The sequence below is a fragment of the Nitrosopumilus sp. S4 genome, assembly GCF_054515835.1.
Genome location: NZ_CM137258.1, coordinates 1,471,070 through 1,526,425, shown reverse-complemented (window position 1 = coordinate 1,526,425; position 55,356 = coordinate 1,471,070). Strand labels below are relative to the sequence as shown.

At 34.5% G+C, this 55,356-nt stretch carries 77 protein-coding genes and 2 tRNA genes (1 of these 79 running past the window's edge); 34 read left to right on the top strand and 45 right to left on the bottom strand.

Annotation, left to right across the window (positions count from 1 at the left end; all coding sequences use genetic code 11):
• Together ACX119_RS09130 and ACX119_RS09125 are read left to right on the top strand one after the other, a co-directional pair.
• Positions 1-1,266: the 3' portion of a 4-hydroxyphenylacetate 3-hydroxylase family protein gene (locus ACX119_RS09130; RefSeq protein WP_459350937.1), read on the top strand. Its footprint begins 261 nt before the window's first position; the window shows 1,266 of its 1,527 coding nt (coding positions 262-1,527); its start codon lies off the left edge, out of view; it ends in the stop codon at positions 1,264-1,266.
• Positions 1,267-1,383: 117 nt separating this feature from the next.
• Complete coding sequence (locus tag ACX119_RS09125) at positions 1,384-2,217, top strand: lysyl oxidase family protein (RefSeq protein ID WP_459350936.1); 834 nt, start codon at positions 1,384-1,386, stop codon at positions 2,215-2,217.
• Here the strand turns inward: ACX119_RS09125 and ACX119_RS09120 are convergent.
• From ACX119_RS09120 to ACX119_RS09110, 3 genes are all read right to left on the bottom strand, one after another.
• Positions 2,204-3,064 (bottom strand): CFI-box-CTERM domain-containing protein, encoded by an 861-nt coding sequence (locus tag ACX119_RS09120; RefSeq protein ID WP_459350935.1) that lies wholly within the window; start codon positions 3,062-3,064, stop codon positions 2,204-2,206. The genes ACX119_RS09125 and ACX119_RS09120 overlap by 14 nt on opposite strands.
• Positions 3,065-3,226: 162 nt before the next feature.
• A complete protein-coding gene (locus tag ACX119_RS09115) occupies positions 3,227-3,922 on the bottom strand; it encodes a signal peptidase I (protein ID WP_459350934.1) in 696 nt (231 codons plus the stop codon).
• A gap of 43 nt (positions 3,923-3,965) precedes the next feature.
• Positions 3,966-4,766: a zinc-ribbon domain-containing protein gene (locus tag ACX119_RS09110; protein ID WP_459350933.1), complete on the bottom strand. Its 801-nt coding sequence runs from the start codon at positions 4,764-4,766 to the stop codon at positions 3,966-3,968.
• A gap of 115 nt (positions 4,767-4,881) precedes the next feature.
• On the opposite strand from ACX119_RS09110, the gene trxA (ACX119_RS09105) reads away from it, so the two are divergent.
• Positions 4,882-5,208: a thioredoxin gene (gene trxA / locus ACX119_RS09105; protein ID WP_297593668.1), complete on the top strand. Its 327-nt coding sequence runs from the start codon at positions 4,882-4,884 to the stop codon at positions 5,206-5,208.
• 67 nt (positions 5,209-5,275) lie between these two features.
• Positions 5,276-5,809 carry a zinc ribbon domain-containing protein gene (locus tag ACX119_RS09100; RefSeq protein ID WP_459350932.1) on the top strand — a complete coding sequence of 178 codons (534 nt, stop codon included), beginning with the start codon at positions 5,276-5,278 and terminating at the stop codon, positions 5,807-5,809.
• Between the two features lie 144 nt (positions 5,810-5,953).
• Here ACX119_RS09100 and ACX119_RS09095 read toward each other — a convergent pair whose 3' ends face one another.
• Both ACX119_RS09095 and ACX119_RS09090 read right to left on the bottom strand, forming a co-directional pair.
• Positions 5,954-6,313: a zinc ribbon domain-containing protein gene (locus tag ACX119_RS09095; protein WP_459350931.1), complete on the bottom strand. Its 360-nt coding sequence runs from the start codon at positions 6,311-6,313 to the stop codon at positions 5,954-5,956.
• Between the two features lie 45 nt (positions 6,314-6,358).
• Positions 6,359-6,430, bottom strand: a tRNA-Ala gene (locus ACX119_RS09090).
• A 74-nt stretch (positions 6,431-6,504) separates the two neighbouring features.
• Here ACX119_RS09090 and ACX119_RS09085 point away from each other — a divergent pair.
• A complete protein-coding gene (locus tag ACX119_RS09085) occupies positions 6,505-7,908 on the top strand; it encodes a dihydroorotase (RefSeq protein WP_459350930.1) in 1,404 nt (467 codons plus the stop codon).
• Positions 7,909-8,060: 152 nt separating this feature from the next.
• On the top strand, positions 8,061-8,897 hold the full coding sequence (locus ACX119_RS09080; RefSeq protein WP_459350929.1) for a hypothetical protein: 837 nt from the start codon (positions 8,061-8,063) through the stop codon (positions 8,895-8,897).
• Positions 8,898-8,906: 9 nt separating this feature from the next.
• Here ACX119_RS09080 and ACX119_RS09075 read toward each other — a convergent pair whose 3' ends face one another.
• Both ACX119_RS09075 and ACX119_RS09070 read right to left on the bottom strand, forming a co-directional pair.
• A complete protein-coding gene (locus ACX119_RS09075) occupies positions 8,907-9,734 on the bottom strand; it encodes an MEMO1 family protein (protein WP_459350928.1) in 828 nt (275 codons plus the stop codon).
• A gap of 66 nt (positions 9,735-9,800) precedes the next feature.
• Positions 9,801-10,370: a TIGR00296 family protein gene (locus tag ACX119_RS09070; RefSeq protein WP_459350927.1), complete on the bottom strand. Its 570-nt coding sequence runs from the start codon at positions 10,368-10,370 to the stop codon at positions 9,801-9,803.
• A 34-nt stretch (positions 10,371-10,404) separates the two neighbouring features.
• Between ACX119_RS09070 and amrS the strand changes: the two genes are divergently transcribed.
• Both amrS and ACX119_RS09060 read left to right on the top strand, forming a co-directional pair.
• Positions 10,405-11,475: an AmmeMemoRadiSam system radical SAM enzyme gene (amrS, locus tag ACX119_RS09065; protein WP_459350926.1), complete on the top strand. Its 1,071-nt coding sequence runs from the start codon at positions 10,405-10,407 to the stop codon at positions 11,473-11,475.
• Between the two features lie 49 nt (positions 11,476-11,524).
• A complete protein-coding gene (locus tag ACX119_RS09060; RefSeq protein ID WP_297593684.1) occupies positions 11,525-11,722 on the top strand; it encodes a hypothetical protein in 198 nt (65 codons plus the stop codon).
• 2 nt (positions 11,723-11,724) lie between these two features.
• Here the strand turns inward: ACX119_RS09060 and rpiA are convergent, their stop codons facing one another.
• The 7 genes from rpiA to ACX119_RS09025 all read right to left on the bottom strand — a co-directional run bounded on the left by rpiA (position 11,725) and on the right by ACX119_RS09025 (position 15,579).
• On the bottom strand, positions 11,725-12,399 hold the full coding sequence (rpiA, locus tag ACX119_RS09055) for a ribose-5-phosphate isomerase RpiA (protein ID WP_459350925.1): 675 nt from the start codon (positions 12,397-12,399) through the stop codon (positions 11,725-11,727).
• Entirely contained in the window at positions 12,400-13,395 is a 996-nt protein-coding gene (locus ACX119_RS09050; RefSeq protein ID WP_459350924.1) for a hypothetical protein, read from the bottom strand.
• On the bottom strand, positions 13,396-13,563 hold the full coding sequence (locus tag ACX119_RS09045; RefSeq protein WP_008297772.1) for a 50S ribosomal protein L37e: 168 nt from the start codon (positions 13,561-13,563) through the stop codon (positions 13,396-13,398). It abuts the gene before it with no gap.
• A 10-nt stretch (positions 13,564-13,573) separates the two neighbouring features.
• Positions 13,574-13,810, bottom strand: coding sequence for an LSm family protein (locus ACX119_RS09040; protein WP_297593690.1), 237 nt, complete (start codon positions 13,808-13,810; stop codon positions 13,574-13,576).
• Positions 13,811-13,867: 57 nt separating this feature from the next.
• Positions 13,868-14,590: a creatininase family protein gene (locus ACX119_RS09035; protein WP_459350923.1), complete on the bottom strand. Its 723-nt coding sequence runs from the start codon at positions 14,588-14,590 to the stop codon at positions 13,868-13,870.
• A 5-nt stretch (positions 14,591-14,595) separates the two neighbouring features.
• Positions 14,596-15,438 (bottom strand): formyltetrahydrofolate deformylase, encoded by an 843-nt coding sequence (locus tag ACX119_RS09030; protein ID WP_459352026.1) that lies wholly within the window; start codon positions 15,436-15,438, stop codon positions 14,596-14,598.
• A gap of 53 nt (positions 15,439-15,491) precedes the next feature.
• Positions 15,492-15,579: transfer RNA gene (locus ACX119_RS09025), tRNA-Leu, on the bottom strand.
• Positions 15,580-15,626: 47 nt separating this feature from the next.
• On the opposite strand from ACX119_RS09025, the gene glmM reads away from it, so the two are divergent.
• The 6 genes from glmM (at position 15,627) to infB (ending at position 20,033) form a co-directional block, all read left to right on the top strand.
• Positions 15,627-16,973, top strand: coding sequence for a phosphoglucosamine mutase (glmM, locus tag ACX119_RS09020; protein WP_459350922.1), 1,347 nt, complete (start codon positions 15,627-15,629; stop codon positions 16,971-16,973).
• 62 nt (positions 16,974-17,035) lie between these two features.
• Positions 17,036-17,422 carry a 50S ribosomal protein L7Ae gene (gene rpl7ae, locus ACX119_RS09015; protein WP_297593695.1) on the top strand — a complete coding sequence of 129 codons (387 nt, stop codon included), beginning with the start codon at positions 17,036-17,038 and terminating at the stop codon, positions 17,420-17,422.
• Positions 17,419-17,631, top strand: a complete 213-nt coding sequence (locus ACX119_RS09010; RefSeq protein ID WP_459350921.1) for a 30S ribosomal protein S28e — start codon at positions 17,419-17,421, stop codon at positions 17,629-17,631. Before rpl7ae ends, ACX119_RS09010 begins: the two co-directional genes overlap by 4 nt.
• A 9-nt stretch (positions 17,632-17,640) precedes the next feature.
• Complete coding sequence (locus ACX119_RS09005; protein ID WP_459350920.1) at positions 17,641-17,841, top strand: 50S ribosomal protein L24e; 201 nt, start codon at positions 17,641-17,643, stop codon at positions 17,839-17,841.
• Between the two features lie 2 nt (positions 17,842-17,843).
• Positions 17,844-18,245, top strand: a complete 402-nt coding sequence (ndk, locus tag ACX119_RS09000; RefSeq protein WP_459350919.1) for a nucleoside-diphosphate kinase — start codon at positions 17,844-17,846, stop codon at positions 18,243-18,245.
• Positions 18,246-18,272: 27 nt separating this feature from the next.
• A complete protein-coding gene (gene infB / locus ACX119_RS08995; RefSeq protein ID WP_459352025.1) occupies positions 18,273-20,033 on the top strand; it encodes a translation initiation factor IF-2 in 1,761 nt (586 codons plus the stop codon).
• A 32-nt stretch (positions 20,034-20,065) separates the two neighbouring features.
• On the opposite strand, the gene ACX119_RS08990 is transcribed toward infB, so the two are convergent.
• From ACX119_RS08990 to ACX119_RS08955, 8 genes are all read right to left on the bottom strand, one after another.
• Positions 20,066-20,422, bottom strand: a complete 357-nt coding sequence (locus ACX119_RS08990; RefSeq protein ID WP_459350918.1) for a hypothetical protein — start codon at positions 20,420-20,422, stop codon at positions 20,066-20,068.
• A 114-nt stretch (positions 20,423-20,536) separates the two neighbouring features.
• The gene (locus ACX119_RS08985; protein WP_459350917.1) at positions 20,537-20,788 is read right to left on the bottom strand and encodes a hypothetical protein; all 252 of its coding nucleotides are present in this window, start codon (positions 20,786-20,788) and stop codon (positions 20,537-20,539) included.
• A gap of 67 nt (positions 20,789-20,855) precedes the next feature.
• On the bottom strand, positions 20,856-21,257 hold the full coding sequence (gene trxA / locus ACX119_RS08980) for a thioredoxin (protein WP_459350916.1): 402 nt from the start codon (positions 21,255-21,257) through the stop codon (positions 20,856-20,858).
• Positions 21,258-21,299: 42 nt separating this feature from the next.
• A complete protein-coding gene (locus tag ACX119_RS08975; RefSeq protein WP_459350915.1) occupies positions 21,300-21,446 on the bottom strand; it encodes a hypothetical protein in 147 nt (48 codons plus the stop codon).
• A 42-nt stretch (positions 21,447-21,488) separates the two neighbouring features.
• Complete coding sequence (locus ACX119_RS08970; RefSeq protein ID WP_459350914.1) at positions 21,489-24,239, bottom strand: fibronectin type III domain-containing protein; 2,751 nt, start codon at positions 24,237-24,239, stop codon at positions 21,489-21,491.
• Between the two features lie 85 nt (positions 24,240-24,324).
• On the bottom strand, positions 24,325-25,935 hold the full coding sequence (locus ACX119_RS08965) for a CFI-box-CTERM domain-containing protein (RefSeq protein WP_459350913.1): 1,611 nt from the start codon (positions 25,933-25,935) through the stop codon (positions 24,325-24,327).
• A gap of 78 nt (positions 25,936-26,013) precedes the next feature.
• Entirely contained in the window at positions 26,014-26,430 is a 417-nt protein-coding gene (locus ACX119_RS08960) for an archease (RefSeq protein ID WP_459350912.1), read from the bottom strand.
• 32 nt (positions 26,431-26,462) lie between these two features.
• The gene (locus tag ACX119_RS08955; RefSeq protein ID WP_459350911.1) at positions 26,463-26,834 is read right to left on the bottom strand and encodes a VOC family protein; all 372 of its coding nucleotides are present in this window, start codon (positions 26,832-26,834) and stop codon (positions 26,463-26,465) included.
• A gap of 130 nt (positions 26,835-26,964) precedes the next feature.
• On the opposite strand from ACX119_RS08955, the gene ACX119_RS08950 reads away from it, so the two are divergent.
• Positions 26,965-27,258 carry a hypothetical protein gene (locus tag ACX119_RS08950; protein ID WP_459350910.1) on the top strand — a complete coding sequence of 98 codons (294 nt, stop codon included), beginning with the start codon at positions 26,965-26,967 and terminating at the stop codon, positions 27,256-27,258.
• Positions 27,259-27,260: 2 nt separating this feature from the next.
• Here ACX119_RS08950 and ACX119_RS08945 read toward each other — a convergent pair whose 3' ends face one another.
• Positions 27,261-28,121, bottom strand: a complete 861-nt coding sequence (locus ACX119_RS08945) for a prohibitin family protein (RefSeq protein WP_459350909.1) — start codon at positions 28,119-28,121, stop codon at positions 27,261-27,263.
• 112 nt (positions 28,122-28,233) lie between these two features.
• Between ACX119_RS08945 and ACX119_RS08940 the strand changes: the two genes are divergently transcribed.
• Together ACX119_RS08940 and ACX119_RS08935 are read left to right on the top strand one after the other, a co-directional pair.
• Positions 28,234-28,650, top strand: coding sequence for a hypothetical protein (locus tag ACX119_RS08940; RefSeq protein WP_459350908.1), 417 nt, complete (start codon positions 28,234-28,236; stop codon positions 28,648-28,650).
• 183 nt (positions 28,651-28,833) lie between these two features.
• Positions 28,834-30,495: an acetolactate synthase large subunit gene (locus ACX119_RS08935; RefSeq protein WP_459350907.1), complete on the top strand. Its 1,662-nt coding sequence runs from the start codon at positions 28,834-28,836 to the stop codon at positions 30,493-30,495.
• 1 nt (position 30,496) lies between these two features.
• Here the strand turns inward: ACX119_RS08935 and ACX119_RS08930 are convergent, their stop codons facing one another.
• The 4 genes from ACX119_RS08930 to ACX119_RS08915 are packed head-to-tail and all read right to left on the bottom strand — an operon-like array spanning position 30,497 to position 32,918.
• Positions 30,497-31,525, bottom strand: coding sequence for a hypothetical protein (locus tag ACX119_RS08930; RefSeq protein ID WP_459350906.1), 1,029 nt, complete (start codon positions 31,523-31,525; stop codon positions 30,497-30,499).
• A gap of 48 nt (positions 31,526-31,573) precedes the next feature.
• Positions 31,574-31,876 carry a hypothetical protein gene (locus ACX119_RS08925; RefSeq protein ID WP_459350905.1) on the bottom strand — a complete coding sequence of 101 codons (303 nt, stop codon included), beginning with the start codon at positions 31,874-31,876 and terminating at the stop codon, positions 31,574-31,576.
• Positions 31,877-31,903: 27 nt separating this feature from the next.
• Positions 31,904-32,296, bottom strand: coding sequence for an ArsR family transcriptional regulator (locus ACX119_RS08920; protein ID WP_459350904.1), 393 nt, complete (start codon positions 32,294-32,296; stop codon positions 31,904-31,906).
• Positions 32,297-32,351: 55 nt separating this feature from the next.
• A complete protein-coding gene (locus ACX119_RS08915) occupies positions 32,352-32,918 on the bottom strand; it encodes a DM13 domain-containing protein (protein WP_459350903.1) in 567 nt (188 codons plus the stop codon).
• 130 nt (positions 32,919-33,048) lie between these two features.
• Between ACX119_RS08915 and ACX119_RS08910 the strand changes: the two genes are divergently transcribed.
• The 5 genes from ACX119_RS08910 (at position 33,049) to ACX119_RS08890 (ending at position 36,019) form a co-directional block, all read left to right on the top strand.
• Positions 33,049-33,597 (top strand): DedA family protein, encoded by a 549-nt coding sequence (locus ACX119_RS08910; RefSeq protein ID WP_459350902.1) that lies wholly within the window; start codon positions 33,049-33,051, stop codon positions 33,595-33,597.
• Between the two features lie 203 nt (positions 33,598-33,800).
• Complete coding sequence (locus ACX119_RS08905; protein WP_459350901.1) at positions 33,801-34,037, top strand: hypothetical protein; 237 nt, start codon at positions 33,801-33,803, stop codon at positions 34,035-34,037.
• 113 nt (positions 34,038-34,150) lie between these two features.
• Positions 34,151-34,585: a YkgJ family cysteine cluster protein gene (locus ACX119_RS08900; protein WP_459350900.1), complete on the top strand. Its 435-nt coding sequence runs from the start codon at positions 34,151-34,153 to the stop codon at positions 34,583-34,585.
• Positions 34,586-34,693: 108 nt separating this feature from the next.
• Complete coding sequence (locus ACX119_RS08895) at positions 34,694-35,185, top strand: YkgJ family cysteine cluster protein (protein WP_459350899.1); 492 nt, start codon at positions 34,694-34,696, stop codon at positions 35,183-35,185.
• 54 nt (positions 35,186-35,239) lie between these two features.
• Positions 35,240-36,019, top strand: coding sequence for a histidine kinase (locus tag ACX119_RS08890; protein WP_459350898.1), 780 nt, complete (start codon positions 35,240-35,242; stop codon positions 36,017-36,019).
• A gap of 45 nt (positions 36,020-36,064) precedes the next feature.
• Here the strand turns inward: ACX119_RS08890 and ACX119_RS08885 are convergent, their stop codons facing one another.
• A complete protein-coding gene (locus ACX119_RS08885) occupies positions 36,065-36,562 on the bottom strand; it encodes a HEAT repeat domain-containing protein (RefSeq protein ID WP_459350897.1) in 498 nt (165 codons plus the stop codon).
• An 83-nt stretch (positions 36,563-36,645) separates the two neighbouring features.
• Here ACX119_RS08885 and ACX119_RS08880 point away from each other — a divergent pair, with 83 nt between their 5' ends.
• From ACX119_RS08880 to ACX119_RS08870, 3 genes are all read left to right on the top strand, one after another.
• A complete protein-coding gene (locus ACX119_RS08880) occupies positions 36,646-37,251 on the top strand; it encodes a hypothetical protein (protein WP_459350896.1) in 606 nt (201 codons plus the stop codon).
• A gap of 50 nt (positions 37,252-37,301) precedes the next feature.
• Entirely contained in the window at positions 37,302-38,297 is a 996-nt protein-coding gene (locus ACX119_RS08875; RefSeq protein ID WP_459350895.1) for a DMT family transporter, read from the top strand.
• 133 nt (positions 38,298-38,430) lie between these two features.
• Complete coding sequence (locus ACX119_RS08870) at positions 38,431-38,817, top strand: response regulator (protein WP_459350894.1); 387 nt, start codon at positions 38,431-38,433, stop codon at positions 38,815-38,817.
• Positions 38,818-38,822: 5 nt separating this feature from the next.
• Here ACX119_RS08870 and ACX119_RS08865 read toward each other — a convergent pair whose 3' ends face one another.
• Entirely contained in the window at positions 38,823-39,614 is a 792-nt protein-coding gene (locus ACX119_RS08865; RefSeq protein WP_459350893.1) for a DUF72 domain-containing protein, read from the bottom strand.
• A 385-nt stretch (positions 39,615-39,999) separates the two neighbouring features.
• Here ACX119_RS08865 and ACX119_RS08860 point away from each other — a divergent pair, with 385 nt between their 5' ends.
• Positions 40,000-41,256 carry a sensor histidine kinase gene (locus ACX119_RS08860; protein ID WP_459350892.1) on the top strand — a complete coding sequence of 419 codons (1,257 nt, stop codon included), beginning with the start codon at positions 40,000-40,002 and terminating at the stop codon, positions 41,254-41,256.
• A 2-nt stretch (positions 41,257-41,258) separates the two neighbouring features.
• Here the strand turns inward: ACX119_RS08860 and ACX119_RS08855 are convergent, their stop codons facing one another.
• Positions 41,259-41,627, bottom strand: coding sequence for a response regulator (locus ACX119_RS08855; RefSeq protein ID WP_459350891.1), 369 nt, complete (start codon positions 41,625-41,627; stop codon positions 41,259-41,261).
• 31 nt (positions 41,628-41,658) lie between these two features.
• The gene (locus tag ACX119_RS08850) at positions 41,659-42,501 is read right to left on the bottom strand and encodes a hypothetical protein (protein WP_459350890.1); all 843 of its coding nucleotides are present in this window, start codon (positions 42,499-42,501) and stop codon (positions 41,659-41,661) included.
• Positions 42,502-42,564: 63 nt separating this feature from the next.
• Between ACX119_RS08850 and ACX119_RS08845 the strand changes: the two genes are divergently transcribed.
• Positions 42,565-42,714: a hypothetical protein gene (locus ACX119_RS08845; RefSeq protein WP_459350889.1), complete on the top strand. Its 150-nt coding sequence runs from the start codon at positions 42,565-42,567 to the stop codon at positions 42,712-42,714.
• Here the strand turns inward: ACX119_RS08845 and ACX119_RS08840 are convergent, their stop codons facing one another.
• Positions 42,715-44,175 (bottom strand): PQQ-dependent sugar dehydrogenase, encoded by a 1,461-nt coding sequence (locus tag ACX119_RS08840; RefSeq protein ID WP_459350888.1) that lies wholly within the window; start codon positions 44,173-44,175, stop codon positions 42,715-42,717.
• A gap of 185 nt (positions 44,176-44,360) precedes the next feature.
• Between ACX119_RS08840 and ACX119_RS08835 the strand changes: the two genes are divergently transcribed.
• Positions 44,361-45,029, top strand: coding sequence for a hypothetical protein (locus tag ACX119_RS08835; protein WP_459350887.1), 669 nt, complete (start codon positions 44,361-44,363; stop codon positions 45,027-45,029).
• Here the strand turns inward: ACX119_RS08835 and ACX119_RS08830 are convergent.
• From ACX119_RS08830 to ACX119_RS08820, 3 genes are all read right to left on the bottom strand, one after another.
• Positions 45,019-46,482 carry an ATP-binding protein gene (locus ACX119_RS08830; protein ID WP_459350886.1) on the bottom strand — a complete coding sequence of 488 codons (1,464 nt, stop codon included), beginning with the start codon at positions 46,480-46,482 and terminating at the stop codon, positions 45,019-45,021. The genes ACX119_RS08835 and ACX119_RS08830 overlap by 11 nt on opposite strands.
• A gap of 66 nt (positions 46,483-46,548) precedes the next feature.
• On the bottom strand, positions 46,549-47,205 hold the full coding sequence (locus ACX119_RS08825; protein ID WP_459350885.1) for a uracil-DNA glycosylase: 657 nt from the start codon (positions 47,203-47,205) through the stop codon (positions 46,549-46,551).
• Positions 47,202-47,339, bottom strand: a complete 138-nt coding sequence (locus ACX119_RS08820) for a hypothetical protein (protein ID WP_459350884.1) — start codon at positions 47,337-47,339, stop codon at positions 47,202-47,204. Before ACX119_RS08820 ends, ACX119_RS08825 begins: the two co-directional genes overlap by 4 nt.
• A gap of 237 nt (positions 47,340-47,576) precedes the next feature.
• Between ACX119_RS08820 and ACX119_RS08815 the strand changes: the two genes are divergently transcribed.
• Positions 47,577-47,936 carry a hypothetical protein gene (locus ACX119_RS08815; protein ID WP_459350883.1) on the top strand — a complete coding sequence of 120 codons (360 nt, stop codon included), beginning with the start codon at positions 47,577-47,579 and terminating at the stop codon, positions 47,934-47,936.
• Positions 47,937-48,042: 106 nt separating this feature from the next.
• A complete protein-coding gene (locus ACX119_RS08810; protein ID WP_459350882.1) occupies positions 48,043-49,578 on the top strand; it encodes an ABC transporter substrate-binding protein in 1,536 nt (511 codons plus the stop codon).
• 124 nt (positions 49,579-49,702) lie between these two features.
• On the opposite strand, the gene ACX119_RS08805 is transcribed toward ACX119_RS08810, so the two are convergent.
• The 8 genes from ACX119_RS08805 to ACX119_RS08770 form a co-directional block, all read right to left on the bottom strand.
• Positions 49,703-49,945, bottom strand: coding sequence for a C2H2-type zinc finger protein (locus ACX119_RS08805; protein WP_459350881.1), 243 nt, complete (start codon positions 49,943-49,945; stop codon positions 49,703-49,705).
• A 34-nt stretch (positions 49,946-49,979) separates the two neighbouring features.
• Positions 49,980-50,198: a hypothetical protein gene (locus tag ACX119_RS08800; protein ID WP_459350880.1), complete on the bottom strand. Its 219-nt coding sequence runs from the start codon at positions 50,196-50,198 to the stop codon at positions 49,980-49,982.
• 48 nt (positions 50,199-50,246) lie between these two features.
• Positions 50,247-50,951, bottom strand: a complete 705-nt coding sequence (locus ACX119_RS08795) for a thermonuclease family protein (protein ID WP_459350879.1) — start codon at positions 50,949-50,951, stop codon at positions 50,247-50,249.
• A 59-nt stretch (positions 50,952-51,010) separates the two neighbouring features.
• On the bottom strand, positions 51,011-51,562 hold the full coding sequence (locus tag ACX119_RS08790) for a YkgJ family cysteine cluster protein (RefSeq protein ID WP_459350878.1): 552 nt from the start codon (positions 51,560-51,562) through the stop codon (positions 51,011-51,013).
• Positions 51,563-51,605: 43 nt separating this feature from the next.
• Positions 51,606-51,737, bottom strand: a complete 132-nt coding sequence (locus ACX119_RS08785; protein ID WP_459352040.1) for a hypothetical protein — start codon at positions 51,735-51,737, stop codon at positions 51,606-51,608.
• A 56-nt stretch (positions 51,738-51,793) separates the two neighbouring features.
• Entirely contained in the window at positions 51,794-52,015 is a 222-nt protein-coding gene (locus tag ACX119_RS08780; protein ID WP_459350877.1) for a hypothetical protein, read from the bottom strand.
• A 302-nt stretch (positions 52,016-52,317) separates the two neighbouring features.
• Positions 52,318-52,563 (bottom strand): hypothetical protein, encoded by a 246-nt coding sequence (locus tag ACX119_RS08775; protein ID WP_459350876.1) that lies wholly within the window; start codon positions 52,561-52,563, stop codon positions 52,318-52,320.
• A 244-nt stretch (positions 52,564-52,807) separates the two neighbouring features.
• Complete coding sequence (locus ACX119_RS08770) at positions 52,808-53,101, bottom strand: hypothetical protein (protein ID WP_459350875.1); 294 nt, start codon at positions 53,099-53,101, stop codon at positions 52,808-52,810.
• Positions 53,102-53,225: 124 nt separating this feature from the next.
• Between ACX119_RS08770 and ACX119_RS08765 the strand changes: the two genes are divergently transcribed.
• Positions 53,226-53,891 carry a PD-(D/E)XK nuclease family protein gene (locus ACX119_RS08765; protein ID WP_459350874.1) on the top strand — a complete coding sequence of 222 codons (666 nt, stop codon included), beginning with the start codon at positions 53,226-53,228 and terminating at the stop codon, positions 53,889-53,891.
• Positions 53,892-53,895: 4 nt separating this feature from the next.
• Here the strand turns inward: ACX119_RS08765 and ACX119_RS08760 are convergent, their stop codons facing one another.
• Entirely contained in the window at positions 53,896-54,147 is a 252-nt protein-coding gene (locus ACX119_RS08760) for a hypothetical protein (protein WP_459350873.1), read from the bottom strand.
• 69 nt (positions 54,148-54,216) lie between these two features.
• Here ACX119_RS08760 and ACX119_RS08755 point away from each other — a divergent pair, with 69 nt between their 5' ends.
• The gene (locus ACX119_RS08755; protein ID WP_459350872.1) at positions 54,217-54,408 is read left to right on the top strand and encodes a hypothetical protein; all 192 of its coding nucleotides are present in this window, start codon (positions 54,217-54,219) and stop codon (positions 54,406-54,408) included.
• 5 nt (positions 54,409-54,413) lie between these two features.
• On the opposite strand, the gene ACX119_RS08750 is transcribed toward ACX119_RS08755, so the two are convergent.
• Positions 54,414-54,611 carry a hypothetical protein gene (locus ACX119_RS08750; RefSeq protein WP_459350871.1) on the bottom strand — a complete coding sequence of 66 codons (198 nt, stop codon included), beginning with the start codon at positions 54,609-54,611 and terminating at the stop codon, positions 54,414-54,416.
• Positions 54,612-54,777: 166 nt separating this feature from the next.
• Between ACX119_RS08750 and ACX119_RS08745 the strand changes: the two genes are divergently transcribed.
• Both ACX119_RS08745 and ACX119_RS08740 read left to right on the top strand, forming a co-directional pair.
• Entirely contained in the window at positions 54,778-54,903 is a 126-nt protein-coding gene (locus tag ACX119_RS08745) for a hypothetical protein (RefSeq protein WP_459350870.1), read from the top strand.
• Positions 54,904-55,099: 196 nt separating this feature from the next.
• The gene (locus ACX119_RS08740) at positions 55,100-55,276 is read left to right on the top strand and encodes a DUF1059 domain-containing protein (RefSeq protein WP_459350869.1); all 177 of its coding nucleotides are present in this window, start codon (positions 55,100-55,102) and stop codon (positions 55,274-55,276) included.
• Positions 55,277-55,356: the final 80 nt, after the last annotated feature.

Here is a 55,356-nt window from a genome sequence, read left to right as displayed (position 1 = left end):
ATGCAAAATAAAATGCAGAGAAAACTAGGACAAAATACTGGTACGTGTTTCCAGAGATGTGTTGGAATGGATGCACTCAACTCATTGCATTCAACTACATTTGAGATTGATGAGAAACATGGAACTGATTATCATAAACGATTCTTGGAATTTGTAAAGATGGTTCAAAAAGAAAATCTTGTAATTGGAGGTGCCATGACTGATCCAAAAGGAGACAGAAGCAAGGGACCTGCAGAACAAGATGATCCTGATTTGTTTACTCGAATAGTTGACAGAGATGAAAAAGGAATCTATGTCTCTGGTGCAAAAGCACATCAAACTGGTTGTATCAACTCACACTGGATAATTCTAATGCCAACAGTTAGACTAACTGAAAATGATAAAGACTGGGCAGTAGTTGGAGCAATTCCAGCTGATGCACCAGGAGTCACTTACATCTATGGAAGACAATCCTGTGACACACGAAGTATGGAAGAAGGAACTATCGATGTTGGAAATGAAAAATATGGTGGTCAAGAAGCATTGATGATTTTAGATAGAGTGTTTATCCCATGGGATAAAGTTTTCATGCATGGAGAATTTGAATTTGCATCAATGTTGATTGAGAGATTTACTTGCTATCACAGACGCAGCTACGTATGCAAAACAGGCCTTGGTGATGTGCTAATTGGTGCAGCAGCCACAATTGCTGATTACAATGGCATTCCAAAAGTTTCTCACATTAAAGACAAAATCATAGAGATGACTCATCTTAATGAAACAATATTTGCTGCAGGAATTGCATCATCGCATCAGGGACAAAAAATGAAGTCAGGTGTTTATCTTAATGATGACATGCTAGCACAAGTATGCAAGCACAATGTGACTCGATTCCCATATGAGATTAGCCGACTTGCACAAGACATTGCAGGTGGTTTAGTTGTTACCTTACCATCTGAGAAGGACTTTAGACATCCAGTTGCTGGTCCATTACTCAAAAAATATCTAGCAGGAAGAAAGGGAGCAGATGTTGAAAATAGAATGAGAATATTGAGATTAATTGAAAATATGACTCTTGGAAGAAATGCTGTAGGGTATCTTACTGAATCTATGCATGGTGCAGGCTCACCACAAGCACAAAGAATTCAGATTCAGAGACAAATGCAGGTTGGTTACAAAAAAAATCTTGCAAAACATTTAGCTGGCATTACAAATGATGTAGAGGAACCAAAAGAACCATCTGAATACTTTAAGCGAGTTTTCAAAACAAAAGATTCTGTTCTATGATCATAGAACAAGTTTTAATTTTACTTTACAATAGAGTTTGATTTGTAATTTTTCAAAATAACTGTAATTTTTCCAACTGACAGGCCTTTAAGTACTAAAAAAAATTTGTTTAAAACAATGACGACATCAAAGAAAATCTTCCGAATGACAACTTTGATTCCTATGCTGATCGCAATTGGATTGATGATTACTGTTCCTATGACAGTATCTGCAGCACCACCAAATAAAATTCCAAGTGAGGCACTGCTTCCTGAATTACAAGCAGTTGTTCCAGATGGAATTCAAGTTGTTCATAAACAACAATCTGATACTCTTCGATTCACCAATGGTATTGCAAATACTGGATTAGGTCACTGGCAGATGGCTCCAACTTTTCCAGCAAATCCTGATGATGATGTAATTGCTACACAACAATTACTTGATGCTGATGGAAATATTGTACACGAACAAGTTGTAAGCACATTTGAATTCCATGATGAACACAATCATTGGCACATTGCTGATGTAACTGAATTTAGTGTTCACCAAGGTTCTCCAGATGGACCTGTTGTTGGTGATTCAAACAAAGTTACATTCTGTGTTGAAGATGTATACAATATGATTGGAAATACCAATACCGCAGATAGAGTATTTTGGGATTGCACAGTCAGTCTTCAAGGAGTACAAGCAGGTTGGGCTGATCAATATCACCAATCAACACCAGGAAATCAAGTTGATATCACAGGAATTACTCCAGGAATATACTATCTAGTACACAATGTAAATCCTGATGGTAACTTCATTGAGGGAGACTATACAAACAACAAAGCATGGACTGAGTTACTTGTTTTTGAGAAAAACAATGGTCAAATTGATGTAGTTGAAACGGGAATTACTTCTTGTTCTCTACTAGATCCAACTGATCCTTACACACCAGCTCTATGTGGAGAACAAACTGCTAATCGCGGTTAACCATATCTTTTCTTTTATTTTTTATTTGATAGATCAGCATAGCTGGTGCTATACCATACATTCCAATATTGAGCAAAATTACTCCAATTCCTAGTGATACAATTTCAGATTCAGAATCAGCAAGTGACATTATTGATAGTGATGTCAGCATTGGTGTGATTACAAGCTTTACCATTTCCTTGAATACTGGATTCTCTCGCTCCATATCTGCAATGTATGGTGAGAATGAATAGTACAATTGGTTAAATCCGCTCATAAATGATGCACCAGATTCTGTACTCATCAATTGATTATCCCTAATTTCTCTGAGGAATTGTACTTGTGGTGCCAACTCAGAGCCATATGTTGCAGTTGCAATTAGGCATCCCCCTCCTTTATCTTGGTTAATATCAACTTGAATATTTCCAGATTCGATGATTTCTGATTCTATCTCTTTTTCAATTTTTTCTTGTTCCGTTTGCTGTGATTCAATTTTTTGCTGCTCTATCTCCTGTGGAATCTCTTTAATATTGACTGATTTTGGATCAATGATTCCTTCTTTGGATTCATCCATACTTTCTTGAATCTCTAAGCTATAGTATACTCTGCTTTGTTCAATTAGTTTTTGATATCTGTCATGACCATCATATAACCAAATCTCGTCATTATACAAATTACCACACAGTCTTGATTCGATTGAATGCTTGTGATGTTCAAAGAAATCATTTCCCATGAAATAGTATAGTTGATAGTTTTCTTCACACCATTCTATCCCGTTTTGTGTTAGTCCTGCCATGTCTCTAAATGGTGTTTGTGCATATGCCGTACCAACCAATAATACTATAGAAAGTATGACTAAATATTTCACGCATGGATTTTATTTTTATCCAATTCTTAAGTGATTCTACTGATAGAACTGATAATTTCTGAGAATGCTTTTTTAGGAAAAAAGACGTATTAATACTACCAAGCAAGTAGGACGATCTATTGCTTTTCTAAAAAGAGCATATGTGAACCTGCTTGCCTGAATTTAACTGAATTTATTTTTGTCCTTATCTGTTGGCTTCTCTGACTCTTCAGGTTTCTTTTCAGTATCATCTACATCTAATTTTTCAAAATTCTCTGAGTATTCCAAGTCTTTTTCTACTTTGGAAATATCTGACAACTCTTCAATGGTCTCTGGATTATCTTTTTCAAGTGGATCAGAGAGTGAAAGTTCTTTCTCATTTTTTCTCTTTGCCATCTGCTTTACTACCATTATTCCAATTACGATTGCAATTATGACATAGTTGATTGGTGGCTTTAGCAGTTGAGTGACATATCCTATTTGTGGAATAGTATAGGCTACTTTTCCGATGTATTCCTCTTGAGTAATTGGAAAGTCAGTTCCAGGAATTGATGCTGGATTTGCATCGCCTTTTGTTCTAATTGTTTTAGGATCCTCATTTAGAATAGAGGCCACCCTGTGAACTATTACCCTATCGTGGTCTGAGGGTCGATTAAAGACAATAATGTCTCCTACATCAATTTCCTCAAAAGTAACATGTCCTGACACAATCAAAACATCATAAACTTCTAAAACTGGAATCATACTTCCACTGGCAACTACATAGAATGGATTTTGAGTTCCAAATGCTACCTGTAAACCAATCCAAATTACTAGTACGCCCACACCAACAATAATGATATCTTTGATAACGCCTTTAGATATTGATTTTTTTGCCAATTACATAATCGCCTATAGTGCCATTGATTAAATTTGCTAGCTATTAGAGCTTGGTTCCACATTCTTCACAGAATTTAGAGCCTTCCTTATTTCCAAATCCACAATTGGAGCATTTTCCTGGTTGATTTTGTTCTACTGCAGCTTCGGGATTTCCTAATAGAATAACTTCGCCAACCTTTTTGATATTACTCCAAGGAATGCTTCCTTCCGTTCCATCATTTTTAGTAATTACTAAAACCATTGATTGTGTTGAATCTATCCCTACTTGTTTTGCAGTTCCAATCTTGTTTGCATTCTCATCAAATACAGATCTTCCTTCAATAGAACTAACTGAAGTTGCAGGACCTGGTTGTGTTGCTTCTTCTTTTGGTGTCTCCGGTGTTGCTTGTGAAGGTGCTACTTGTTGTGGTGGAGCTTGTTGTGGTGGAGCTTGTTGTGGTGGAGCTTGTTGTGGTGGAGCTTGTTGTGGTGGATCTTCTGCAGCTGGCTCTAGTGGTTTTGCACTTCCAACATCACCTGTTTCGTCTTGTTTTTTGAACTCTCTATATTCTGCTATTGTTGAATTACATGAATTGCAGATGTATTGCCCTTTTTCTGCAAGAATAAGATTTTCTGCAACTTCTTCATTTGGATTCTCAAATTCTATTTTTGGAGAACCCTCAAACTCTTTTTCACAAGTATTGCAAAAATGCTTTGAAATTTTATCATCAGTTAATCTGCCAATTGGCGCTAAAAACAGATCAGGACCACCTAGATTTCCCTTCATCTGTTGCTCATCAGTCACACTGGCCATAACATAGCCACCAGAACCTCGTAATTTTTTTAGTCTTAGTTCTGAGCTCATATCTGAGATTTGAGAAAACGTCATTTAAGTATATATCAAAATTATTTTTCCCACAAAAACTATGGTGCTAATTCTGGTGAACGTTTTTAGGTACGGATAATAAAATAATATTACAATGGGAATAACACAAGTTTCAGATGCAAAGTCTTGGGAAGTCGATGTGATAAACTCTGACATTCCTGTATTTGTAGACTTTTGGGCCGAATGGTGTGGTCCATGTAGAATGGTAGGTCCTGTAGTTGAAGAATTGGCAAGTGACTATGAAGGCAAGGTAAAATTTGTCAAGGTTAATGTTGATGAAGCCAATGAATTGGCATCAAAATACAATGTCTTTAGTATTCCAACCTTAATCCTCCTTAACAAAGGTGAGATAGTTAGCCAGCAAGTAGGTGCTGCTTCTAAAGAATCATACAAAAATATGATTGATAGAGCACTTGCATAAACTCAAACACGTTTTCCTTCTTTTTTGATCCTAAAGTAATTAATATTCCAAAAAATTAAGCTATCACATGTCATTTGGTGAAGTAGACACACTCAACATGCTCTTTGATAAACTGCAGAGTTTGTTTGATGAATCCCAAGGGTACTATGAATCATTTCTTGATACCAATAACATGTACAAGAAAGGCCAAATTACTGACAAAGAATTCTTCCAAAAGTTAGGTGACTATGTAGTTGCATATTCTGCATTGGAATTTCTAGCTATCAAAGTAATATTCGAATTAAAAAAATCAGTAGGAAAAGGTTCTGGATCTACACAATCCCCTGGATTGATGCCTGGTATGGGAAATCCTGGAATGATGGCAGGAGGAATGGCAGGAATGCCAAGAGCTGGAAGTGCAGAAAATCCTGTTGGTGGACCACCAGGAATTGTTTCAGCTAAAGAAGCATTTGGAGATGTTGGAACATTACCATCACCTGATCCCTCTCTAATGCCAAGACAACGAATTTCTCCACAATCTGAAAATGGATGTTCTTCATGTGGCGCAGAATTAAGAGCTAATGCAAAGTTTTGCACAAAATGTGGAGCTAAAGCATTATAAAATTTAAGAAATCTCTAATGAGCATTTATCAGAGCAAATTCTTCTGTTAAACACATCTTCAAATTCCCTACCACAATGTGCACAATTTCTAAATGACATACTATCAATACACTTTTTTTGTATTTAACCCTGATAAAATGAAAATTATTCTTGTGTAGTGCCGCATTCAGGACAGAACTTTGCAGTTGCTGAAAGACTAGTTCCACATTCAGAGCAAAACTTTCCATCTGATTTTACTTCATTGTATGCATTTCCATATGGTGCAGATGCTCTAACTGCACCTGATGGTTCGTATTTGTCATCATCAATTAAGACTGGCTCAAAGTCTTGTTCTGTCAAAAAGGTCATCATTCTTGGGATTCCTTTTCCTTCGTTTTTTGGGTCTGGAACAGAGTCTCCTAACCAAAATGCGAATCTCATTAGAGTAAGTTCTGGTGTAGAGAATGCTAGAGTGTGCTTTGACATGTATTCCTGTGCAGCTTTTTTGCCGTCAAAAACTTCCATGAAGATGGTATTTTTTTATTTATGTATAATAGTTTCTGGAAAAAGTGGACCGGGGGGGAATCGAACCCCCGACATCCTCGTTGCGAACGAGGCATTATACCCCTAAACCACCGGCCCTTGACTTAACTGATTGGTTGTGTTTTTATTCATTTTCTCAAAGCATAATAGACTGCAATCTATGATATTTCGTGATGACGTATGATACTGTGATTACTGATTCTCATGTTATACTCCCACAAGGAATGGTTGAGAAAAACATTCTAATTAATGAAGGACAAATTGTAGGATTTTCTAGTGATGTTCCAGCTTGTGATCACAAAATTAACGGTAATGGATTAGTTTCAATTCCAGGACCAATTGACACTCATGTTCATTATGGAGTTTATTCTCCAATTAATGAAGCAGCAAAAACAGAATCACATGCAGCAGCAATTGGTGGAATCACAACAATGATGAGGATGCTTAGATTAAAAGATCCATTTACAAAATCATTACAAGAACAGTTAGAAGCTTCAGCTCAAAACCATTATGTTGATTATACCATTCACGCGTCAATCTTTACACCCGAGCAAATTAGTGAAATGAATTACTGTATAGAAAATTCAATTACATCATTTAAAATTTACATGAATCTTGGAGGTGAAGTTGGACATGTGTATATGGATATGCCTCCAAACTCTCCTTCTTTAGTTGAAGCAAACGTCAACGTTACTGATGATATTGTAGAACAAACAGTAAAGAATGCAGCTTTACTTGGATGTCCAGTTCTTGTTCATGCCGAAGATTATGAGTCATGTGGATGTGGAATTAAAACTGCAAAAGAAAAAAATCAGGATGGTTTGTCTGCATGGTCTGAGAGTCGTTCACCGGAATTTGAAGCTAAAGCAATAAAGACAGTATGCAAGTTTGGACGAGATTATGATTGTGTAATTTACTTTGTACACATTGGATCAGAGCGTGCCTTAAAACAAATTGAGGAAGAAAAAAATCTAGGAACAAAAATTTTTGTAGAAACATGCCCTCACTATCTTACTCTATCTTATGAGAAGCAGGAGGGATACCTTGCCAAAGTCATGCCTCCAATACGAACAGAAAGAGATAGACAGGCAGTATGGAATGCATTATCAAATAATCTAATTGATACTATAGGCACAGATCATGTGGCTAATCAACTCAAACTCAAACTAGGCGGTGAAAATGTTTGGGGTGCACTAGCTGGCTTTCCTGGAATTGGAACAGTTCTGCCAATTTTACTAAATGATGGAGTAAATCAAAATAAAATTACACTAGAGCAATTTGTAAATTTTACCAGTTACAACGCTTCTCAAATATTTGGAATGTATCCACAAAAAGGCACACTAGAGAAAAACTCTGATGCAGATATTACAATGATTGATTTGAAAAAAGAAAAAACTGTAACATCAGAGTTGTTTGGTGGGTTCTCCGATTACATTGTCTATGAAGGAAGAAATCTCAAAGGCTGGCCAGTCAAAACAATTGTTAGGGGAGAAATAGTGGCTGAAGACTTTGAAGTAATAGGCAAGCTTGGTCACGGAAAACTAGTTGAGAGAACAATCAATCTATTTTCAAAATAAATTGATTATTTTTGCATTCATATTTCATATTACACGATTCCTTTTTATGAGAAAAACTTGAATTATTTGCATTGCAGATTTTGTTAATATTACTAATAGGTATAGCAACTTTTTCACTTTTCGCTATTTTTGAAGATATATTTGCACAAGAGATGCCAATACATCAGCAATGGAAAAAATTTTCAGATCCTGATTTGCTAAAATGCTCTCAAGGAAATCTTTTGTTACAAAAAAATGATGGAACTCCTGCATGTGTAAAACCATTTACTTATGAAAAACTAATTGATCGTGGATATGGAAAATTTGATTCATCTCAAATGAGCAAACGCCCCGAAATGATGAATCAATTAATGAATCATATGATATCAAATGAAAACCTGATGCATCATTGGCACCAAATGCTCCAAAAAAACCCATCACTAATGATGCAAACTACGAATTATTTTACAACTCTTATGAAAGAAAACCCTGAACTACTCAAAAACGTGCTGGGATCAATGACTAGTGAGCCTGAATTACGTGAAAAGATGATTCAAACAATGAAACATCATTCACTGATGGAGGCTTCGCTAAAGCAAAATTCCATGTGGATGGATTCTGTTCATCAACCTATGATGGGCTCAATGGGTCATGGAGGCGATTCTGATATTGGGTGTCCAATGTGTGAAAAAATGAGTAATACTAGTTGCTCATGGTGCCCAGAATACCAAATGCACTCTATGCATAAAACAACTACATTTTCACATTCAGAGAGGATGATGGATATGATACATGAGATGTGGATTAATTCAGATACGAGTAATCAAATTCATAGAAAGATGTTGGAGAATCCATCACACATGGCTTTAATGTCTCAAGATATGATGGAGCCATTGCTTAATGCAGTAATGGATGATGAACAATTACGCCAAGAAATGATTGATCTAATGCTTGAACATGAGGTTTTTATGAATACAATACGACATGAAAATCCATCTGATCAGCATTAAAACTATTTGTTATACAAATTTTATTGCTGCATACCCAACAACTGATGAATTATTTCCAGATACATCCCCACTAGTTGAATAACTGAGAAGTACTCCCTTTGTTGCACCAAGTTTCTTACATGCAATCATTGTAGATGCAATTGCACCATATCCACATGCAGTGACTTTTTTTTCTTTGAGTACTTTATAGAATTCATCAACATCCAATTTCAAAATTGGTTCAATCAATGCTTTATCTTGATTATGTGCAAAAGAATTTTCTTCATAATGTGTAAAGTCTGATGAACCAATAATTATTGATTTTCTATCCTTTGCAATACTAGAAACAGCATCTCCAACTATTTCTGCAGTCTTCAAATCTTGTGCTCTTAGTATTATTGGAAGAATTCTAAATTCTGAAGTTAAAAATGATTGTAGCATTGGCATTTGTACTTCTAAGCTATGATCTTGTGAATGCGAATACGAATCAATCTCAATTAATTTTGATTTTTCTGCTAATTGTTTTGCCAATTCAGTATCCACTGGAACTAAACCCAAAGGAGTAAGCCATTTGATATCTGACATTGTAGCAGCATCACTGCCAATTCCATAATGATTTGGTCCAATTACTATTGCAAGTTCCGGGTTCAGCGATGATATTGCCTTAAATGAGTGACAGGCAGTTGGACCAGAGTAAACATAGCCAGCATGGGGTACAATCACTCCGTAAATTCTCTCTTCTTTGACTTCTGCAGTGCCAGGACCAAACTCGCTTTTCATACATGATTGAATCATTTTTTCAAGATCGTCTTTTTCTTCAGGATAAAATTGACCTGCTACGACTGGTGCTCTAATCATAATCACACCAAAACCATCATTTTATAAAAAAATTATTATATGATTTTCATATGAAATTCTAACAAACTATTCTTTAAAGATCATTCCCTGAAATCTTGAAATTTTTGTAGATTTGTCTTTCCATGCATCTTTAGGAAGTCCGGCCTTTTGGCATGTGTACTCTAGGAATTCTTTAGTGGTCCATCCATATTCAGTTGGAACCTGTGGTAATAGCAAACCCGAGGCAAATTCATTCTCTACAATTAATCCATCTTTGCCTATCTCAATTATGGATAGATACTTTTCTGGATCATCTACCTTCATCTCAACTGGTGGAGTCAGGACTGTTACCTCAAAGACAAGATCATCTAATTCATCAATCTCTACTGGTGAAAATCTAGTATCTCTTGTTGCTGCAGAAATTGCTGCATCTACTAATCCTTCTGACAATTTCTTGACAGGAAGTGGATAGCCAATACATCCTCTCAGTGAATCTTTTTTGTTAATAGTCACAAACACTCCACAACTAAAATCAAATTTAGAATTAAACTCGGAATCATCGATCTTTGAATTTGTTTTGAGAAATTCAGTAACTGCTTTTCTTGCCATTCTGACTAGTTCTACTCCATCTGAATTTGAAATCTGGGTTTTTGTCATACGTGTTAAATATGTTAAAACGCAATAAAAAACATTGACAGCTATTCTTGGCAAAGAAGCAGAATTGTATGAGAAACTTCCAAATGATAAGATAAAGTGTACTGCATGTGCAAGATATTGCGAAATAGGAAAAAACCAAATTGGTTTGTGCGGAATTCGAGGAAACGAAGATGGTAAATTACAATTGTATGCCTATGGAAAAGTAATCTCAGGTCATGTTGATCCTATAGAGAAAAAACCACTAATTCATTATTGGCCAGGCAGCAAAATCTATTCTATTGCAACTACTGGATGTAATTGGCTTTGTAGATATTGCCAAAACTCTGACATTAGTCAGAGACGTAAGGTTGAAGGAATAGATATGACTCCCGAAGATGTTGCAAATACTGCTGTAAAATATGGAGCACATGGAATTGCTTACACATACAACGAGCCTTCAATCTTTATTGAATTTGCAAGAGACTGTGGATTGGCTGCAAGAAAAAAAGGATTGTTTAATGTATTTGTCTCAAATGGATATGATACTCCTGAATCAGTATCAATGATGAATCAATTCCTAGATGGAATTACTGTTGACTTTAAAGGAAATGCAGAGAAAGAATTTACAAGAAAATACATTGGAGTACCAGATCCGCAACCAATCTTTGATACGTTATTAGAGATTAGAGACAAGACAAAGATCCACGTAGAGATTACTGATCTTATTGTTCCCAAAGTCGGAGATGACTTGGAGCATGCAAAAAAACTCTCCAAATTCATCTACGATGAGTTTGGACCAGAGATGCCAATTCATTTTTTGAGATTTCATCCTGATTACAAAATGATGGAGTTTCCTAGCACTCCCGTTGAAACACTGGAGAAGCACTATCAAGTTGCAAAAGATATAGGTCTAAAGTATGTGTACTTGGGAAATGTTCCCGGACACAAGTGGGAGCACACATACTGCTCTGAATGCAATGAAATTGTTGTTAATCGCTATGGATTTAACATACGAGAATGGCATTTGGATAAAAATAACTGCTGCAGTTTCTGTGGAAATAAAGTTCCTATAGAAGGTAAATTACAAAAAGGATACAAGCAAGATCGATTTCAAATGGTATCCTAAATCGATCTCTTATGAAATTCTTAAATCTCAAAATCACGTATAATACCCCATGGCAACAAGGGATGATCTGAGAAATGATATTCTCAAGGCCACCGAAGAGCAGCAAAAACTCATGGAGCAAAGAAAGCCGTACTTGGGTTCAAAAAATAATGAGGATCAAATGAACGCATTCAGACTAACCACAATGATAATGAAATACGAGGATTTTATTCGCGATACTGAAAGGCAGCTAAGAACTATGGCCTGAGCCTAAATTATATCGAATTTACCGCCAGTCTTTGCCCTGTAAATGACATCTGGCTTTCTAAGAAATATTCCTGATTCTAGAACGCCAGTTGTCTGCTTTATTTTCTGGGATAGGGCCTTGGGATTTTTGATTTCTCCAAAATCACAATCCAAAATTATATTGCCGTTTTCAGTAAAGAATGGATACCCTCTATCAAGTGATCTAATCTGGGGTTTTCCACCAAGTTTTTGAATTGATTTTATTGTTGAACTTCTAGCTAGTGGATGTATCTCGACTGGAACTGTTCTTGTAAAATTTTTTACAAATTTTGTCTTGTCTGCCATCACAATGACTTTTTTTGCAAGACTAAACAAGATGTTCTCTCTGAGTAATGCACCTCCTCCTCCTTTGATTACGTATTTTTGTGAATCAATCTGATCTGCTCCATCAAATACAACATCAATGTAGTCTACTTGATCAGCTTCGACAAGTGGTATTCCAACTTTTTCTGCGATTAATTTTATTTGCATTGATGTTGGAACTCCTACTATTTTGTAGTCTCTAAGCTTGATTAGATTTCCAAGTGATTTTACAAGTGCCGTAGCTGCTCTACCGCTTCCTAAACCTACAATATGATTATTCTTAACATATTTCAGAGCATCACTTGATAATGCCGAAATGGCATCATCATAAGACAATTACTCTACCTCTGCTTGGTCTAGCTTTGATAGAACTCTCATGATGTCTCCTTTGATCTTATCTAGATCATCAGAGTCTTCGTCAAAGTCATCATCTGCTGATGTTGGCTTTGGTTGTTGTTTTGGTTCTGGAAGTGCTTTGTGTTCTGTAATCTTTGCAACTTCTTTGTTAAGGTCTGGCTTTGTATCAAGAGTTTGTTTTGTCTCTGCTGTTTTAGGACTGACTGATTGAATAATTTCAATTTTATCTTCTACTTTTGGTTTTGGTTGAATTATTTCTTTGACAATCTCTTCTTTAGGTTCAATTAGTTGTGTTTGTACAACTTTTGGTTCAGGCATTGGTTTTGGAATCTCGTGTTTAACTTCTTTTTCAAATAATGGGAACTTGGGTTCTGTTCTTGATGAGCTAGTTAGTGTGGTGAATTCAAATGATCTTCTGTGTCTTGTTGGTGGAATAACAATTGATTCAGCAGATTCTTTTGGTTTATCAAATGTAAATGACTGCTTGATTGATTGTGAGATTGGTTTTGATTCTTTCTTTGGTGTCTCTGTCTGTTGTGTCTTTGGTGTTGGAACTTCTGGAGTTTGAGGTTTAGAGCTTACAATCTTTGATGATAGCTCATAGAGTCTGTCATCTAACTTTGATAGTTTTTGATCCATCAAAGTGATCAAACCATCTCCAACTGGTCCCAAGTCTGGATGCTTGCTTGCTTGCTCGAGTTTTTCTAATCTAGCTAAGATAACTCCAAGCTGATGCTGATATTTTAATAATAATTTGTCTTTTTGAATTTTAGAAAACTCTGTATCTGATTGGTATAGTCTTGTAATGGTTTTAGTAAGAATATCTTTTTCAATTTTTAGTGCACTGATTTGACTTTTGATATGTGAGCTGGCACCAAGACTAAGTAACTGATTTTTGTCTCGTGGCATTTTTCGTACGGCAGCGGCCGTAGCAACACCGGCTAATGAACTAAGAATAAGGGCAATTTCTTGCATCTATGTATACCATTTAATCCAGGAATACTTTCTGCGTTTGGCCTCTGGGAATCCACAACTTGCACATTGGTGGTGTCTCTTGTGAAGTGAGTTCTTACCACATCTTCTACATCTGATGTGAACTTTCTTCTTTGTAAAACCACCCATAGAAGTTGTGCCTTTAGTCATCTCAAATCACCTAATGCTGTGCTGGTGGAGGAGATATCATAACCACATTGTCTCCTCTAACGACAATGGATCCGAGGCTTTTAGAATCGCCTTCAGTAGGAATCTCCTCTGAAGAATCGAGTAGCAGGTTCATGTGTTGGTCAAACCCTAAGAGATTACCTCTAATGGTCTTTCCACCTTTGAGTTTTATCAATACAACTTGATTGATACTCTCATCCAATACTTTTACTGCCATATCAACGGACATCTATTTCACTTATTGGCTTTGATATTGAGGGATTATATTAAAATTTCATTGGTGTAACTATGAGCTATGCCCAGTAAGGCAAGTTTGACACTTTTTTGCAAGATTTTCAATGATTTCAGCTAAAAATCGATTTCCTTGACTCTTTGTTGCATCTCGTGGATCACCCCAAATTCCGTTTTTTGTTGCTTTTGGAAATGATTTACTCGCTAGTTTTCCTAGTTTTACAACTTGTTGTTTTGACATGGAATCTGTGATTAGGCCTTTTTGAGCTAATTTCATTTTGACATTATTTGATATTGCAAGCATTAGAGATGTTTCTACAAATCCTGCATGATCAAAATCTCTTTTCATAAAATGCCAATAAGATAATGGAAAAACTTTGAGTTTGTTTTTTGATAGTTTTTCAAGTTTTACGTCGATATTCTTTATTGCATCTTGATTTCCATGATGTCCATTAATTATGAAAACAGTTTTGATGTTATTTTTTAACAATGATTCACATAAATCAATTAGAATTTTTTGCAGAGTTGATTTTGATACACTTAATTGAAAATATGGTGCATGCTCATATGAGACTCCATATGATATGGTAGGCAAAAGCAGATAGCTATTTTTTTCTGCTAGTCTTTTTGAGATTTCGGTGACAATATCTGTATCAGTTGAGACTGGCAGATGTGCTCCGTGCTGCTCAATAGAGCCGACAGGAATGATTGCAATTTGTTTTTTCTTGGCAATTGATTTTCTTAAAATAGGATCAAATTGGTCTTGGATTTTTGTCATTTGATTCACTTGGATTTTATGTGAACCTTTCTCCAACGAACTTCTAGCTTGTTCTCAAGATGCATCTTCATTGCCTTGACTAGTGTGTCAGCTTCAAGCTTTTGACCCTTTGTTTTTATTTTCTCTAGTGTGTCGTTTGGATCTACCTTAAAGGCGTCCTGGAAAATAATTGGTCCTTGGTCTAAGTTCTCAGTGACATAGTGAGACGTAACACCAACAATTTTTGTTCCTCTCTCATATGCTTGTGCATATGCTAAAGCTCCTGGAAATGCAGGAAGCAATGAAGGATGTATGTTAATTATTCTATTTGGATATCTCCAAACAAAGTTTGGACTAAGTATTCTCATATACCTAGCTAGTGCGATCAAATCAACATCATATTTTTTGCAGATCTGAATTATTTTCTCCTCTGCTTTTTGTTGATCTTTATCATCAACTAAAACAAATGGGATCTTTGCTTTCTTGGCAATTGACTCTAGAGTCTTTTCCGTTCCAACAATTACTGAGATCTTCCCTTTCAGAGATTTTTTGTTTGCAAGAATTGTTTGAAGACAAAGTGGCTCCTTTGTAACAAACACTGCAATGTTTTTCTGCGAATTTGTCTCATGATGTGTACTTACATCCATCTTTTCTTTTTTAGCTAAGCTTTGAATCTCTGAATCAAATTTCTTTACATCAAATGACTTTGTAAATGATACTTCTAGATACATTCCAAAGAGTCCTTTGATGACATTTTGATTTACTTTCTCAATATTTCCTCCCTTTGAGAATGCAAAATTAGTAAATGCAGCTACAATTCCCTCTTTGTCTTTGCCAACTACTGTAATTCCAACTACTGTCTTTTTCATGACTTTGTTTGCTGAAGATTTTCTCATTATTAATCATTCACAGAAAATCAAAGTGGTGCGGGAGGTGGGATTTGAACCCACGAACTCCTAAGAGATAGGGTCCTAAGCCCTACGCCTTTGACCAGGCTGGGCGACTCCCGCAACGACCTTGCCATTAAACACAAATTTATCTATTATTGCATAATGATGTGGCGAAATATTTTGGAACAAATGGAATTCGTGGTGTATTTGATGAAGATTTCACACTAGAATTCATTCATGACATGACATTATCTATTGGAACATATTTTCAAACAGGACCAATATTGATTGGATATGATGGACGTGATTCTAGTCCAATAATTTGTAAAGTTATAACATCTGCACTTAATTCAATTGGAATTGATTGCAATGTTGCAGGATTGGTACCAACACCATGTTTGGAATATGCAGTAAAGACACTTGGATATTCAGGTGGAATTATGATTACTGCATCTCACAATCCTCCGCAATACAATGGAATCAAACCTGCTGCAAAAGACGGTGTAGAGATTTCACGCGAAGATGAACTAGTAATTGAGGATATTTACTTGAAAAAAAGTTGGCTTTCACATCCTACAAAGTGGGGAATTACAGGAAAAGAAGACAGAGCAATTGAGACATATCTTAAAGGGATTTCATCTCAAGTTGATTCTACCTTAATAGAATCAAAACATTTCAAAGTTGTTTTAGATTTAGGTAATGGTGCGCAAGCAGTAACTGCTCCAGAATTTTGTAACATGTTGCAATGTGAAACAATTCTAATTAACGAAGAGATTGATGGAGAATTTCCAGGACGTGGATCAGAGCCAACACCAGAAAACTTATCCAAACTATCAAAGACTGTTAAGAAAAATAATGCAAACTTGGGGATTGCATTTGATGGTGATGGTGATAGAAGTATATTCTGTGATGATAAAGGTGAGATACTTACTGGTGACAAGTCTGCACTTGTATTAGCACAACATATCTTGAGACAAAATCCAAACTCTCTAGTAGTTACTTGTTTGAATTCTGGTTCCAACATTGAAGTATTAGCAGAAAAATTTGGCTCTAAAGTTATACGCACCAAGGTAGGCAGTGTTGAGGTATCAAGGAAGATGGTTCCAACTGATGCACTAATTGGATATGAGGAAAATGGTGGTTTCATGTATGGAAAACATAACCAAGTTCGAGATGGCTGTATGACTTTGGCATTAATGCTTGAAGTTTTAACAACCGGGCGAAGTCTTTCTGCAGAGGTTGCCAGCTTACCCCCTTCTTTTACAACAAAAGATAAGATCGAATGTCCTGCCGAAAAGGTTGCCCAACTTATTTCAGAACTAAAAGATGAGTTCCCAGATTCTGACACAACTGATGGAATCAAAATTTCTATAGATACAAAAAACTGGGTAATGATTAGACCCAGTGGAACCGAACCCATTGTTAGAGTATATGCCGAAGCTGAAAGTCAGGAAAAACTAGATGAATTAATGTCCGAATATCTCAAAAAGGTAAAGACAATCATTTCCCGATAACACTTTTAAAACCAAACTAAACGATTGAGAGAATGGAGAATGAACCCTAAGGGTGACGAAGTATGGGAAAAGCATATTATGTTAAATTTGAGACACCAGAAGACCTCATAAATCCAATCTTAGAGGCTGTTAGAGTTGCATCTACCAGTGGCAAAGTTAAGAAAGGAACTAACGAAGCAACCAAAGCCATTGAACGTGGTACTAGTAAACTAATTGTAATTGCCGAAGATGTAGAACCACCTGAGGTAGTTGCACATCTTCCAATACTCTGTGAAGAGCAAGGAGCAGCATTTGCATTTGTTCCAAGTAAACAAGAGTTAGGAAAATCATTAGGAATTGATATCACTTCTGCCGCTGCAGCAATATTGGATGCTGGTGATGCACAACACATTGTAGATCAAGTTGTATCAGCAATTGCTAAAATTAAAGGTGGAAAGACTGATCAATGAGTTCCACTACTGAAGAAGTAATTCAATCTGAAATTATTCAAATTGTTGGAAGAACTGGTATTGCCGGTGAAGTAATTCAAGTTAGAGTTAAAGTTCTTACTGGGAAAGATAAAGGAAGAATTCTTACAAGAAACGTAAAAGGTTCTGTTAGATTAGGAGAAATTCTAATGCTAAGAGAAACTGAGCGAGAAGCAAAGAAGATCAAATAGGTGAAATAGATGAGTCTTTTAGTTAAACCCTGTAATTTCTGTGACAGACCTGTTGCAAAAGGATCTGGTACAATGGTAGCTAAAAATGACGGAACTGTTTTGTGGTTCTGTTCTGCAAAGTGCAAAAAAAACATGCTCGAACTGAAACGTGATCCAAGAAAATTAAAGTGGACCAAAAAGTACGTCAAGGGCGGAATCAGAAAGAAGTAGAATTGACTGAACAAACATTATTCATTGTAAAGCCTGATGCAGTAGCTAGAAATCTAGTTGGTGAAGTAATTACTAGATTTGAGAAGAAAGGATTCAAACTATTGAAACTAAAGATGTTTATATTTACACAATCACAAGCAGAAAAGTTCTATGATGTACACAAAGACAAACCCTTCTTTGGTGAGCTTACATCATTTATCACATCAGGACCGGTAGTTGCTGCAATCATTGAAGGAAACAATGCAATAGCAACTACAAGAATTATGATTGGTGCAACAAAATCATTTGAAGCAGAACCTGGTTCTATTAGAGGAGACTTTGGATTGGGATTTAGTGAAAATATTATTCATGCATCAGATTCACAAGAAAGTTTTGATCACGAATCGAGGGTAGCATTTGAGTGATCTGATTTGCACATTCGTCAGCCCATAGTGGCAGTTCTAGGTCACGTAGACTCTGGAAAAACTTCACTATTAGATAAAATTCGTGGAACAGGAGTTCAAGGAAGAGAGGCAGGAGGCATTACTCAGCATATTGGTGCAAGTTTTCTTCCCACAGAAACAATTAAAGAAACATGTGGGATTCTTTACAAGAAACTAGAGCAATCAGAAAATAAGGTTCCTGGAATTTTAGTAATTGATACTCCAGGACACGAAGTTTTTACAAATCTTCGTTCAAGAGGTGGTTCAGCTGCCGACATTGCAATTCTTGTAGTCGATGTTAATCGTGGATTCCAACCACAAACAAATGAGAGTTTAAAAATTCTACAGAGCAGAAAAGTTCCATTTGTTGTTGCACTAAACAAATGTGATCAGATTTCTGGATGGAGAAAATCAGACACTAAATTTATCTCACAGGCAATAAAGGAGCAAGATGCATCAATTCAAGCAGATCTTGATCAAAAGATCTATGATGTAGTAGGAACTCTGTCTATTCTTGGATATCAATCAGAGGCATTTTATCGTGTAAAGGACTTTAAATCTGAAATTGCAATAGTTCCAATATCTGCAAGATCTGGAGTTGGAATTCCAGAACTTCTCAGCGTTTTAGTTGGATTAACACAGCAATATCTCAAAAAGAGACTAGATCAAGATGAGAAAGAGCCCCGTGGAATTGTATTAGAAGTAAATGATGAGGTTGGATTAGGACCTACTGCAAATATCATATTAATTGATGGGACAATTAAAAAAGAAAACAGCATAGTTGTTGCAAAAAGAGATTCTGTTTTAGTTGTAAAACCAAAGGCCATACTGCTACCTAAACCACTTGATGAGATGCGTGATCCAAGAGACAAGTTCAAACCAGTTCAACAAGTAGAAGCAGCAGCTGGACTTAAAATCGCATCAGCAGAGCTTGATGGTGTACTCCCTGGAAGTACTCTTTATGTTGCATCAAATGATGAGGAAATTGCAAAATTTACTAAACTCATTGAAGCCGAAATGAAATCTGTCTTTGTTGATACTGAGACTGATGGAATTATTCTAAAATGTGATACCATAGGATCACTTGAGGCAATAGTTGAGATGCTAAGACGCTCACAAGTACCTGTTGCAAAAGCAGACATTGGTCCAGTTAATCGTCGAGATGTAATGGAGGCAAAAGCAATCAAAGAGAACAACAGACATCTTGGAATTATTCTATCATTTAATGTCAAGATTCTTCCTGATGCACGAGAAGAATCAGAGACTAGTCATATCAAAATTTTTGAGGACAAAGTAATCTACAGTTTAATTGATAACTATAATGCTTGGGTTGAAGAAGATACTGCAAACGAAGAAGATGCAATATTTTCAGAACTAACACCTATCTCAAAGTTTACTTTTCTAAAAGGCATGGTCTTTAGAAATAACAATCCTGCAGTCTTTGGAATAAGAATTGATGTTGGAACACTACGACACAAAATTCCCTTTATGAATATGGATGGACGAAAGGTTGGATATATCCACCAACTGCAACTAGACAAAAAGACTGTAACATCAGCTAAGGCAGGAGATGAGGTTGCATGCTCTGTTAAAGATGTAACAATAGGAAGACAGATCTTTGAAGAAGAAGTATACTATACTTTTCCTCCATCACATGAGGCAAAACAAATCTTGAAAAAATTCATGCATAAACTAAGCTCTGAAGAACAAGAAGTGTTCAATGATATTGTGAGAATTCAACGAGAAAAAGAACCAGTTTATGGTTATTAGATTAAAAAAGAAAAAAAGAATGATGTTATCTTTTATGGTGTTGGTTCTGTAACTGGTGGTTCTGGATCAGCAACTATATTTCTTGCTAAACAATCCTCAACTGTGAATTCATCAGAGATTTTTTCATCAAAGTTTTCTCCATCAGTATGTTTTCCAACATGTGCTTTCTCAGCATTTCCATTGATATTGATAACTTTCCATTCTGCTGGAATTACTTCCTCAGTTTCCGGAATGCCATCACCATCTAGATCAACTAGAATTATTTCTTCCTCTGAGAAGTGACAAACATCAATTTTGTCTGCTTTTGCAGCCATTGCTGGTGCAAGAGCACTCATTCCCAAAATAACTGCAAACATTGCGATTGCAGCGATTGATAATGTTGTTTTCATTGAATATCTATTCTAGGTTTTAATCATAATCTTGATGCTGTATTTTTTGAACCTTTTTCAGAAAAAAAAATGATAAAAAATGAAAAAAAATGAATTTAAATGAATAAAGTGATATTATTGGAAATCGTATTCTAATTTTGCATTACTTAGTGACTCTTTCATTTCAGATGAACCAGTTGATGCTCTTTTGTTAATTCTTGCAAGAACTCTGTTTGCAATGTCTTCACCATATTGAGAACGCAAATGTTTCATCATACTAGTACGGACTCTGCCAAATCTTTGCTTATCTGAAATAATTGCATCCTCACAGGCAAGATCAGCTTCTGCTTCATTATCCAAATTTTTCAAGTTTTCCGGCCTTTTCAACTGATCTCTTAGAAAAAATTTGAAGAAATACACTTAGTTGTTCAAATTGAGCTACAAAAAAAATGTCTCATTTAGAATATTTCTGGCAGATCATATGAATTCCAGGTGCACCTACAGCTCCCATCATCTTATCCACTACTTGTCCTGCCCTGAACATGATGAATGTTGGAATGGATTGCACTGCAAATCTCATTGAGATATTTTGATTGTTATCTACATTTACTCTGGCAAATTTTATTTTTGGATATTTTTTTGCTAGACTCTCAAACACTGGATGCATCATTTTACACGGACCGCACCATTCTGCCCAAAAATCAACTAGTGTTGGATTCTCTGCAGATATCACACTATCAAAATTTGATTCATTCAAATCAATTATTCCAGGCTCAATTCTGGGCTCGCTTTGCTGCTTGAGCATCTCTTCGAGTTTTCTCTGCTTTATCTTTTCGATCTCAGGATCATCAGACAATAATTAATGAAAAATTCACTCCTCTAAAAAATCTATACTGAATTAATCATCTTTTGATTTTATTGGAACTGCTTCAAATCTTCTAGATTTGCAAATAGGACACTGATCAATATAGTGAGTAAAACTCACAGAAGTGTATGCAATTCCACACTCTCCGCAAATTCTAAGATTTCTGCTCAGTTTACCCATGTATGATGTGTATAATTATTATGATTAAAACCTAACTTTTGATTACCAGAATTGCCACCAAGGCTTTACAACTGGTTTTTTGATAACAGTACATACTCCATCAATTAGTTTTGTTCCGGGACCACAAATTCCGAATTTTTTCTCTTTTTGTTTTGGTTCCTCAATAGTTGGTTCCTCTAGTCCAACTGCCTGGTAAATTGACTCGTACTCTGGATATGTCTTATCAAACCAATCCTTGTAGGTCTTCTCATTGTTGTATCTATCCACATAATGTTGCGGATCTTTTATTTCATCAACAAATGGTGCAGGAATCTCTAATGGTTCCTCTAGTCCAACTGCCTGGTAAATTGACTCGTACTCTGGATATGTCTTATCAAACCAATCCTTGTAGGTCTTCTCATTGTTGTATCTATCCACATAATGTTGCGGATCTTTTATTTCATCAACAAATGGTGCAAGTCCTAGAACTGTAGGTTCATCTTCTGGTTCTGTTACTGGTGAATCCATTACATCATTAACTGTTATTGTAATTTCTTTTTTGTCAGTGTTTCCATCTTTTTTTGCAATCACATCAAATACGAATGTTTTTCCACCATCAGAAGCAGTTGGTGTCCATGAAAACATGCCTGTATTTGATATGATTTTAGAGCCTTCTGGATTTCTCTCTAAACTAAATACTACATCCTTTACAGAAGTATCTACTAGTTTTACTGAGAATGATACTAGTTTACCTTCATCAATTGTTAGTTTGCCCATAGGGCTAATCTGAACATTGTTTGCTTTTGGTGTAGCTGAAAATTCGTTTGATGCATCACTTGTTCCTGCTGCATTGATTGCAAAAACTTTGTAGGTATACTTTGAGTTTGTTGTAAGATTTTTGTGGGAAAATGTTCTAGTTGTACTCTCTGAATCTGCAACTAGGGTTGTAAAATCTACTTCATCTTTTTTTACCTGAATCTTGTATCCTGTAATCTCCGAGTTTCCATTATCTACTGGTGGACTCCATGCCAAATTGATCTGTGTTGCAGACACAACTGTTGCAGTTAGTTTTATTGGAGGTGTAGATTTTGTAATTTCTACTTCAGTTGATGTCATTGGTTCTTCAGTTGTATCAACAGAGTCATCCCGTGGAGTAGCTGATGCTGATTCTGATTCCTGAGTTGTACCATATCCAATTAATGCACTTACTGCAAAAGAATAGGTTTTGTCAGTTTGAAGATTTGAGACCACAAATGTTGTGATATCATCATCCACATTTCCTATTGTATCATATACACCTGAGATTACCTCCCGTTTTATCTCATAACCGCTAATCGTTTGTCCAAATGTTTCAGATGGTGGCAACCAACTAAGTTTGATCTGAGTAGGTGAGATTGCAGTTGCAGTTACTGCTGCAGGAGTTGTTGTATGCTTTGGTTTCTCTGAAACAATTGATGATGATGCACTTGTTCCCTCTGAATTTATTGCATACACACGATAAGAGTAAGTGTTCTCAGAGCTAAGACCCTTGTGGATAAACGATGTTGACTTGCTTCCAGTATTTTGAGTAATTACAATATAGTTTCCAGTTCCAGTTTTGTATTCTATTTTATATCCAGTGATTTCTGGTACTCCTTGAGCAAGATCTGGCTTGTCCCAAGTTAGAATTATTGATGTGGCTGATACTGGTGCTGCATCGATATTCACAGGTGGAGCTGGTACAAGTGATGGTGGCTCTACATCTACATTAAATGCCTGGATTCTGTCATTATCTGAATCTGCAACAAATAACAGTGCATTTACAGCATCAAATGCTATTCCCATTGGAGAATCAAACTCTCCATTATTAAAGCCGACACTTCCAAACTCATCAACAAAACAGACACCGTCTACTATCTCCTGAGTTGTTCCAGGACAAGTTGTTCCACCAATAATGTTGAAAATTTGTATTCTATTATTGTCAGTATCTGAAACATAAAGCAAGTCATTTGTCTCATCAAATGCTAACCCTGTTGGATCATCAAATTCTCCTTCATCCGAACCAGTTGTTCCAAATTCCTTTACATAACAAATTCCATCTACTGATTCTACTGTTCCTGATGGGCATGTAGTGCCAGTAACTAATTCAAAGACTATAATTCTGTCATTTCCTGAATCCACTACATACAGCATATCATTGCCATTATCAATTATCAATCCGGTTGGATTTTGAAAATCATCATTTCCATTAAAAGAGTCAAAACTAGTTACAAAATTCTCAGATGAATCAAATATGGATATTGAATCTCTTTCAGTATCAGATACGAAGATCTTTCTAGTGCCATCTTGAATTACAATGCTATTTGCACTGCCTAGATATTCATCATCCCCACTATCTGAGGAACCAAACTTTGATTGGAATTCCCCATCATCATCAAAGACCTGAATTCTCTCATTACCTGAATCAACCACATAAAATTTACCAAGTGCATCAATTGCTATGCTGAGTGGATTGTTGAATTGCCCATCTCCATTCTCATTTGCACCGTCTGTATTGCTGTTACAATTCTGAACTGCTGCCATATCACAAAATGATCCATATTGAAAATAATAATCCCCATCATCATCAAAGACATTGATTCTGTTGTTATTGTTATCAACAACATAGATGTTCTTGGAATTAATATCTAAAATCACATCAGTTGGATTGTTAAATTCGGTATTGCCATTTCCTGTATCTCCAAATTTAAATGAGAATTCCGGTTCAGCATTTGCTATTTGAGTAAATGCTATACAAATTACAAATGCTAGACTAGCTAGAATTTTTTTATTCAATATGGGCCTTTCCTGCCTAATTTTAATAAGTGAAATAATAAATTTCACTACTCATTTACTTAATTGCACTTAACACATGCTTGATCTAAATTCTGATGTATTTTTTAGTCTTGATTATCAATATTGCAGGTAATCCTGCATACATTCCAATATTGAGCAAAATTATTCCAATTCCTAGTGATACAATTTCAAATTCAGAATCAGCAAGTGACATTATTGATAGTGATGTCAGCATTGGTGTGATTCCAAGCTTTACCATTTCCTTGAATACTGGATTCTCTCGCTCCATATCTGCAATGTATGGTGAGAATGAATAATACAATTGGTTAAATCCGCTCATAAATGATGCACCAGACTCTGTACTCATCAATTGATTATCCCTAATTTCTCTGAGGAATTGTACTTGTGGTGCCATCTCAGAGCCATATGTTGCAGTTGCAATTAGACATCCTCCACCCTTTGAATTATCAACTATCATGCAAATTCCATTAACTAGCTCTGTTCCTTCTCCACATTCTCCAAACTCTTCTTCGACTTTGGGTTCTTCTGTTGTAGACTCATCTAGTCCAACTGCTTCATAAATTGTCATATCTGGATATGTCTTATCAAACCAATTCTTGTATGTGGTTTCCTTGTTGTATCTATCAATGTAGTACTGTGGATCCAAGTTTGGATCAACAAATGGTGCTAAGACCTTTGGGGCCTTTAGTCCAACTGCCTGGTAAATTGACTCGTACTCTGGATATGTCTTATCAAACCAATCCTTGTAGGTCTTCTCATTGTTGTATCTATCAATGTAATGTTGCGGATCTTTTGTTTCATCAACAAATGGTGCAGGAATCTCTAATGGTTTCTCTAGTCCAACTGCCTGGTAAATTGACTCGTACTCTGGATATGTCTTATCAAACCAATCCTTGTAGGTCTTCTCATTGTTGTATCTATCAATGTAATGTTGCGGATCTTTTGTTTCATCAACAAATGGTGCAGGAATCTCCAACTCTTCAGATTTTGGCTCTGGCTCTGGTTCCGGCTCTGGTTGAGGTTGTGGTGTGACTTTTTCAGTAACTGTTACTTTGATTGACTCTCTGTCAATTTGAGCACCTTTAGTTACAACTACATCAAAGAGGTATGATGCTGGACCTTGTGATGCAGTAGGAGTCCAAACAAATTTTCCTGTCTCTGCATTAATTGTTGCACCCGTTGGTGGATTCTTCTCTAAGGAAAATACAGCTCCTTCTACTGATTCAGTTAATGTTACAGTAAATGTCAAAGTCTTACCCTCTTCAATTGTTTTATCATCAATTGATTTTAGTTGTAATGTTACACTGGAAAATTCAAAAACTTGGTCTCCATCATACTGTAATTGAATGGTTGTTCCATTTTCAATTTTTTCTACAAATGCGGTTGCATTGTATATTCCTTTAAGTGAAAAAATATTTTCTACTGATTGAGGAATCGTTTCAAATTCTCCTTCTGGATCTGAAAATCCTCCAAGTAATTTTGATTTACCATTAGGATCTTTTACTATGACATTTACAAGAACACTACCTTCACTTTCTGTTCCTACAAATGATATCTTTTCTGCATTAGTGTAGAAGCTTTTGCCCATAGAAACACTCGTCACCTCAGCAAAGGCGGGAGTAATCATTAATACAAATAATCCAAATATTGCAAATAATTCAAGTTTTCTTAGCACGATACTGATTTGCCGAGTTGATTTTTAAAAAACGCGTATAATTTCTTCTTGTATCAGGCAAATTATTATTCACTAATATTACAAATCAAGCAAAAATCTCATGTAAATTCCCTTATCTTCTTTGATTTCCATGTCATAAAATGTAGGAGCCTTTATCTCTACTTTGAAGTTGTGTTTTTTAAAATCAAGGGATTCCCCAAATGCCTTTGCCTTTATTTGGTAGCCATCTGATTTTACAATTTCAAACTCTAATCTTTTGATTGCAAATCCCTCTGTAATTAGAACAAAGACAATCTCCTCAACCCAACTATAAAGCAGATAACGCAAATCTTTGCCCTCAGCTGAAAATTCTTTGTGTCCTTTTTCTTCAACCTTGTCTTGATCAAGTGTTAGATTAATTACTGCATTAGCAGTAACTGCAAATGCTTCTTTGAGATCCTTTGCAGTAACTTCAATAATTGCATCAGTTGCATGATCTAAAAACTTGTAGCTCAATTGTAGAGTATGAGAATTTTCTAACTATTAATTTAGGTGGTAGATGCTTTCTTGTCCATCTCAATTATTCCAAAGATATTCCCTTCAGTGTCAGTGCACTGTGCAAACCAACCAATTCCTGGAATTGGCATCTTTTGAGTAATTAATTGTCCTCCGTTGTCCATGATCTTTTTTGTAAACTCATCAACTGATGGAACTGTAATTGTATTTGTAATTCCCATTTGACCTGGCATTCTCTTTGCCAATCCTCCGTTAATTCCTGGTTCTTCCTTTCCAGTATCTGCCATATAGTATTCCATTGGTCCATCCCATTTGTCAAACTTCCAATCAAAAACATCTTTGTAGAACTTTTGTGCCCTTTCAAGATCATCTGCAGGAATATCAAACCATGAAACCCTTGGCATGATTAACTTTAATTTTTAAATTATTTAAAACTAAGCTTTCAAAATTACAACATTTTTCATATCTCCAAGTCTAGTATCAAGTTGCTATAATTGTGATAACAATGAAATAGCTACATGACTATCCTACATTATGGTATCTGTAATAGTAATCCCGATACTCATTGTTGCAATAGTTGGTTTAAGTGCATATTTGGTTTATAGATTTGTTCTCTTTGACATGCTTTGCAAAAGGTCAGTTGATAATACTCTAAAGAAATACAATATTACAAAAACTCCATCTCAAATTATCAAAGAATATTATGAAAACAAAGGAGAAAATAAATCTCACAAAGAGATTCAAGTCATTGAGAAGAACTATAGACAAAACGAACCAGAACAATTCTTAGCAATGTATGATGCAATTAGAGATTCTGAGAAAGTATAATCCTACTTTAATGGAATCTCAATAAATGGAGTTCCGCCTTCTCCAACAACTAGTGGTAGTTTACCATCCCATGCTTGTGTTTTAAGCCAATCCAAGTAATTTGGATTCTCTGCTAGGGCTTTGTTGATAATTGCAATTGCCTCTGCTTCACCTTTTGCTTCTGCAATGTTTGCATTTGCCTTACCAATAGCTTGGGCTTCAATCTGTCTTGCCTCTACTTCGATTCTCTTCAAGTCATTTTCTGCTCTTAGGGCATATTGTTCTGCCTCTACTTTGGATTCGATGGCTTGTGCAAATAATGGTGAGAATTCAAAGTCTGTAATTGAGATTACTTCTGTTACAACCTCAAATTGATTCAATCTTTCTGTAATTGCAGCTTCAATATCGTCTTTGACTAGTGGTCTTTTTGTAATTAATTCCTCAGCATTGTATTTTGCAGTTACTTGTTTTACTGTCTCTTCAATTGCTGGTTGAATTACTCTATTTTCATAATCAAGTCCCAAATTCTTGTATAGTCTGTGCACTGATTCTCTCTCTGGGTGATAGTTTACAGTAACTGTAGTCTCTACTGTTTGAAGATCTCTTGATGCACTTCTTGCTTCACTTGCATACTTTAGTGTGCGAACCTCAATGTTTACTACTTCATCTTGAAATGGTACAACAAAATGAAGACCTTCCTCTAATGGTGGCTTTGTAAGATCAACTGCATCCCAATGCAGTAATACTCCTCTGTGTCCTGCATCGACAATTTTTACAGAAGCTGATGCTACGACTCCAATTAAAATAAGAATAATTATACCAATTACGACTCCCTTTGCTGCACTCATATTCACATTAACTTTGGGACTTTGATACTTTGACAATTACAATATGTTGGCTATTTTCTACTATTATACCATCGTAATGGGAGAATTACTTTAGGCATTAGAATATCTGACCCTCAACAAATTTATCACATCTATTTATAGAAAAATCATGGAACCCAACTATTCTTGGATTTATCTGGTAATATTTTTGGCAATTCCACTAGCTAGGATTCTTCCTAGAGTAATTCAAAAAATGAGGGGTAAGGAGATGCCTGCTCCTAGAAAAATTCAAGATAATCCATTTCGTCCAAGTTATACTAATCCTCAAACTCAGACAAAACCAACTCAAAGCGAGCCTAAAAAACCACAAACAAAGGATATGCTAGTACTAGGAGAACTTAATCGCGGCGCTCACTCTTTTGATAAAATTCAAAAAAATACTGGATTTACAAATCAAGAACTTGAAGGAATTTTAGAGAAGCTAGAAAATAACGGATTTCTTAAAGTAGTTCACAAACAAGGAATTCTTGGACCAAAAGTTGAGCTTTATCCAACTGACAAGGGATTCAAAGAATACTATACGTGACAATCACAACTACAGCTACTTGGGATGCATCTATGAGTAATGCAGTCTTTGCAACCCTTGTTTCTTCCACTCTTTACTCTTAATCGTTCTTTGTCCACTCACAAATTAGACGAATCACACTCTTAATCTTTCTTGAATGACAAAGTAGATATTCCTGATTATTTTATACTGTGTGACAATTTAATGAAATCCTCTGATCTGTTTGTCAAATGCCTTGAAAGTGAAGGTGTTGAGTATATCTTTGGTCTTCCTGGAGAAGAAAACTCTGACTTTTGTTTATCACTGTTAAATTCAAAGATTCAATTTATTCTTGTTAGACATGAGCAATCTGCTGCATTCATGGCAGATGTTTATGGAAGAATAACTCCCAAAGTTGGAGTCTGTCTTGCAACACTTGGACCTGGAGCTACAAATCTTACAACAGGAATTGCAAATGCAAACATGGATAGATCACGTGTTCTTGCAATTACTGGGCAAACTGATTCGCATCTATTACACAAAGAGTCTCATCAAAATATGGATGCAATTACACTGTTTAAACCAATTACAAAATGGAATTGGTCAATTAGAAATAGTGATAACATTCCTGAAATTGTTAGACGAGCATTCAAAATCTCTCTTGAAGAAAAAAGTGGTGCAACCCACATTGAGCTTCCACAAGACATTGCAAAAAAAGAATCTACCATTCTTCCAATTAGACAATCATTGTCAATTCGCTCAAAGCCTCATCCATCGCTTGTAAATTCGGCTGCAAAACTAATCCTTGATTCAAAAAAGCCTCTAATTTTGGTGGGTAATGGCTGCATTCGTGAGAATGCAAGTTCTCACATTAGGCAATTTGCAGAAAAGTCAGGAATTTGCTCTATGAATACATTCATGGCAAAGGGTGTAATCTCTGATAAATCAGAGAGGCACCTTCAAACCATTGGAATTAAGCAGGCAGATCATGCATTGATTGCAATGAAGGATGCTGATTTAGTGATTGCAATAGGATATGATCTTGTAGAGTATAGTCCAAAACACTGGAACAGTGATTTGAGTAAAAAGATTATTCACATTGATTTTACACCTGCTGAGATTGACACATACTATCCTCCTGATGTGGAAATTGATGCAGATGTAGAGTATACAATCGATGCAATTCTAGAAGAACTTGAAAAAGAAAAGAAGGAAAATCCATCAATTGATTATCCAAAAAAAGAGTTTCCTGAATTATTTAAAAAAATTAAACAACAAGTAGTGGATAGAATAGAGCGTCACAAAAATCATACATCCTATCCAATAGAACCTGAAAAACTTGTAACTGATGTCAGGGCCGCTCTTGATGACAATGACATAGTGTTATCTGATGTTGGTGCACACAAGATGTGGATTGCAAAAACCTACAACACATATGTTCCAAACACTTGTCTTATCCCAAATGGATTCTGTTCTATGGGATTCTCAGTTCCTGGAGCAATTGCAGCCCAGTTAGTTTATCCTCAGAGAAAGGTTGTTGCAATGTGTGGTGATGGTGCCTTCTTGATGAGTGTTCATGAGATTGAGACAGCTTCAAGACTGAAACTTCCAATAATCATTGTAGTTTGGGTTGATGGTGGATATGGTTTGATATCTCTTAAAGAAATGGATGAATATGGTAAAGATGCATACACTAGATTCAACAACCCAGACTTTGTAAAACTTGCAGAAAGTTTTGGTGCAATTGGGTATCACATAAAATCTTCTGAGGAATTCCCAAAAGTCCTAGAGGAGGCTAAGAAATCAAAGGACAAGCCTGTAATTATTGCAGTAGATGTTGATTACTCTAGAAATAAACTTCTACTCCATGATGACTTTGAAAGTTAGATTACATGCAAATAACTGCTGCTTGCAGTTTTACTGATTTTTCTGAAATTGTAGAGTATGTGTTTGATAGTACAATATAGTAATTCCCTGGCTTGAGTAACATATCAAACTCTCCTGATTCTACCTTGTCACTGTTATACATTGAAAATATTCCTTGAGCATTTTGGAATTTTAGATAATTGTATTCATCAAAAACATACAAGACAATATTGTTTCCAAGGGGAGAACTAGCTGAAAATGCTATGTGAATATTTGCATTACAATCAACAGATATTGGAATGCTCTGGTATTTTCCTGGACTGACCGTGTATGTAGAATCTATTATTGTTTCTCCTGGAAATGATAATTCTTCATCTTCTGTTCCAAAGATTTGAGCAACAATAGAATCAATTACATTTCCAATGGTTTCGCCAAACGAATCAACTGCAGATGGTGTTTGTACTTGGTTTTTTTGAATCTCAGCCGATATTTTGTTTCTGATCTCAGTATACACTGATACTTTCTTTGATGACTCAAATGGAATTGGAACATCAATCCAAAGTATGTTAAAAACTGCAATTCCCTTTACCTTTAGATCCATTATCCCCTGAGCTTCAACAATAGATCTTACTGCAGGTTCTAGCCCGCTCTTTTGTAAATTCTGAAATGAAACAATCTCAATTGTCTGACCTGGATAGATTATTGTGTTAATTTTGCTTTCTCCTGTTCCAATTTGAATCCCATTAATTATCACATCATATGTCAAATCAGGAATATTAACTGGCAAAAATCCATTATTTGTGAGGCTAAAAATTAGATTTAGGTTTATCCCTTGGATTAATCCAAATGCTGCATCAAGCCAATTCCCAGTAAGTGCATCAAGACCTACACTGATCAGAGTATCCCAAGATAGCGTCTCCCAATCAATACTGAGTAATCTTACGTCATTGAGTTCAACGAAAAGATTGGTGTAAGAATATGCAAATAGTCCACCAAAAACTATAATGATTATTGAAATTATGGTTATAGTTATTGCAACTTTTTTGCCCATGATTTCTACATTAGTGCATAGAATTTAGACCTTATCTGCAAAATAGTATTATCTTCTTGTAATCCAAACCAAAACTGACAGACCAATTGTCTGAATTACATTAATTGCAAACAGGTAATGAGATACCATATCAGCTGACATCATCAAAGCCTTATCATCCATGTATAGAGTAGACCAGAATAACACAATCACTATATTTTGAATCATTAGCAAAACTGCAACAAGTACTAGACCCGATGTATAGTACGATCTTATCACTCTCATGTTTTGAACATATGTTGCAATCGTTACAAGCAGCAATCCTATGTTCAGAAATGCAGAAATAACTGCGGCAAGCATAAAGTCTACCATGAATACCATATCCTAATTTTTACTAATTCACTTTGTTCCAATTTTTTGCATTATCTCCTCTAGTATGCTTTGATTATCTTTCATAATTTGTGTTAAATGAAATTCTGCCCCGTATTCTTTTTCAGCCTTTACAACAAGTTCATTTTTTGATAAAATCTTTACATGATGTACAACTGTTTTGTGATCTAAATTCAAGACTGTAGCTATCTTGTTTGCATTCATTGGTGTATCTTTGATTAGATTAAGAATCTTAGCTCTGTTGATTCCCCCTCTAGTTCCTGCAATGATTGACCAAAGTATCATTTTAAACCTAGGATTAGGCACAGATTGACCAATATCTGTACCTGAAAATGAGAATAGGTTTTTCGGAATAATGTTTGAAAATGAATAACTTGGTAAAACTAGAATTTGTGCAAACACTGATTGCTCAGAATCAGAATAGGATATAAAAAATTCCTTTTGAGAATTAAAAAAATTATTGGGAAGATAACTCTGCACTTCCAAACAAAACACCAAATGTTTTACACCAGATCAGAACATTGCTGTATTTGCTAAGATCGGTTCCATCCGGAATATTGTAGTTTTGACTTCCTCTGTTTGCCTTGAGTTCTCCAAGATTTACAAATTCAGATGCGTTCTCATCAGTTGACAAATAAACATACAAGTCAGGTCCGTTTGTTGACTCAAAGTTCTCTAATCTAAGAACAGTACTTCCATCTTCTAATGGAATTGTGTATGTGTTACCTTGAGCATCATGTATTCCATCCCCAACACCTACAAATGTTCCGCTGTAAGTAATTGGTATCTCCTTTTCCATCATAGTTTCTCCCATCATAGTTTCTCCCATCATAGTTTCTCCCATCATAGTTTCTCCCATCATAGTTTCTCCCATCATAGTTTCTTCCTCCATAATTTTTTGATTTATTGCACCAACAGGAATTGCTTCATCAATAGTTGACTCTGTAAAATATGGTGATATTGCATATGCTGTTATTGAACCAACCACAACTAACACAATTGCTGCAAGCAAAGATTTGTTCATGATAAAATGATTGATTTTTGGTATAAAGCCAATTTTCCATTTTTGACCCCAATCTTTAGGCACAAAATGACCAAATTATGTGAAAAGATACTCGTAAAGTAATTTAGTAAGATTTCATTGCCACAATCAAATGGAGCCGTTTGATTCGTTTTTGATTTGGGTAACTGAATTTTTGGGTCAGCATCTCTATGAAGGGATTTTTTTAGCAGCATTGCTAGAGACAATAGTTCCTCCAATCCCAACACTTGCAATATTCCCTACTGCCGGATTCTTAGCATCACAACAAGGAATTTCATTAATTGGATTAATTCCGATGATAATTCTTGGTGCAATTGGAGCAACTATAGGAACCTCGGCAATCTATCTGATAGCATTAAAGCTTGGAAGAGTTGTTCTCCTTCGTTATCTAAAATATGTTCGGGTTTCTGAGAAAAAATTAGAACGTGTTGAGATTTGGTTTGAAAAATATGGTGACAAGGCTGTATTTTTGGGAAGAATGGTTCCTGTAATGAGGGAGATGATTTCCGTTCCTGCAGGATTGCTAAAGATGAGAATACCAAAGTTTGTGATTTATACATTTGCAGGTTCTTGTGTTTGGTCAACTGGAACTATACTATCTGGATATTATTTTGGAGAAGCAATAGGCCTTGGCACTAGCAATTTAACATCGTTGCCTTAAATATTGAAAACTACCTATGTATTGTATTCGTCCTATTGTTTGGCTGGATGTTTACAGGGATTCTTCAATGCTCCCCTAAATCATTGGAGATCTCTGTAATGATTATTTAATTTGTCTATTTCTACAACTTCTAATTTAAAATTAAAATTTAGATATTCATAAGTTCATAACATTTTTAACTCTTATCATATAATCTACGTGAAATGGATACTCCTTCATTATTGGTGAAATTCAGATTTGAAGGAGATAAAAAATCAGAAATTGCAAAACTTACCTATGAACAATATTCTAATCTAAAAGAACTTCCAATGACTATTGAATGCAATATTGTAAAAAACCAAAAACCAACCCTCTCAAAAGCCGACACAGAGGCTCTAAACAAAAAAATATCAAATGCGTTTAAAAAATCAAAATCTCATATTCAATCTCTTTCTGAATAAATTGACGATATTACCAAAATCATTAATTCTATGCAAAATTAATGTTCTTGATGTTTGAAAAGCTTTGTGGCAATTGCAATCACAAAAACTGTTGTACTGACTCTGCAGTGCCATTGGTTTTTCCAGATGAATTGAAAAAAATAAAATTAATTGATCCAAAATTTTCTGATCACACCAAATTAATCACTATTAAAGGAAAACAAATTACTGCAATTGAAAAGAAAAGCAATTCCAATGAATGTGTATTCTGGGATAGTAATACTGGTGGATGTTCAATCTATGACTCTAGACCTATTGATTGCAAACTTTATCCTTTTGACATTATTTATGTGGGTAATTCCTATCATTGGATTGTTTATTCTTGTAACAAAGACAGTGACTGGAAATGGAGCGAGTCTTATCTACAAACTTTGGAAAAATCAGCTGGTTTTGATGAACTAATGAATAATATTGATTTTTTCTCAGAACACACCACTATGGTTTTACCAACAGAATCTGAAAAAACACCATATATCGTTTTAAGAGAAGTAATTTGGGGATTCAGTTAATTTTGGATAATGCCAATGGTTTTTTATATTAATATATTATTTTAATATTTATTCAATTTTGTTGAGTAAATATAAAATTCTTTTATAATTTAAAAAAGATGATTTTTTATGGTTCATGATCCTTGGAAAGGTCTTTGTGACAAATGTCAAACTAGTACTTGCTGTATCAATTTTCTAACCCCGTTAATTACTTCTAAGGAAGCAAAATCTATTAGAGAGTTTTCTCATTTTTCTGACATCTCGGAGATTAAAATCATTAATGGATTAGAAATGCATTTTTTGAAAACAAAACCAAATACTCATGAATGCATGTTTTTAGGTTCAGATAAAAAATGTACTATTTATGAAGGCCGTCCTTTTGAATGTAGAATTTTTCCCTTTGATATTTACAAAATTGATGGAAATCTTACTTGGGTGGTGTATACATGTAATCCTGAACTTGATTGGACTTGGTCAGAGGAAATTCTTGTTAAATTTGAAAAAGAACTTTTTACTTCAGATATTGTTACACACATGAATGCGTTTATGGATCTTGAGAGAATTCAAGATGATGCTGGAGAAACATATGATTATAAAATTCTTCGGAGAGTAAACATTTAGAAATTTATTTTTCATATCATCACATTATTATGATATCAATTTGGTGAAAAAAATATGGGAAATGATAAAAAACCAGATATTGTACCTTCAAACTTATCGGCATCAATTAATTTTAAAATTATTGGAATAATAATTGCAGGCGTTATATCTCTTCAAATTGTTGTATCGTTTGTTGATGATCCGACTCTAATTGTTTATGCTCCTGCAATGCTAATCCCACTGTCTGTTGCGATACTAAGTTTTCTTAATTCTAGAAGCTTTTCTGAATCCTTGGTTTACCATAAGGCATTTTTTGCACTAGGAATAGGCTTTTTGGGGTTATTTTTGGGTGAATTTACTTATTTAATATATGAACAGTTCCTTGGGTTAGATCCTTATCCTTCAATAGCTGATGTGTTTTTTTATTTACTTTACCCGATGACACTAGTATATCTTATTTTGAATATTAGATTTTTTGCAGTAAATATTTCAGTGATTGATAAATTAATCCTCATTATCATTCCTTTAATTATTACTTTCATTTACATTTTGTTTTCGTATTCTTGGATTGAAGAATCCTCATTTGATTTCTTTTATGGAGTTGCTTTCATAGGAGCAATATCTACAACACTTGGCTTCTCAATATATGGTGTTAGGATTTTTAAAAAGGGAATGATGGAAACATCTTGGATATTATTAGCTTTAGGAATTTTATTATTTACATTTGGTGATTCATGGTATTACTATCTTGAATTATTTGAAGGGTATGATATTACACACCCAGTATTGTCATTATGGTATGGTGGTTATTTGTTAATTATGTATTCATTATTACTCCATAGAAAAATTCTATGATAAAAGAGCAATTTTTGTAAATCTAATATTTCTTATTTGATTTGATTACAAAATGCCTAAAGGTTTGTATTCACCTGAATTTTCTAACCTTGCAAATCTTTTTAGAACAAATTGAGCTGTCTCTCTAACATCTCGACTTGGATCATTTAGTGATTCTTTAATTAGTTCTTTAACTTCAAATGCTCTCATTAACCCAAGTGCTTCTATTGCCTCATGTTTTGATAGAATGCTATCATCATTTAATGAGATATCAACTAAAACAGGAATCTTGTCTCTTAGATTTCTAGCAGCAATTTGAAAACTTGCCTCATGTTTTACAACGCCATTTTGATCATTTCGTAGAGTCCATTCTAACAAGTCTGCAATTTTTTGTTTCATAGCATCGTTGAGTTCTCTTTCTTCCATCATTTCGCCAACTAACCAGACTGCATCCCAGCGTTTTGATTCGTCAGGATCATTTTTCAAGGTATTCTCGCAGTAAGCAAATCTTTCCAAATTAGGCATTTTTCTGACATTGTTTTCATCTATGAGTTGAACTGGCAAATTACCAAATTTGGGAATCAGATCTTAATAAAAATAGCTACAAATCCCAAAATACTAATTAATATGGAATTCTTAATAATAACATGCCTGGGTTAGATCACTTACTAGCAAAGTCTCTAAATGATGTTATTGAAAAAAATCTTGGTGCAAAAACTGCAAAAAAAATAGATGATAGATTATTTGAAAAATTTGGAATTTCACTAACTCAGGCAATGGAAGAATTTGACAAGCTTGATTTGGTATTAAGAGAATTTTTTGGAAAAGGTGCAGATGGTATTGAAAGAAAGTTCTTTGAAAATGTCTTTCAGACAAAATCTAAAAAATCAAATGATAACTGGTATACTTTATCTGATACTGCAATAAACTCAATTATACTTCAAACCTACGGTGATCCTGAAAAGAAAAAAATTCTAGAATCAGTTTCAGATGATGCAAAAATAATTGCCGATATCTTAAAAGAATGTAATTTGCCCAGAACCTCTGGTTATAGAAAAATTAACAATTTAATTGATGAAGGACTATTATCTGTAGATGGGCAAATTATGGTTGATAATAAAAAAATAAACAAGTATGTTTGTGTCTTTAAAAATCTTAGAATCCATATTAATAAAAATAAGGTTCAAGTTGATGTCCAACTAAACAATTCCGATAAACTACAGAGTACTATTTTACATACCCTGCAAATTTAATAATTTAAGATCATATTCATAAGGAATGATAAGATCCCAAATATGGGATTATGAACCTGCAAATTTCTAAATCAAAATCTTATGTTGGATTTATTTTTATTATTCTAGCAGCAGTACTTTCTTCTTTACTTCATGTTGTATCAAAACCCATGTTGGGATTTGGTGATATGGTGGAGATTAATCCAATTCTTCTTACATTTCTGATTTACATGATTTGTACTGCATTTTTTACTCCTGTAGCCAGAAAAACCGATCCAATTAGAAAATTTTCTCAAAGGGACTTATTGTTTATGTTCTTGATTGGGGCATCTGAAGTAGCAGCACTTGCTACTTACTTTTTTGGTTTACAAACAGCTTCGGTAGTTAATGCATCTATTTTTAGCAACAGTGAAATTATTTTCTCTCTTGTTATTGCAATGACTGTCTTTAAAGAAAGATTAAACATCAAAGAATGTATTCCATTTTCCATGATCATTGTTGGTATGATGATCATTCCAATAGGAAATGACTTGTATCAAAATGGAATGAATCTAGAACATATCGTTGCTGGGGATCTTTTGATTATTCTTGCAGGATTTTTTTATGCAGTAGACATTACACTTTGCAAATACATTGGAGACAGATATAATCCTAGAAGAGTTACACAGATCACATCATTTTTCTGTGCTATAGTTGCATTAGCATTACTGGTATTATTTGACATCCCAATACAGTTTGATCTAAACTATATTCCTAACTTAGTGATTCTATCAGTCTTTGGAACCGGAATGTCTACTTTGTTATTTTTGGCTGGATTGAAATTAATTGGTGCCGTTAGAACCATCTTGCTTTATTCTACAACTTCAATTTTTGGAATTATTTTTGCAGGAATATTTCTTGCCGAAGAGATTACATCACTTGATATTGTATGTCTAGTGATTACATTAACTGGGATTTTCTTTTTGCGTAACAAATTAGCAGAAGCTGAATCTGAACCAGAAATTACCACTAACGAAGACAATCGCAGAATTAATGAGAATCGAGGGATTAAAGTGAGTACTATGTAATTTTGAAGTCATATTGTAATGTGACTACAATATGCTATTTTGATAATATTTTAATAATATGTATCAGTACCAATTTTGGGATTAATGATGGTTAGTGTATATGCTAAATTCCACATTGGGGGCTATACCTAGCGTGACTGAAAAGACTGCTATAATTATTGATGATGATGATGTGATAAACTCACTATTAGTTGAACTAATGACTCTAAATGGATATGAAGTAGTTGGAACCGGATTTAATGGCAATGAAGCGGTCTTACTATACAAGAAACACAAACCAAGTGTTGTACTGCTTGATGTAAGAATGCCTAAAAAAAATGGTTTTGAAGCACTTGATGAAATCAAAAAATTTGATCCATTATCTACTGTAATTATGATTACAGGTGAAGTTGAATCTCAAACTTATGATAAATTGAATTCACTTGGAGCATCAGCTATCATCTATAAACCATTTGAAATTGAAAAACTGTTCAAAGTTATCAACAAAGTAGCAAAATCAAATAAAATGGTAGTTGAGTAATTATTTTAAAAATTACCTAGTGTTTTTTCCTTTTTTTCTTCCCAGATCAATTCTCTTAATCCTAATTCCATCCTTAGTGAATTTGCAGTTGATGGCCCAAATCCTTCATAGTGATTGTTAGACATTATCATAGCTAGTGGAATGTCTTGAATCTCCTTGAGTTTTTTTACCCAATCCTTTATCATGTTTGATCTGTCTTTTGATACCTTACCAAATTCTGAATCTGCAATTGAGCGGTCACCAATTAATCTGATATAAAGATAGTTTGTAGTTATTGTCATTGGATTGTTCACACCTGCAACATCATTCCAAACAAGACAGAGTTTATTTTGTTTTAGGTATGATATTGCATCTTCAGTAAACCATGACTCATGTCTACCCTCAATCGGATAAACAAAGTCATCAGGTAGCAGATCAAATAATTCTGATAATCTTGGCTTTGCCTCCTCAAATGATAATGATGGTGGTAGTTGTAAAACAAGTGCTGAAATTTTTTCATAAATTGGAGAAAGTGATGATAGAAAAGAGAATACTTCGGAATTTACTTTTTCCAGTCTCTTCTCATGAGTAATAGATGATGGAAATTTAGCTGTGAATCTAAAGTGTCTTGGTGTATCTTTATTCCACCTTCTTACTATCTCTTGAGCAGGAATTCGATAAAATGTTGAATTTATCTCTGTGATGTCAAAGATCTGGGCATAATATTTGAGCCACTCAGAACTTTTCAGGCTCTTTGGATAGAATGTACCTGACCAACCATGATAGCTCCAACCAGTACACCCTATCTTGATATTCATAATAAATTACGACTTATTGTGGTCTTAAAAATTTGAAAGCTGACTATTGCGGTTCAACCTTTACACAGTCCTGCTTGTATGCTCAGACAGGTAAACAATCGCCTGCATAGACAATAGGGCATTGTGTCAGCTTTCTATTCCTAATACGCGTTTCTCAGATAAAAAGAGCACTCACTTTTTCCACTAGTGGTAATTTTAGGCGATCAAAAAATAGTAAGATGGATAAGTCCTACTTGATGTTTATATCAAAAATATCTCAATTCATTTTATGTTTCGTATTAGAAAGAAAAAAGAATTTGTGTATATCTATATCCCTCCAATGCCCAAAAGAAAATCCTCAGACTAATTTTTATTAAAAACAAAAAGAGAGATTGTGATAATTATCATGTCTCCAAAACAAAAAATATCACTAATTGTAGGTTTTCAAGTTATGCTAATTACTGGAAGTTTTATGATAATGATATATCTAGAATCTGAATGGACAACTCTTGGAAATACAATTGATCATGCAGGACTAAACAGATTGCTAACACTTAGAACAATGTTAGAAATTCATAATTTTGAACATAATGGATTTAATTTTAATTCTCAAACTATGCCAAAACTTTCATCTCTAGAGTCTCTTAAAGAAAATCTGTATTTAATTAAAGAAGGGGGTAGTATGGATGGTATTTCACTAGTAAAACTTCCTGAAAAACTCCAAGACACATGGAATCTTGTGGAACAAGATTATGTTAATTTTGAAAGCAGCATTAAAAACTATTTTATTTCTAATTCAAATGATCGTAATGAATTACTAAATCAGGTTGATACACATGGTGAAGTTCTAATTCAAAGTTCAGATAATCTGGTCTCTGATATTGCATTATTCCTTCTCGAAATAGAGTCTTTGATAATTAGTTTCCAAATAATTTTCTTGATCATTAATGTAATTGCACATGTGCTACTAGTTTATCTCATCTTTAAAATTCTCAACAATTTTTCAAATGAGAAAATAAAATTAGAAAAGTTTGCAGTAATTGGGGAGATCGGTGCAAACATCGCTCATGATCTTAGAAATCCATTGACTGCAATCAAAGGGTCATTTGATATACTGAAAATGAAAAAGAAAGAACTTGATGATGAATTTGCAGAAAAACAATTTAAAAAGATCGAAACTTCAATAAACAAGATACAATACTTAACAAACGATATTTTAGATTTTGCAAAAAATCAAGAAATTCAAAAAGAGGAATTTAGTCTTTTAGAATCAATTAAAGATGCAATAAATGAAATTCCTATCTCCAAACAAATACAAATCAAATTACCCGAAAATGATTATAAAATTTTCGCAGATAAAATTAAGATTGGCTCAGTAATTTCAAATTTGATAAAAAATTCTGTCGATGAAATAGGAGATAATGGAAGTATTAGAATTGATCTAAATGAGAATTCACAAAACACAGTCATTACAATTGAGGACTCTGGAAAAAGACTTACAGAAGAGAATTTAAAAAAAATTTTTGACCCTCTTTATACAACAAAACAAAGTGGTACTGGCTTAGGACTATCAATATGCCAAAAAATCATAGAGCAGCATGAGGGTACAATTCGTGTAAAGATTAATCCAACTAGATTCATCATATCACTACCCAAAAAATAAGATTATTTTTTTGGATAGAATTTTTTTGCAAGCTCTCTTAACTTTTCTGCTGAGAATGGTTTTTCCACTAATTCTAGGGCTTTTTTAGCCTTGACTTCCTTCCATTTTGTGTAATCAGCATGTGCTGTCATAAAAATTATTTTTGACATTGAAAATCTCTCTTCAAGCTCAAAAAAAGTTTCATATCCATCAAGTTTTGGCATTTTGATATCAAGGAAAATCAACCCTGGTTTGAATTCTTTATATTTTGCAATGGCATCCAGTCCATCTTTTGCTTGAATCACATCATATCCAAACAATTCCAACAAAGTACTTACAGTATCTAGTACTTCAGAGTCATCATCTGCTACCATAATTGTTTTTTTATTCATTAATTATCATCTCAATAACACACATTAAATTTTAAGGAATTGACATCTTCTCAATTACTATTAGACGATCTTTGTAGAATTTTTGTGCTTCTGTAATAAAATCTGAAAACCATTTTTTAAGTTTGGGATCATTGTCTAGTACTTTTTTTAGATAATTTTGATTTACTTTAGTTTTTTTCAACAGAATGGGAAAATATAGTAATGTGATAAAGAACCACAGTGAAATCAACTCTCCAATTTTTTCCTCATTAAATGAATGTGAAAGTGTATTCGATTTGATATTAAAAAAAGAAATAAGCTCGTAAAACTCTCTGTTTTCAATTTTTAATATGTTCAAATTATCAAATAATAATCCTTTTCCTAACAATGAAATATTGTAAACAGAATCTCTGATTTGTGATTTTAATATTCCCCAGTTTCCAAAAACCAAAGGAAGTAAATTTTCATGGTTTCTTACCATTGTGTCAATTTGTCTCTCTGTAAAATCCATTACATCTAAACAGTACAAAATGCCATAAAGTGACAAACGATATTTGTTACCTGGATTTCTTTTTGTGGATATGCTGTCAACTACAACAAGATGTAGATCTAAAATTCCATCTGAGCGTTTTCCCTTGTCAACTCTGCCTACTAATAATCTGCGATATTCTTTTTCCTTTGTGCGAATTTTATCGATTTCTGATGGAAATCTTATTTTTGCCATTTCCCATGTAGTCATTGGTCCATTTAGTGCAAGAATTTTGAGAATTTTCTGAACATTTTCTTGATGCTTTGATTTTAGGCTTGATTTTCCGTATAATTGATGAGCTATTGGTCTAATGTAATACTTGTATGAAAGCAATCCTGGAATTTTTTTCTCATCAATAATAACCATACCGTAACTGGTATGTTACATTAATATAAAAATTCGTATCTGAGTAAGTTAGGTAGTTAAGAAATGGCCGAACGAATAACAATTATGCTTGATGATGATCTGGTAAAAAAACTTAGATTAAAGCAATCTCAAATCATTCAAAAATCTTCATCTAATGTGAGTTTCTCACGTGTTGTAAATGAATCACTTCGAATTTGTTTGAAGATGAAATAATTATTTTCTGGAATTATCTATTTTCAAATATCCCTTATCTATCATCCACTGAATGTTTTGAACAAAAGTTACATTGTTAATTTGATCTGTTGTCCACCATTTGACAGGATTCTTAAACCATCTGGGAATTTTGTTTTCTGAATATGATTGTGAATTATTCAAAATTCCATTATTAGCTAGTTCATTTAATCCCTCAACAAACGTCTCATCATCAATTATATTATTAGACCATAGTATTGCAGAATCTTTTACCCCTTGTGGAATTATTACAATTTTCTCAACAAAGTTTTTACCATCTTCTGTTCTACACTGTCTCGGATAGGATTCCATGATTGGTAATCCCGCAGCAAGACAATCCTCAAAACTGTTAATATTATCTAATGGAACAATTCTAAGTATTTTATCATCATTGGGTTGGGGCGATCCTCTTCCGTCTTGGTTGCTAGTTAGAATGTATAGATATCCATCAGGTCCAGTTGCAACATCTCGTAATCTGCCAAAACTATCTTGGAATAATTTCTTATGTGAGACTACTTTGTTTTGTTTCAAATCAAAATCAATCATGTGGAGATGCTCTCCTCTCAATGCTGCAACAAAATATTTTCCACTCCATTGTGGAATTTTACCTCCCTTGTAAAATTCTGCACCTGATGGTGCCCATGTATCATCGCCAGAATGCAGAATAGGATTTTGCATTCCCTGCATTGTCTCATCACCAATTATGTCTGGCCAGCCATAATTTGTGCCTGGAGAAATAACATTGATCTCATCATGTGCTACTCCTCTCCATCCTGATGGTCCATGCTCAGTAGCTACTAAATTTCCAAAATCATCCCAATCAATTCCTTGTGGATTTCTATGACCGATGCTGTAAATTGCAGAACCCGCCCATGGATTATCATCAGGTATTGTTCCATCTGAATTAATTCTGAGAATCTTTCCACCAAGTGAATTTAGATCTTGTGAGAGCGGTGGATTTCCAGCTTCTCCTGTTGTGATGTAGAGTTTTCCATCTGGTCCAAACTTTATTCTTCCACCATCATGAAATGGTCCTCCTGGGATTCCATCAAGTAGCACTTTGTCTTCAGAAACTTTGTCATCAGTTACAACATAACGAACTATCTTGTTAGTTGTTGTAAGAAATTCATTGTAAGTGTAATAAAGATAGATGTAATGGTTTTCTTCATAATTAGGATCTACTGCAACACCGAGTAGCCCTCCCTCTACACCACCAACTCTAATTGAAAGTAATGGTTCTTGTAATATCCCATTCTCGATTAATCGAAGATTACCTGTTCTTTCTGTGAAAAAGATCTTTCCATCCGGAGTCCAGTCAATACTCCATGGAACTTCTAGATTATCAGCTATTACTTCGACTTTGACATTATACTCTGGGAATTCTTGCGCAGAAACTGCTGGGATTAACCCAAGAAAAATCATACAAATAATTACTTCTTTCATAAAATTCAAAGCTGACATTTTAGAATTAAGTCTTGTCCATAAAAATTAGTATTGGAACTTAAGACCAACAACGATTAGTTATTTGGTGACAATTCCAATTGAATATGATTTTGTAATTTAGTATTTAGATCATACTGATGATTTCTACGTGCTGGTTATATGCAAAATATCTTCTGATCCACACAATGAGATACGTCTCGGCGCTTTTGATGGTATTATTGGTAGTATCTCTTACTCCAGTCTATGGCCAAAATATTCACTTCGATGAGACTGAAGAAAAGATTCGGGCTGAAATTTTAGAATGTGAGAAAAATATTACATCAGATGATTCCATGACTGAAGCTGTCAAAACCGTAAAGAAGCGAGCCTGTACTACTGATATTCGCAACAAATACGCAGAAAATCCTGTTACATATGCTGTACAAAATGAAATAAAGATAAAATTGCAAAATCTTCAAAAATGTCAGGACTGGTATTCTCAATACCAATACTTGGATGAATCAAAATTCAAGATTCAAAAAAATGAACAGCTAGCAGATAGCTGTATTGTTTTGTATAATGACTCTCTTTGGAAATATGATGGTAAAGACAGAGAGCAGATTCTATCTGATAAACTTGAATCTATTAGAGTAACCATTCCAGTTAAAGCAAAAAGCGTTGATGAGTTCATTAAGGTTGCACAAGCTGACTATGATCGAGTTCAAAAACTAGAGCAAAAGATTACCCAGCTAGAAAAGGAACTTGAAAACAAGGACTTGCTTATTCGCGAGCAGATGAATGTAATACTTGATTTGTTTAGCTCTATGAAGAATATTTTATTTGATGGGTTCAAGTCAGTTTATTCTAATATTTAGAATTTTTTGAAATCTGTGGTAACTCAATTTCAAATCTCTTTGGATTATTATAAGCTGATATCGTTCCGTGATGCTGCTCAACTAGTGATTTGCAACTAGCAAGTCCAAGTCCCGTTCCCTCTTGTTTTGTTGTGTATAATGGCTCAAAGATGTTTTCCAAATCTGTATCAGAAATTTCAGGTCCGCTATCATGGACTGTGATTATCACTTTGTCATCTTTTAGTTCCGAGGAAATGATGATTACTCCATTTGTTTCAATTGACTGAATAGCATTTACCACTAAATTAATCAGAACAATTTTCATGGCCTCTGCATCGCACTCTATTTCAATATCTGTATCCTTTGTTTCAATGATGATGTTTTCTGGCTTTGTGATGTCAAGCAATGCTGAATCAATAATTTCCTGCAATGGTTGCCTTGATAATTTTAATGGCTTTCCCTTGATAAAGTCTAAAACATTGTCAATTTGATGCGTCATTCTGTAAATTGCAATATCTACCCTATCGAATCTGTCAATATCCTCTGGTGTCAAATTCTGGTTTTTCATCTTGATAAAATCCAGAGTTCCTTTGATTACAGTTAGAGGATTTCTAATATCGTGTGCAAGTCTTGATGATAACTCTCCAATTGATGATAATTTTTCTTGTTTGAGAATTTTTGATTTGTATTTTTCCAAGTCTTCAGACATTTTATTTAATGAATTTAAAATTTCATTGACATCAGAATTATTGTATTTTTTCTCTATTTTTACAAACTTTCCTTCTGAAATTTTTTTTGTCATATTTATTAGTTGATTGATTGGGTTTGAGACAAATTTTGAGATTAGCATAACTACTATTGTTGCAACTACAATTGCTGTAATTGTGGAAATGATGAAAATACTTTCCATTCTTTGCTCAATGTCTATGATATTATTTTGAATCTGATCTATTCCATTAATTTCCATCATTGTATTTTCTTCTATAATTTGATGAAACTCTTTTTCAAATAATTCTAGTTTCTCAAAAGCCTCGTTTTTTGACATTTCTCCATTTTTAAATTGTTGATAAATATTGCAGTGTTCCTCAATTGCATTTCTGTATAGTGTAACATAGTTTTTCATCTGATCTCGCATCAATGATGGTGCAAGATAAACACCTGCTGAATCTTTTACAAATGCCAAAGAATCATACTTTTGAAGGGAGAGGTCTAGATTTTCTAACTGCTTTTGATATTTTGCATGTGTCTCTTCATTTTCAGTTTGACTTTGTAGAATCTGAACTACAGTAAAATGCATCCTTTGATAATGTGATTTGATTTCTTGGAGATACGTGATTGCAGGAATGCTCATGTCTTTGTGATATTGAGAAATATGTTCAATGTCTTGAAATAATTGCCAATGTGTAATGCTTGAGATTCCAAATATGGATAGTACTATGATAAAACCAATTATCATTACAGACGTGGTCTTCATTTGATTTTTTTTGAGATAATTGAATTAAAGCACTTGTCTTGAGTTCAATATGACAAAAATCAAAAATTAACTTGATATCTTTTTGGCCTTTGCAAATACTGCTGACCATTGAGCCCATGTGAGCCTGCCTGTCTGGGTGTTTTGCTTTGATGGGTGATACGATGTGAGAATCGTGATATTGTCATATCTGAATAGCTTATTGTGTCCAAATTTTTCAGGTTTGATTTCGTATAATTTGCAGGCAGCATCATATGCAATCCTGCCTAGACAGAGTACTATTTTGACATTTTTTAGAATTTTTCTCTCTTGCTCTAGGAATCCAAAGCATTGCTGCATCTCCTCTTTTGTCGGTTTGTTCTGAGGTGGCGCACATCTAACTGCGGCAGTAATGTAGGTATTAATCAAGACCAGTCCGTCATCTTTTGTTTGGCTTGTTGGAATCGATGCATAGCCATGTTTGTGCATGACTTTTGCAACCCAGTCACCTGACGAATCTCCCGTAAACATTCTTCCTGTTCTGTTTCCTCCATGAGCAGCTGGTGCTAGTCCGACAATGAGTAGTTCTGCATTGACATCCCCAAATCCTGGGAGTGGTTTTCCATAATATTTTTCATCTTTGAATCGTCTGACTTTATTTTTTGCAACATCCCTGATGTACACTGCAAGTCTTGGACATTTTTTGCAGCTTGCAATCTTTTTGTTTAGAGATTCAATTGAGCTCAACAGATACTTTGCTTTTTTGTCTCAATAAAAATACTCTTTTCTTCTTCAACAAAGTTAGACTCTACGTTTCCAGAACTGTTCATGTAGTGGAATACTGTTCCATGTGGTAGTTTTGTTTGTCCTATGTATTTCATGATTTATCTCTCTGATTTTTTATTTAACCCAATGTGTGTTCAAAAACTACACCTGTTCAGGATCCCTGTCTAGGTTAATTCCAATTGATTGAGCCCATCTGACAAATTCTTCTATTACCTGGTTGTCTTTTTGTGTAAACATGATACCATGATTTGATTTGAAATAAAAGCAATTACTAATCACTTATCTATTGTCCATAAGCTAAGTCTAATAAGAGAACATATTACAAAATCGATATGCCTGCAACAGGAAAGGTTAGTTTGACAAGACAGACAATCTACTGCTTTATTCCAATTTTAGATTTGTACTCAGCTTACAAAATCAAAAAACTCCGTTGGTTTTTACTTGTAATTCTTGGACTTGGTCTGACACTAAGCACAATCTTTGGAAATCTTAATCCGATAGAAGATGATGAAGAGTATGCAAAAAAACTGCTTACTCCAAAGATGGAGATAAACTGGGAATATGCAATTTTAGGTGAGAATCCCTTGTTATCTATAATTTCCATAATTGTAATGGATGGGGCAATCTATGGCACCAAGGTATATGTCATTAGACGCTGGTCTAAATCTTGGAATTCAAACTTTCAGACATAATCGTGCCTGCCAGGTGTCAAATCTACCAAAAATTGTCTCATTTGTTATAATACTTACGATGATCTTAACCGATATTCTTTATATTCAAATTTCAAAAATGTTTGCAATGAAAAGCAAACAACTTCTAAGCGTTGTATTTTCGCTGATTCTGGTAATGGGCCTATCTGCAGGTTCTGCATTTGCCCAAACAGATGATGACATTGATGATACGTCAATGGAAGACGAAAGTGTAGATGCTCAAAACACTGAAGCAAAAGAAGAAGAATATGATGATTTTGACGATTACGATGATGACACAGGAGAAGATGACGATATTTGGGATGGTAAACCATACGATCTTGATGATAGACTAGAATTTTTCTGTGACATGACAGATGTAGAGAAACGTCAACTATATGCAGATCATCCAAGACTAACTCAATTAAAAGATAGACTAATGAAATTCTGTGAGTTAGATTATGATGAAAGAGAAAATGCTATCGATGAATTTGTCGAGAGAAATTTTCCTGAAATAGAATATGACGGAGATCATCGTAAGATGCTAGATAGATACTGTGCAATGTCTGATGAGGACAAGAGAATCTATGTAGCAAAACATGATAAGCCAGCAGACAAAGTTGAGAAAATAAATCGTTACTGTACACTAGATGAAGATCAAAGACGTGACTTTATCATAGAGCACAGAGACGAATACATTGCACACATGAAAGACAAAGTAAAAGACCATATGGGTGATGTAAAAGATCACATGAAAGACAAAGTCAGAGACCATATGATTGATAGATTCTCCACAATGGAGTTTGATAGATTTTGTGCAATGACTGATGCTGAATTATCTGTTGCAACATTTGAAATGGAGTTTGTAGAGCGAGCCTCTAAATGGTGTGATATGACACCTGATGAGAGAAAATCCTACATCAAAGAACACATGAAAAATATTGTAACTGACAAAGTCAAGGATCACATGAAGGATAGATTATCTCATATGGATTATGATAGATACTGTGCTCTAACTGATGCAGAATTGGCCGCATCTACCTTTGATGCAGAATTTGTAGCAAAGGCATCTTTGTGGTGTGATATGACACCTGAAGAGAGAAAGGCAAGCATGATGAAGCACATGAAAGATATGGTTCATGATAAAGTAAGTGATGCTGCTCCACGTCTCAAAGCAATGATTATGGCAGATTCTGTCAGCGATGAGAAGAAGATGCAGATTAAAGCAAAATTCATGGAAAAGTTTGGAGACAAAGCTGACAAGCTAAAATCTGAGCTTAAAATGAAGTACAAGAACCATGTTGATAAAGTAAAATCTAAAATTTCTGATGAGCGAAAGTCTGCCATTCATGACAGACTAGCTGAGATGAAGGCCTTCAAGGCAGAGCTTCGTTCTAGTGCAGCAGACTTGAGTGTTGAGGAAAAGCAACTACTTAGAGCAGATTTCATTGAAAAGGCAAAAGACATGCAGCTTGCATGGATTTCTCCACGTGCTCAGATGAATGCAGGTGTTGACATTAGTGAAATTGAATGTCGTGAAGGATATAGCCTTGTAATGAAAACATCAAACGGAGTTGCAATCTGTCTTAAAGCAGATACAGCACTTAAGATGATTGATAGAGGTATTGCAGTTCCTGCAAACTGACATCTTTTTTTCTTTTTTTTAAAAAACTTTGTGTACAACAAAACAGTAGAGATAAGATGACAAAATGAAGGATCAATTATCATTATGCCTTTGCTTTTTGTATATGATTTTCTTAGAATTTAGATCAGACTTTTCCTTTGCAAATTTTCTTGTGTTTTCTTAGATTTTCTTCAGAGTGAAATTCTTTACCACACGCTCTGCATTTTTCCTTTTTCTTATTATGTGCAATTTCTTTATGTTTTTCTAGTCTTGCCGGATACTTGAACCGTGTTCCACATTTGTCACATTTTAACTTCCTTACACTCTCATCAAATACCATAATTAGTTTAGTATCCTCTAGTACTAAAACCCATTTTCTTTGAAGCAAGGCAAAAGCCTAAAAGAGCAGGTTCTTCTAGAATTTAATCTTCTAATTCCTTAATTATTGATTCACGTTTTTTGTTCAAATTCTCCAAATTCTTTTCTAATCTTCTTAGAGTTTCATTAGTAGCATCCTCATCTGATTTACTGTCTCTTAGTTCTTTTGTAACCGAATCTTTATGATCCTGCAGTTTTTTTATTCTGTACTCTGTATCCTTCAATGCCTGTTTTAGTGCCTGAATGTCTTTTTTAAATTCCAAGTTTCAAATTATTTGTAGAATAATGAACTTAAGAATTTTCTAAATTTATTATTCGCAACCAATTCCATCACCATCACCATCAAATCTGTGTGGATCATCACCACTTACTTTGAAATTACTCACAGGAATATCATCACAGTCTAAATCTGGAGGATACATTGGAATACAAACACTAGGATAAGATGGATCACAGTTCGTCCTTGGTTTTTCTTGTGGCTGAGTATATGTCTGACTTTCTTTTGGCTGGTTTATTTGATTCTCAACTGGTATTGTTGCATCCGTTTCACAGCCATGTTTTTTGGCCCATGATTGAGTAGAAAATTCACTTTGATCACAAAATGCAGAGTAAAGATCTCCTAGACCCGAATCAAGTAACTCTTTGTTTAGATTCAAATCATTACAATGAATCACTCCTAAAATTCTACCGTATTTGTCTTCAGGCTGACTATCGTCCTGATCAACTACTACTGCAGATCCCACTGGACAAACCTCTTGGATAAAGCTCCTAGCTTTCCCGCCATCGTATTTTATTTTAGGTGCATCAACTAATGCAAATCTTATGGACTGACCGTCCACTTTGATAGTATCTCCATCGATTACCTCAGTTACTATTCCACTAAAACATCCGGCATCTCCCAAACAATTCTTTGCCTCTTGTGTTATCTTTACATTATCTTCAACTGTTAATGAAAATGAAAAAACTAATCCAATCGAAAATACAACGATGATTACTAGAATGATTATGGATTTCAATGATTTTTCTAAAATAATTATTGACTTAAGAGTTTTGAGTTAGGAATTATTCTTTTACTTTACTCAAATTCTAAAACCACTTTATCTAACATAAATTTCAAAAATGATGACAATGGTTTGTCTTTTAAATTTTCATTCCATTTCGATACCAATTTATCATAAAATTTCCATTCCTGTTCATCTTTTTTGAGGTGTTTGCTCATCATGGCCTCAAATCCCCTAGTATCCCACTCTACAGGACACATCTTGCTATCCATTTGGACTAGTCTCCCATTACTCATTTGAAATGGATATGCTTTACACACGCTTGGCTTGAAATCATTTACTGTACATCTAAACACATCCTTTGATTCTTCAAGAAATATACATGCCCCATCATTTTGTTTTAAGGCAAGATCTACTAAACCCTCTTTTACCTTTATTCCAAGATCATAATCCTTTGCACCAATAATCTGAAGAAATTTTTTGGGAGGTAAATTCAGTCCAACTGAGAGTCGATAAATATCATGAGCATTTAGAAATATCACATACTCTTTGCAGCAGTTTGTATGACAAGAGTCACATGGAAATTCTCTGGACTTTGTGCTCTCTTGAATTATCTTTTGTGTCATTAATCATTAATTGGGTTTTAGCTATAAGTAGTCTCTAGAATTTTTACAACCCTTCTTCATTAAGATCAGGTTCAGCATTTACTTTCCCAAAGAACATATCTGATTTTTGACAAGATTGGCATTTCTCCATTATTCCAAACTGATTCTTGTATTTGCCTTTTCCATCACACCTCAAGCAAACCATAAACTTTCTATGAGCATTTTAAACTTAAGAGTTTTGTAATTTTGAATCTAGAATTCCTTGTCTTCAATTTTTTTAATCTCTTTTTCAATTTTTTGAATATTATTATTCCAAATCCGTATGTATTTTTCTAGTTTTTCAATCTCTTGTTTGGAATCTGAATTTGAATTAATCAGAGAATCTCTTTTCTCTATATGCTGATTCAATCTCTTCTTAGAATCATCTAATTTCTTGTATTGAAATTCCAAGACTTTTTTTGTGATAAAATTCATAGATATTCAACTATTATTCTTTAAATTAGAATATTGAACTTAAGCATTTGGAAGCTATTTTTTCTTTAGCCAATCCCATTCGGCTCTTTCTGATTCTTCATCATCCAATACGTATTTTCAGAAGTTTTGATTATATAGAATAAAGTGTGTTCAGAAATGCACACATTTTATCAAGAAACTTTCATAGATTCATTTGAAAATAATTTAGAATCTAGCGAAAATACGTACCCATTAAAATCAAAAAGCCTACAAGCAATGAGATACCAATTACTCTGATCAGTATTGATTTTAGCATTTTTAGATTATGGATTAGAGTATCCCATCTCCCATTGTATCTTTTGCTCGTCAGTACCAAACGCGTTAATTGATTTGCCAATACAGTCCTCACGTTCAGCACCTTCAGAAAATAGTCGTTTACAATCCTCAATGGTTAGTTGCAGATTCCTATGATCGCGAGCTTTTGAGACCTCATCATAGTTTGAGCTTCCTATTATGCCAATAATGATAGCTACTGTGATCACTACTGAAACAATAATGAGGTTATTCATTTATGCAAATTGAATTAGTTTATAGTCCTTGAGTGCCAATGGCATCTTCATTGTTGTGAATTTTATCAATATGTTTTGATAACTCTGCATTGTCTTTGAATTCTGAACCACAATAAGCGCATTTTGCCATATTACCATTTGATATCTAATCTATTTAATCATTCATAATTGTCAGGACCACCTTTTGCTCCTTAAAATACTGCAGTTGCAATGACTAAACCTATTTTGTAGATCTTTTTATTTTCTATCTGCCTGGACGCTTGAATCCTGGTTTTATCAAACCTTTTTTCTTTGATGCATTTTGAAATTGCTTTCCTGTCTCTTCTTTAGATTTTACTGAATCACTCTCTTTTACTTTGAAAAATGTTTTGACCGGTTTCTTTGCTTTGAATTTCTTAGGAACCAGAGTTGGCGGTGGAGTCTTTTTTGTCTTTTTGGGTTTTGGAGTAATGTTTTGTCTCTTTTTTGTCCATCTAATGTTCTTAATATCGGCAGTTGATGACTGCTCAATATTATATTCGCCTAGAGACTTTTTCATAATCTGAATTTACCTATAGTTAACTTAAGGGTTTGAATTTGGAATCAATAGTTTACTATAACATAGCTCAAAATTCAAGGCTAGCAATGCAGTTAAAAATTCCATGTATGCAGAAAATTTAGGAATGTCTCAGTTCAATCACATCCCAATTCCATTTGAGCCAGCCCAGCTGATTGAAAGAGAAGATGGGCATTACTACCAGACACCAAAGGGTAACATCTATCCATCAATTACAACAATGCTTCACAAAACAATGTCATCTGAAAAGCTTCAAAGCCTTGAGAACTGGAAGGCCCAAGAAGTAGCCGCTGATTACATTACTCAAGAATCAGCAATGATAGGAACTCAAACTCATGAGATGATCGAGAACTATCTTAATGGAGTTCCATTTACAGAGCAATATCGATTACTATCAGTTGCGCACTTTAACAACCTTTTACCATTTATTCAAAAAATAAATGACATTCATGGAACTGAGCTTCGATTGTATAGTGAGGCAATGAAGCTAGCAGGAACATCTGATTGCATTGCCAAGTATGATGGAGAACTCTCCATTATTGACTACAAAACAAAGAGAAGCAATCAGCAAGAAGAATGGATGACTGATCACTTTATTCAGGGAACTGCATATGCTCAGATGTTCAAAGAGATGACTGGAATAGAGATTAAACAAGTTGTAATTTTAGTTAGTAGTGAGAAAAATACTAGAATGGAGTTTGTCAAAAATACTGATGATTACATTGATCCACTAGTTGAGCGACTAACAAAATTCTACGATACACTGCCATAGTGCTTTACTTCCAACCTTTCCACTTTCTCTTAAACTCAATTTCATTTTTCTTTTCAACTATCACTCTGCGTTTTTTCTCTAGTGCATCCATCTTTTTTTGAGTGGCATCCCACTTTTTCTTTATATTTTGCTTTTCTTTTTTATCTAATATTCTTCGGTATTCATGCTTGAGTATAACTAATTTTTGTGAGACTTCATTTATCTTCTCATCTGTTTTGGCAAGTTGCTTGATAACTGCATCTAACTCATCGGCCATTTTACAAATTTAATCCAATTCTAAACTTAAGCATATTGATTTTTTTACCTCCTTTTTCAAATCATACCGTTGAACTTCAACTGTGTATTTACCACTTGTGAATTCAAAGAAAATGATATCAATGAAGAGCAGTTCCTAAAGCATCTCAAAGAGAATCATTATGAAGAGATGCTAGAGATTTCAATAAAAGAGAACATGCCAATAAGCGCAGTAGAGATGATAACAATATCCAACTCTAAAGTATTCATAAATTCTGGATAATGAGGTTACTCTAATCCTTTTTCGAGCTTTATCTTTCTGATAACGTCCTGTACTAGTTGCTCGTCTTTTACTACTAGTTCTTGGAGTTTTTGCTTGTATTCCTCATCGCCCCACTTTTCAAGTCTGAACATCTCCTTGACCAGATTTACAATCTCTGATTTGTTTTTCTGGTGATCCCTTTTTGCAATGTCAGCGCCTTCCATGAATTTTCTAAAATAATTTTTAAACTTAAGCGTTTACCGTTGTAGCTGCCCTGTCTCGTTTACAAAAACTGCAATACTCTTCTTTTGAGTTTCTATTAATTGGAGTAAGACAATCATGGCAGTATTTCATATCTCTTAAAATTGAACCTTGTATATTAGGGAACCATTGGAGAACCAAGTCTATTTCTGTGGACACAAACCAATTGTTTTGCAAAAACAATCAAAACAATTCAAAAACATTACAATGAGATTGTGTGCTGATTGTGCAGATCTTGATTGCTTTGATGACTAACTTTACCACTAGTGGGAATCTAAGATCATTGTTAAATATCATTTTGACGTATTAGATATAACGAGAAAGCCGTTGTTTTGCGTCGTAAAATGATGGTATGGAAAACACCTCATGTTAGAGAAAACGTCCTAGAATCCACGTGTTTTCCATGTGTCTCGTTGTAAAAAATAAAATACTATCATTACTAATCATTGCCATGACTAAAAGTATCAGCTGCGCAGATGCAGGCAAGGACTGCGGTTGGTCTGCTACTGCAAACACAGAAGATGAATTACTCTCAAAAGTTGCAGAGCATGTCAAGGCAGATCATAAAGAGATTGAGCTTAATGAGGAGAATACCTCAAACATCAAATCCCTGATAAAAGAAATTTAATTTCTTTTTTTATTGCTTATAAAACTAATTCATTTGATTTTACATTTGTCACATTAATGATGTTTTTTTAAATGAATTTT

Coding starts and splice junctions, on each gene's coding strand:
- ACX119_RS08925 (WP_459350905.1), bottom strand. CDS start 31,876: ATGGTAGACTTTATGCTTGCCGCAGTTATTTCTGCATTTCTGAACATA.
- ACX119_RS08770 (WP_459350875.1), bottom strand. CDS start 53,101: ATGAAAAAGTCTCTAGGCGAATATAATATTGAGCAGTCATCAACTGCC.
- ACX119_RS08820 (WP_459350884.1), bottom strand. CDS start 47,339: ATGAAATACATAGGACAAACAAAACTACCACATGGAACAGTATTCCAC.
- ACX119_RS08880 (WP_459350896.1), top strand. CDS start 36,646: ATGCCTGGGTTAGATCACTTACTAGCAAAGTCTCTAAATGATGTTATT.
- ACX119_RS08975 (WP_459350915.1), bottom strand. CDS start 21,446: ATGGGTAAACTGAGCAGAAATCTTAGAATTTGCGGAGAGTGTGGAATT.
- ACX119_RS08810 (WP_459350882.1), top strand. CDS start 48,043: ATGAAAAGCAAACAACTTCTAAGCGTTGTATTTTCGCTGATTCTGGTA.
- ACX119_RS08845 (WP_459350889.1), top strand. CDS start 42,565: ATGGCCGAACGAATAACAATTATGCTTGATGATGATCTGGTAAAAAAA.
- ACX119_RS08830 (WP_459350886.1), bottom strand. CDS start 46,482: ATGAAGACCACGTCTGTAATGATAATTGGTTTTATCATAGTACTATCC.
- ACX119_RS08895 (WP_459350899.1), top strand. CDS start 34,694: ATGGTTCATGATCCTTGGAAAGGTCTTTGTGACAAATGTCAAACTAGT.
- ACX119_RS08990 (WP_459350918.1), bottom strand. CDS start 20,422: ATGAAAACAACATTATCAATCGCTGCAATCGCAATGTTTGCAGTTATT.
- ACX119_RS08750 (WP_459350871.1), bottom strand. CDS start 54,611: ATGGAAGGCGCTGACATTGCAAAAAGGGATCACCAGAAAAACAAATCA.
- ACX119_RS09030 (WP_459352026.1), bottom strand. CDS start 15,438: ATGAAAAAGACAGTAGTTGGAATTACAGTAGTTGGCAAAGACAAAGAG.
- ACX119_RS09085 (WP_459350930.1), top strand. CDS start 6,505: ATGACGTATGATACTGTGATTACTGATTCTCATGTTATACTCCCACAA.
- ACX119_RS08780 (WP_459350877.1), bottom strand. CDS start 52,015: ATGAATTTTATCACAAAAAAAGTCTTGGAATTTCAATACAAGAAATTA.
- ACX119_RS09035 (WP_459350923.1), bottom strand. CDS start 14,590: ATGACAAAAATCCAAGACCAATTTGATCCTATTTTAAGAAAATCAATT.
- ACX119_RS09045 (WP_008297772.1), bottom strand. CDS start 13,563: ATGACTAAAGGCACAACTTCTATGGGTGGTTTTACAAAGAAGAAAGTT.
- ACX119_RS08955 (WP_459350911.1), bottom strand. CDS start 26,834: ATGCCAAGGGTTTCATGGTTTGATATTCCTGCAGATGATCTTGAAAGG.
- ACX119_RS08950 (WP_459350910.1), top strand. CDS start 26,965: ATGGTATCTGTAATAGTAATCCCGATACTCATTGTTGCAATAGTTGGT.
- ACX119_RS09080 (WP_459350929.1), top strand. CDS start 8,061: ATGCCAATACATCAGCAATGGAAAAAATTTTCAGATCCTGATTTGCTA.
- ACX119_RS09100 (WP_459350932.1), top strand. CDS start 5,276: ATGTCATTTGGTGAAGTAGACACACTCAACATGCTCTTTGATAAACTG.
- ACX119_RS09040 (WP_297593690.1), bottom strand. CDS start 13,810: ATGTCCGTTGATATGGCAGTAAAAGTATTGGATGAGAGTATCAATCAA.
- ACX119_RS08765 (WP_459350874.1), top strand. CDS start 53,226: ATGTCTCAGTTCAATCACATCCCAATTCCATTTGAGCCAGCCCAGCTG.
- ACX119_RS08760 (WP_459350873.1), bottom strand. CDS start 54,147: ATGGCCGATGAGTTAGATGCAGTTATCAAGCAACTTGCCAAAACAGAT.
- ACX119_RS08815 (WP_459350883.1), top strand. CDS start 47,577: ATGCCTGCAACAGGAAAGGTTAGTTTGACAAGACAGACAATCTACTGC.
- ACX119_RS09050 (WP_459350924.1), bottom strand. CDS start 13,395: ATGCAAGAAATTGCCCTTATTCTTAGTTCATTAGCCGGTGTTGCTACG.
- ACX119_RS08935 (WP_459350907.1), top strand. CDS start 28,834: ATGAAATCCTCTGATCTGTTTGTCAAATGCCTTGAAAGTGAAGGTGTT.
- ACX119_RS08875 (WP_459350895.1), top strand. CDS start 37,302: ATGAACCTGCAAATTTCTAAATCAAAATCTTATGTTGGATTTATTTTT.
- ACX119_RS08835 (WP_459350887.1), top strand. CDS start 44,361: ATGAGATACGTCTCGGCGCTTTTGATGGTATTATTGGTAGTATCTCTT.
- ACX119_RS08855 (WP_459350891.1), bottom strand. CDS start 41,627: ATGAATAAAAAAACAATTATGGTAGCAGATGATGACTCTGAAGTACTA.
- ACX119_RS08790 (WP_459350878.1), bottom strand. CDS start 51,562: ATGACACAAAAGATAATTCAAGAGAGCACAAAGTCCAGAGAATTTCCA.
- rpl7ae (WP_297593695.1), top strand. CDS start 17,036: ATGGGAAAAGCATATTATGTTAAATTTGAGACACCAGAAGACCTCATA.
- ACX119_RS08905 (WP_459350901.1), top strand. CDS start 33,801: ATGGATACTCCTTCATTATTGGTGAAATTCAGATTTGAAGGAGATAAA.
- ACX119_RS08840 (WP_459350888.1), bottom strand. CDS start 44,175: ATGAAAGAAGTAATTATTTGTATGATTTTTCTTGGGTTAATCCCAGCA.
- ACX119_RS08940 (WP_459350908.1), top strand. CDS start 28,234: ATGGAACCCAACTATTCTTGGATTTATCTGGTAATATTTTTGGCAATT.
- ACX119_RS09060 (WP_297593684.1), top strand. CDS start 11,525: ATGGCAACAAGGGATGATCTGAGAAATGATATTCTCAAGGCCACCGAA.
- ACX119_RS08740 (WP_459350869.1), top strand. CDS start 55,100: ATGACTAAAAGTATCAGCTGCGCAGATGCAGGCAAGGACTGCGGTTGG.
- ACX119_RS09070 (WP_459350927.1), bottom strand. CDS start 10,370: ATGACAAAAACCCAGATTTCAAATTCAGATGGAGTAGAACTAGTCAGA.
- ACX119_RS09095 (WP_459350931.1), bottom strand. CDS start 6,313: ATGGAAGTTTTTGACGGCAAAAAAGCTGCACAGGAATACATGTCAAAG.
- ACX119_RS09075 (WP_459350928.1), bottom strand. CDS start 9,734: ATGATTAGAGCACCAGTCGTAGCAGGTCAATTTTATCCTGAAGAAAAA.
- ACX119_RS08915 (WP_459350903.1), bottom strand. CDS start 32,918: ATGAACAAATCTTTGCTTGCAGCAATTGTGTTAGTTGTGGTTGGTTCA.
- ACX119_RS08930 (WP_459350906.1), bottom strand. CDS start 31,525: ATGGGCAAAAAAGTTGCAATAACTATAACCATAATTTCAATAATCATT.
- ACX119_RS08775 (WP_459350876.1), bottom strand. CDS start 52,563: ATGAATAACCTCATTATTGTTTCAGTAGTGATCACAGTAGCTATCATT.
- ACX119_RS08890 (WP_459350898.1), top strand. CDS start 35,240: ATGGGAAATGATAAAAAACCAGATATTGTACCTTCAAACTTATCGGCA.
- ACX119_RS08850 (WP_459350890.1), bottom strand. CDS start 42,501: ATGGTTATTATTGATGAGAAAAAAATTCCAGGATTGCTTTCATACAAG.
- ACX119_RS09110 (WP_459350933.1), bottom strand. CDS start 4,766: ATGAGCTCAGAACTAAGACTAAAAAAATTACGAGGTTCTGGTGGCTAT.
- ACX119_RS09125 (WP_459350936.1), top strand. CDS start 1,384: ATGACGACATCAAAGAAAATCTTCCGAATGACAACTTTGATTCCTATG.
- ACX119_RS08910 (WP_459350902.1), top strand. CDS start 33,049: ATGGAGCCGTTTGATTCGTTTTTGATTTGGGTAACTGAATTTTTGGGT.
- ACX119_RS08865 (WP_459350893.1), bottom strand. CDS start 39,614: ATGAATATCAAGATAGGGTGTACTGGTTGGAGCTATCATGGTTGGTCA.
- trxA (WP_297593668.1), top strand. CDS start 4,882: ATGGGAATAACACAAGTTTCAGATGCAAAGTCTTGGGAAGTCGATGTG.
- ACX119_RS09010 (WP_459350921.1), top strand. CDS start 17,419: ATGAGTTCCACTACTGAAGAAGTAATTCAATCTGAAATTATTCAAATT.
- ACX119_RS08860 (WP_459350892.1), top strand. CDS start 40,000: ATGTCTCCAAAACAAAAAATATCACTAATTGTAGGTTTTCAAGTTATG.
- ACX119_RS09005 (WP_459350920.1), top strand. CDS start 17,641: ATGAGTCTTTTAGTTAAACCCTGTAATTTCTGTGACAGACCTGTTGCA.